Here is a 48,900-nt window from a genome sequence, read left to right as displayed (position 1 = left end):
CCGTGACGCTGGGCGAGCGCTGAGTTGTGCTGACCCGGCCGCGCGCCGGAACGCCGATGCTCGTGCCGGCGCCCTACCGGGCCGGCGGCGACCCGTGCGGCGCGGGCGACTGCTTCGCCGCCACGACCGCCGCCGCGCTGGCCGACGGGCTGCTTCCGGAGGAGGCGCTGCAACGCGCCGTCACCGAGGCCGCCGCCTTCGTCGCCGCGGGCGGTGCGGGCAACCCGGAGCTGTGGGAGAGCGAGCCGGCCGAGTGCGCGGCGGACGATCCCACGACCGACGCGTTCGCGCTGGCCGAGCGGGTCCGCGCCCGGGGCGGGACCGTCGTCGCCACCGGCGGCTGCTTCGACCTGGTGCACGCCGGGCACGTCGGGCTGCTGGAGAGCGCCCGGCGCATCGGCGACTGCCTCATCGTGTGCCTGAACTCCGACGCGTCCGTGGCCCGGCGCAAGGGCCCGGGCCGGCCGCTCAACCCGGCGGCCGACCGGGCCCGGGTGCTGGCCGCGCTCGGCAGTGTCGACGCCGTCGTGGTCTTCGACGAGGACACCCCCGAGGCGGTGCTGGCCCGGCTGCGGCCCGACGTGTGGGTCAAGGGCGGGGACTACTCCGTCCAGGACCTGCCCGAGGCGCGGGTACTGCGCGGCTGGGGCGGGCAGGCGGTCGTCCTGCCGTACCTCGACGGACGCTCCACGACACTGCTGACGCGCAGGGCGGCGAAGGCGGTGGCCGGAGCGCTGAAGTCGTCCTAGGGTCTTGACAGACCCTGGGCCCTGCGGGGCCACGGTGGTGCTCAGGCAGCCGTCCCCAGGGCCGCCTTCTCCGGCATGTCGTCGCCGCCCCCGCGCAGGACCACCGGCGTCACCGTCCGCCGCTCCCGCAGCAGGTACCCCGCCCCGATCGACCCGGCGACGACCAGCCCGCCGGTGACCAGCGCGCCCCGCGCGCCGGCCAGCTCCGTCAGCAGACCCAGCGCGGGCGGTCCACCCAGGCTCCACACCGTGCCGACGCTGCCCCAGACACCGAGCACCCGGCCCCGCAGGTGCGCGGGCGGGTCGGTCTGCAGGACGGCGGTGCCGGCGGTGTCGGAGACGGACTCCACCACGGCCATCGGCAGCACCAGCACCAGCAGGACGGCCAGTGACGGCGACATGCCCGCCACCACCTGCAGCAGCGCCCCGGTGGCGGCCAGCGCGCCCACCAGCCGCACGGACGGGCGGCGCAGCCGGGCCCCGAGCACCGCGCCGAGGATGCCGCCGGCCGCGAGCACCGTCGACACCGTGCCGAACGCCCCCGCGCCGCCCGCGAGCGGCCCGGTGACGAGCACGGCCAGGGTGAGCCCGTAGTTCCGGCCGAAGACCGCGCTGACCCCGGTCACTCCGGCGAGCGCGAGCAGCCGCGGGCGCCGCACGAAGAACGCCAGCCCCTCACGGACGGTCATGCCGGGAGGGTGGTCCCGCCGCTTCGCCGGGCTCCCCGCGGCCTCCCGCACCGCCCCGGACGCCGGACGCAGGAACGGGATCACCGACGCCACGAACAGGAACGACAGCCCGTTGGCGACGTACGCGGCGGACGTGCCGAGGAACCCGACCGTGACACCGGCGAGGGCGGCACCCACCAGCCGTCCCCCCTGGTGCACCAGCGCCCCGACCCCGATCGCCGAGGGCACGTCCTCGACGGGCACCAGGTCGTTGCCCAGCAGGGCACAGGCCGGTCCGTCGACGGTGGCGACCACACCGGTCACGGCGGCCAGCACCAGCAGGGACGTCATGTCGAGCCGGTCCAGCGCCACCAGGACGGCCGTGGTGCACGCGATCGCGCCGAGCAGGGCCTGGCTGACGGCGGCCGTGAGCCGCCGCGGCCACCGGTCGACGGCCGCGCCGCCCAGCACGCTGATGACCAGCGCCGGAGCGGCCTGCACGGACATGGACAGCCCCGTGGCGGCGGCGGACCCGGTGATCTGCAGGACCAGCAGGTTCTGCACCGTCAGCTGCATCCACGTACCGGCGTTCGAGACGAAGTTCGCCAGGGACCACCAGCGCATGCTGCGGTGCCGCAGCGACCGCCAGGGCGAGCGCGAGGCGGGGTGGACGGGCGCGGAGCCGGGCTCGGGCGCGGGGAAGGGCGGGGCGGGGGCAGGCGAGGAAGACACAGTGCGCTATTCGAGGACGAGTCGGACGACTCAGCGGGAGGTGCGACGGGAGCGGGAAGCACCGGCTGCGCTGCGCGGCGGCTCCTCGTCGCGGGGAGGCGCGGACCATCGTGGCAGAAGCGATCGCCCGCCCGGTGACGCTCCGCCGCGCCCGCGACCCCGTACGGGCCCGAACCACCCACCTCTCCGGGGTACTTGCTGCGGTGAGTGTGGTTGATCACAGGAGCGGCGGAACCGCGCGGGATGCGGGTGAACGCGCCGGAACGGGGCACCGGGAAGGGGCACAAGGGAGGGCATGGGAAAGGGGCCCGTCGCCGTGGCGACGGGCCCCTTGCCTCGGCCGCGGTGCCGGCCGGCCTCAGTCCTGCTTCTTGCCGCGGCCGGTCAGCGCGTCCCGCATCCGGTCGACCATCCCGGCGCCCGGGCCCAGCAGCTTGTTCATCGGCGGCTTGTCCGGGGCGGACGGGTGCGGCCGGGTCGGCGCCGTCTTCTTCGCCTGCCGGACCTTGTCGCCCAGCTCGTTGAGCGCGTCCATCGGACAGGCCTGGCGCAGGCTGGGGAAGAGGTTCTCCTCCTCGTCCGCGACATGCATGCGGATCTCGTTCATCAGCATGCCGATCAGCCGGTCGAAGTCCGGGTCGCCCGCGTCGCAGCCCTCCAGGTCCTTCATGATCTGCTCGGCCTTGGCGTGGTCCTCGAGCTCCTTGTCGGCGATGGCGTCGCCGTTGGGCACGTGCTCCCGGACGGCCGGATAGAGGTACTGCTCCTCGGCCACCGAGTGCCGTACGAGTTCGATCGTGGCCTGGTCGGCGTACAGCTTGCGGTCCTGGTGACCGGGCGGCAGCCCCTCGATCTTCCCGAAGAGCTCCTCGACTTCCCGGTGATCGGTCACCAGTTCGTCGATGACGTTTCCTCCGTGTCCCATGTCCTTACCTCCAGCAGGTCGTAGGGGTTCCGGACCGGATCCACCACGCCCCCCGGGTCCCCCGGTCCCCAGGGGGCTAACGCGGGCTCGCGCGCCGGCCGGTCAGACGGGGAGCTTCGCCCTGATCCGTCCGGCGGTCCCGGCCGGGCCGGCCGTCGCGCGCACCGAGCGGCGCAGCAGGCCGGCCTCACGGCGCAGGTCGCGCGTGGCGTGCCGGCCGCGCCACAGCAGCGAGGGGGCGGCGCCGGTGTCGTCGGCTGCGATCAGCAGGCCGCCGAGCATGGCGAGGTTCTTGAGGAAGTGGATGCGCTGCGCACCGCGTTCCGAGGGGTCCTCCGCCTCCCAGAAGCGGTGGGCCGCCAGCGTGGTCGGCACGAGCGTGCCCGCGAGGGCGAGCGCGGCCGGGCGCGGCATCCGGCCGGTGGCCAGCATCAGCCCCGCCGCGACCTGCACCGCGCCGTTGAGCCGCACCACCTGCTCGGTGCGGTCCGGCAGCGCCTGGACGCGTTCCTGCACCGGTTCCACGACGGGCTCGGCGACCGGGGCGAGCTCCTTGGGCTTGCGGACCGCCTCCATGCCGCCCGCGATGAACATCGAGGCCAGCAGGGGACGGCCGAGCACGCGCAACACACTCATGGGCCCTCTCCACAATGTCGGTGGCAACAGCGGTCGCCGGGTTCCCCGCCCGGCCGCGGGACAATCGGCCGAACGGCGCCCGGCGGGCCGTCACCCCGGCCGGGAGGTCTCCTGTACGGGCCGTACGTCGAAACCGCCGTGCCCGTCGAAGCGGACGCTGAACACGGCGTCGAAGCCGTCGGCGGGGGAGGGGCGGCGCAGCCGGGCGTGCGTGGCACGGACGCCGACGTCGGGCACGCGGGCCCGGCCGGTGCGCGCGGCGTTGCGCAGCAGCGAGCCGGCCAGGTCCGGCGGGAACCAGTACGCGGTGACGGTGGCGCCGTGGGCGTGCCCGGCGGCCACCAGGGGGCGCCACTCCTCGGGGGAGGGGTTGGTGTTGTCGACGGCCACCGGCTGCCCGGCCGCCAGCGCCTGCTCGATCAGCCGCATCTGCCGCTGCTGCTTGTGGCGGGCCCCGCGCGCAAAGGCGTCCTTGCTCACCAGGGCGTAACGGTCCTTCAGCCGCTGGGCGTAGAACGCGGACTTGCCCGACGCCTGGAGCCCGACGAGTACGGCGAGGTCGAGCACCGCGCTCAGTCCCCGGCGGACCGCTGGGTCCGGGTCCAGGCGTACTGCAGCCAGTCGGCCACCGTCACCGCGCTCAGCCCGGCGCACACCAGCCGGGCGGCCCTCGGCGCACAGGCGTAGGTGACGGTCAGCGCGCCCGCCACCCAGGCCGACGCGCAGAACGGGCAGGTCACCAGGTCACCGACGGCCCGCCGGAACTCCCCGCCGCGCGGCGTGTCACCGACCTCGCTGCCCTCGCCCTCCTCGGCGCGGCGCGTGAACGGCGCGCGCAGGAAGCTGGTCACCTTGTCCCGGGCCAGCAGCCGGGACCCCTTGAACGCGGCCGTCCCCAGCAGCGCGAGGTCCCAGGGGGGCACCCGGTCGGGCAGCCGCAGCCCACGCCGCCGCGCCGTCACGGCGAACAGCGCGATGCCCGCCGCGAACGTCCCGGTGAGCGCGGCATAACCCTTCAGGGGCACCTCGCCCTGGTCGTCGTATCCGGAGAATCCGGAGAATCCGGAGTCCGCCACGTCCTCGGTGTGTGCGCTGTACGCGGCAGCCGGCTGCGCCATGGCACCTCCTGGCTCGATACTCATCTGGCCCGGCGCGGCCCCGAGTGCCCGGGGCGCCCGGCACCACACCCGTCAGCGCCCCGCCGGATCCGTCTCCCCGCGCCGCGCCCAGGCCTGCTCCCGCAGCTCCGGGCAGAGCAGGACGTCCGCCGCGGTGCACGCCAGGGCCTCGGTCGCGGCGAGCAGCACCTCGCGGGCCCGGTCGGAGGCGGCGGCCGCGGCGAACTCGGGGGTGTGGTCCGAGCCGTCCGCGTCCATGATCGCGACGAAGGGGTGGATGGCGGGCAGCCGCGCGCTGACGTTGCCGATGTCGGACGACCCGAGGAACACGCCCGGCTCGGGCGGGGTCAGGGCGATGCCCGCCCGGGCCAGGTGACGGGCGAACCGTTCGGAGAGCACCTCGCTGTCGCGGAAGTGCTCGTAGCGCACCGTGGCGCGCTCCACCTGGGTGGTGGTGCCCGTGGCCCGGGCGACCCCCTCGGCGCAGCCGCGCAGCTGCTCCGTCAGCTCCTCCAGCGCCCCGGTGGTGGCCGCGCGCAGCCCGAACAGGCCCTCGGCGTACTCCGGGACGATGTTGGTGGCCGTACCGCCGTGCGTGACGATGCCCTGCACGTGCGAGGCCTGCGGCAGACGGCGCCCCAGCACCGCCAGGACGTTGAACAGCTCCACCAGCGCCGCCAGCGCGTCGATCCCCTCCGTCGGACTGCCGGTGGGGTGCGCGGCCCGGCCGTGGAACGCCACCCGGTACTGCACCTGCGCGGTCAGCGGCGCCCGCGCCCAGCTGTACACCCCCGGGTGGAACATCAGCGCGGCGTCCACCCCGTCGAACAGCCCGGCCTCGACCTGCAGCGCCTTGCCGCCGCCGCCCTCCTCGGCGGGGGTGCCCACCGCCAGCACGCTCCCGGCGGTCCCCTCCGGCAGGGCGGCCCGCACCGCCAGCGCCGCGCCGAGACCGGCCGCCGCGATGAGGTTGTGCCCGCAGGCGTGCCCGAGCCCGGGCAGCGCGTCGTACTCCAGCAGCAGGGCCACGGCGGGCCGGCCGCGGCCCGAGCGGGCGGCGAACGCGGTGGGCAGCCCGGCCGCCTCGCGCTCCACCGCGAAACCGGCCCGCTCCAGCTCGCCCGAGAGCAGGGCCGCCGCCCGGTGCTCGGCGAAGGCGTACTCGGGGTCGCCGTGCAGCCGCAGGGCGACCTCCCACAGCGCGTCGGCCCGGGCGGACACCTCCTTGCGGACGGCCTGATGGACGTCGTCGAGCCTGCGGACCACGGGCCGCCTCCTGGGTGCCGGTGTCGCGCGCCGGGCGGGCGCCTGCCCTGGTACGGGTTTCACCGGCGGGTGCCGTGACACCTGCGGGGTTTCGGCCGGCGTCCCGGTGCAATACGAACGGTGTGCCCGCGTGCACGGACCGGGCCGGTTGGGAGGAACGATGGACCACTCGCGCGTGCCGGTGCTGGAGGCGCTCGAGGAGTTCCGGCGTCGAGGCGACGTCGCCTTCGGGCCGCCGGGCCACAAGCAGGGCCGCGGCGTGGACCCGCGTGTGGCCGAGATCGTGGGCCTGGACGTGTTCCGCTCCGACGTGCTCTCCCTCAACGGGCTGGACGACCGCCGCCAGTCGCAGGGCGTCATCAGCGAGGCGCAGGAGCTGATGGCGGACGCGGTCGGCGCCGACCAGGCGTTCTTCTCGACCTGCGGCAGCTCCCTGTCGGTCAAGACCGCCATGCTCGCGGCGGCCGGACCCGGCGAGAAGCTGCTGCTGTCCCGCAACGCCCACAAGTCCGTCATCGCGGCCGTCGTCGTCAACGGCGTCGAACCGATCTGGGTGCACCCCAAGTTCGACGCCGAACGCCACATCGCCCACCCGCCGGAGCCCGACGACGTACGGCGCCGCCTCCAAGAGCACCCGGACGCCAAGGGCATGCTGCTCATCACGCCCACCGACTGGGGATCCTGCGCGGACATCAGGGGAGTGGCCCGGGCGTGCCACGAGTTCGACGTCCCCCTCATCGTCGACGAGGCCTGGGGAGCCCACCTGCCCTTCCACCCGGGCCTGCCCGCCTGGGGCATGGACGCCGAGGCCGACCTGGTGGTCACCAGCGTCCACAAGATGGGCGGCGCGATCGAGCAGAGTTCCGTCTTCCACCTCCAGTACGACCGGATCTCGCCCGAGGCGCTCAAGCAGCGCGAGGACCTGCTCGGCACGACCAGCGCCTCTACCCTGGTGTTCGCCACGCTCGACGGCTGGCGTCGCCAGATGGTCGAACAGGGCCACGCGTTGCTGGACGCCGCGCTGCGCCGCGCCGAACGGATCCGGTCCGCCGCCGCGGACCTGCCCGGCCTGCGGCCGATGGGCCGGGAGATCGTCGAAGAGGGCCTCGCCGCCGACCTCGACCCCCTCAAGATCGTGATCGATGTACGGGAGCTCGGCATCAGCGGCATGCAGGCCGCCGAGTGGCTGCGCACCCACCGCCACGTGGACGTCGGCGGCTCCGACACCTGCCGCATCAGCGCCTCCATCACGCACGCCGACGACGACACCACCGAACAGGTCCTGCTGGACGCCCTGCGCGCCCTGGTGAAGAACGCCGAGTCCATCGAACAGCGCCCGCCGGTAGACCTGCCCGAGCCCGCCGCGCTCGAACTGGAACAGGCCATGCTGCCCCGCGACGCGTTCTTCGCCCCGGTCGAACACGTGCCCGCCGAGCGGGCGGCGGGACGCATCTCCGCGGAGATGATCAGCCCCTACCCGCCCGGTGTCCCGGCGGTGGCCCCCGGCGAGGTGATCACGAAGGAGATCCTCGACTACCTGCGCAGCGGCGTCGAACACGGCGTCCTGATCCCGGACGCGGCCGACTCCTCGGTGCGCACGCTGCGGGTGGTGGCCCGGCGCTGAGGAGCCGCCGCGGCGGCGCACGGATGTCGCCGACGGGGTCGTCGTCCCGGGGGCAGGCGATACGGCGCGCCTGGCGCCGCGCGGGCCGCGCCGGGGTCCTTGGGGCGGCCGAGTGTGTCGCCGGTGCCGTAGGCGTGGTCGGGGCGGCGACGCGCTCACGCAGGGCGGCCGGGTCGCGCACGTGTCGCTGCGCGCGACGCGGTGCGCCTGGGGCAGCCGAGCCCGTCGGGTCGGCGCCCGGTGACGCACGAGGGACCGTGCACGACGCATCCGTACGAAGTCGCCGACGAGGCCGTCGCCCGCGTGGACGACGCGGCGCGCGCACTCGGCGCCCGTGCGCGCGTCGGGCTCCCGGTCGCCGAGCGTGTCGTGCCCGGCGACGTGCTGTGCGTCTGGCCCGGACGGCGGCGACGCGCTCGCGCAGGGCGGCTGAGCGGGGCCGCCGCCGAGGCGCGGGGCGCCCTCGGTGGGCAACCGTACGGTCCCGGCTCCCGGGACACGACCGGCTCCCCGGTGCGCGCGGCACCGGGGAGCCGGCGGTACGGGATCGCGCCGCGGTCAGTCGGCGAGGTCCGGCTTGCCGAACAGCACCGCGTACCCGGTGGGCAGCTGGCTGATGAGCTGGTTCAGCTCGCCGGGGGAGACGTTCTCGGCCAGCGTCGTCAGCACCGCGCCGGCGTCCCACTGCGCCGTGCGCTCACGGGCCCCGGTGCGCTCGGCCACGCGCCGGCAGAACTCCTCCACCCCGTAGCTCTCGGGCTGTTCGCTCGCCGCCGCCGTCAGCTTCGCGTCCAGCGGCGCCGGGAGCTGGGCGGCCAGGTCCTTCGTCTCGGCGGACGTGATGCGCCCGGCCAGGACCTCCAGCACCGCTTCGGCGACCTTCGCCGCCTCCTCCTGGTCCGCGTACTCACCGCGGTCCCTGACCTTCGCGAGGAACTCGTCGTACCGCATGAGGAACGCACCTTTCGTGAGAACGGTTCGTGACTCTCCGCCCGGGTGCCCGACCGCACCGTGCCGACACCCCGTCAGCCCGCTCCCGGGCTGCCGCCCAAGCAGGCAGACAGCGTGAAGACCGGCAGGCGTTACGGGGGTTCACACAACAGGCCGTACCGGGCCCGCTGTCCGTCCACAGGAGAGAGCCGCCGGCGCGTGCCGGCGGCTCTCGGGTGAGGGGGGTGAGGCTGTCAGTCCGCGGTTGTCGCCGATGCCGTGCCGGTCGTCACCCGTTCGCGGACCGGCAGGTGGTAGACGTGGAAGGCCCGGCCGATGACCGGCTGGGCGACGTTGCGCACCTTCACGCCGCCGCTCGTCATCCCGTGCTCCGAGCCGGCGTGGGCGTGCCCGTGCACCGCGAGGTCGGCCCCGGCCGTGTCGATCGCCTCCGCCAGCAGATAACTGCCCAGGAACGGATAGATCTCCAGCGGCTCCCCGGCCAGCGTCTCGGGAACGGGGGAGTAGTGCGTCAGGGCGATCCGTACGTCACAGCCCTGCGTCCCCAACTGCTCCAGCGCGGCCCGCAGCCCGTCGGCACAGTGCCGCGAGTGCCGGACGAACTCCTTCATCACCGGCTCGCCGAACTCCCCGGCGCAGCGGCCGACGAAGCCGCCCCCGAACCCCTTGGTGCCGGCCACACCGATCCGCCTGCCCCCGCTCTCCACGACCGTGCCCTGCCCCTCCAGGACCCGCGCGCCCGCGTCCTCGAGGAGGGCGGTGACCTCGTCCGGCCGGTCGTCGTGGTGATCGTGGTTGCCGAGCACCGCGACCACCGGGACCCCGAGGCCCTCGATCTCCCGGGCCACCACCCGGGCCTCCTCCACCGTGCCGTGCCGGGTGAGGTCCCCGGCCAGCAGCAGGATGTCCGCGCACTCGGGCAGGGTCTCGAACGCGGGACGGAGCACGCCCTGGGTCTCCGGGCTCAGGTGGATGTCTCCGACGGCGGCGATCCGGATCATGCGAGTTCCTCCGCGTGGTCGGGTGTGGACGTGTCGGTGACCACGATGTCGCAGTGCACCGGGTGCCCGGCCAGCTCGTCGCGGGCCAGCCGCAGCACCTCGTCGCGGCAGGTCGCCGAGGGCACGGTGCCGGTGAGCAGCACCGCGTCGCCGCGCACCTCGGCCCGCACGCCGAGCTCACCGAGGTCCCCGCTCGCGAGGTGCTCCTGGAGGTGGGCGACACGGTAGTCCAAGCTCTGCACCACCGGGTCGCCGCCCGCCGGCTGTGCGCCGTGGTTGCTCATGGGTGCTCCTTGTGCGGGTCCTTGTCCGGGCCCTGCTCCGGATCCTGCTCCGGATCCTTCTGCGGGGCGATGACGTTGAGGCGTTCCAGCAGGAAGAGGAAGGCGGCCGGCATGGGCGCGTCCCCGCTCTCGCGCCGTACCAGCTCCCAGTCGACCTTCTCCCGCAGGGCGCGCGCGATGGGCAGCACCGCGCCGAAGTCGCAGTGGTGCTCGGAGAAGGCGGCCAGCAGACTCCACAGCAGGTCGGTCGGGGCCAGTACGGGCATGCGCACCGACTCCACCGACAGCTCCTCGGCGCGCTCCAGCATCCCGGTGGTGACCGGCCGGTGCGCCAGCTCGAAGATGATGTCGACGGGCTGCCCGAAACAGGTCGCCTTGATCAGCCAGTCCTCCGGGGGCGCGTACACCGTCAGCCCCGCCCCGCGCAGGGTGGCGGCGACCGCGTCGGCGTCCTCCGGCCGGATGCAGAAGTCGACGTCGTGCTGGAGGTTCTTCTCGCCGCCGTGGGCGTAGGCGGCCACGCTCCCGGCCAGCGCGAACAGATGACCGTCGCGCTTGAGGAGGGCGCCGACCTGCTTGGCCGCTTCCAGAATCGCCTGGTTGCGGTCCCGGGGCAGGAACCGCTCGGCCTCCTCGGGCCGTGACTCCGGCCCCGGTGTGTCACCGGGTGTCTCCGTGGCCAGGCGGAGGTCGGGGATCCCCGGGCGCCGGACCGGCGCCGCCTCCTCGCCGTTCTGCGTCATGACCACTCCATTCGCTGACCGAAGGTGCTCTGCCTGGTGTGTGCCGGGCCGGTGACGGCCTGTGTGCGACCACTGAGTACCCGGCGCCCCCGCTCCGACACGGGGCGATCCGGCCCCGAGCGCACGGCCGGCCCCGGCTCGGTGAAGGTGATCACAATCGCGGGTGAGACGCGGTGAGAGCGGGTGAGACGCGGTGAGAGGGGTACCCCGGAGCGGCCCCGTGGGTGGCGGACCGCCGGCGAGCGCGCGGGCGGTCAAAGGCCGAATATGGGGCAAAAAGCTGGGAAACTGATTAAAGCCCCTAGGTGACGCGCTCGCGGAGGTCGACATGAACCAGGTCAAGGAACAGACGTCCGATCTTCCCCAGCCGCTGCGAGCCGTCGCCTCCGGCCTGCGCCACCTGCCCGGAGCCCAGCAGGTCGGCAAGGTGGCCGGCGGGACCCTCGACCGTATCGGCGCCGTCTCGCCGCGCGGCCGCCGGATGGCCGTCTACGCCGGGGCGGGCGTGCTCGGCGTGGCCGGCGTCGTGGAGTGGCCGGTGGCGCTGACCGGCGCGGCCGTCGCCTGGCTCACCCAGCCCCGGCCCGAACAGCGGACGGGGCAGGACACGGCGGACGGCGGCGAGGGCACCGCCGACGCCGGGCAGGACAGCGCACCCGCCGCAGCGGCCGGCGGTACGGGAGAGGGAGAGGGCCCGGGCGCCGCGCGGTCCACGCGCTACGGCGCCGGGGACCGGCTGGAGTCCGCCCACTTCCGCCGCAACCGGCCCGAACACCACGTGCACGACGAGCCCGCCAAGGTCGGCGACACCGCGACGGCGTCCGCCCTGAAGCAGGTCGCCGAGGCCACGCACCACGGCCCCGCCACCGAACACCACGGCACCCACACCGAGCCCCCGGGCCGCGAGACGGCCGGGCGGCACGCAGACACCAACGGCCGCGCCACCGGCGACCACCGGTAACCGGCCGAGTCGGGACAACAGGAGATGCTCACACGCTTCGACGTGGCCCCGCTCGCCGGGGCCGTGGCAGGGGCGGCGGCAGGCGCCGCCCGCACCACCGCCCAGGGAGTGACGTCCGCCTACGACACCACGCGCCGGGTCCGCAACGTCGCCCGCAACACCCTGGGCGGCGGCACCCGGTGGCGGGCCGGGCACCGCGTCCACCTGGCGCTGCACCGCCCCGGCGGCGACGTCGCCGCCCTGGCCCGCAAGGTGGCCGCCGAACTCGTCGACCATCCGGACGTGCTGGCGGCCTACTGGGACGAGGGACTGGCCCGCCTGGTCGTGACCGCCGTCGAGGAGGCCGCCACCGACCGCGTCGCCGAGCGGGCCGGCGAGCTCGCCACCCGTCTGGGCCTGGCCGAGGGCGCCGAACCGGAGGCCGAGGAGGAAGCCGCCCACCCGGGCGACCCCCGTGAGGTCCGCGTCGCCGCGGCGGGACTGCTGCTGGACGCCGCCGGCACGGCCGGTGCGCTGGCGGGCCGGTCGCTGCGCCTGCCGCCCTCTCCGCGCATGGTCACCGCGGCGGTGACCCTGCTGCGCGAGAACCCCCGCTTCCGCGCACTGCTCAGGCACCGCTTCGGCCGGACCGGCCGGGAACTGATCCTGGCCGCCGCCAACGCCGCCGTGCACGGCGCCGGGCAGTCCCCCGTCTCGCTCGTCCTGGACGGCCTGCTGCGCAGCGGCCAGCTGGCCGAGGCGGTGGCCCGCGCCGCCGCCTTCGAGGCGCTGCACGACGACGTCTGCCTCCAGGACCGCGCCAGCCTGCCCTGCCCGCCGAGCACCCGGCCGCCCCTGCGGGTCACCCCCGCCAAGGAGTACGCCGCCAACGCCAGCACCGGCAGCCTCGCGGGCGCCCTCGCCACCCTGCTGATCATGCACGACCCGAACGAGGCGGCCGAAGCCGTCCTGGCCGGGTCCCCCAAGGCCGCCCGCTACGGCCCGGCCGCCTTCAACGCGGCCCTCGGCACCTTCCTCGCCCGCTCCGGCATCCTGGTCCGCAGCTCCGAGCGGCTGCGCCAGCTGGAGATCGCCGACTCCCTCGTCCTGCACGCCGACGCCCTGCGCAGCCGGCGGCCCGACGCGGCGGGCGAGTGCGCCCCCGACGACCCGGCCGACGACCCGGTCGACCCCCTGGCCGAGGCGGTCCTCGACGCGGCCCGCCGCGCCGGGCTGCACGTCGTGATCGCCGGCGGCTCCGACCTGAAGGACATCACCCGGCTGGCCGACGAGGTGGCCCCGCCCCGGCGGCCGTTCGGCGACGTCGTACGCACCCTGCAGAGCGACGGGCGCTGCGTGGTCACCGTCGCCCGCCTGGACGAGACCGGCGGCACGGACGTGGCGGACGGACTGCCCGCCGGGGACGTGGCCATCGCGCTCACCGACGCCCGCTCCGCGGTCGCCTGGGGCGCCGACGCGCTCGCGCCCGGCGGACTGGCCGACGTCTGGCGGCTGCTGACCGCGATCCCGGCGGCCCGCCGGGTCGGCCGCCGCTCCCAGGTGCTGGCCCGCGCCGGTGCCGCCCTGTCGGGGCTCATGGTGGCCGGCGGCAGCCGGCCCCGCACCCCCGCCTGGGTGCCGTTCTCCCGGCACACCCCGGTGAACCTCGCCGCGCTGGGCGCCCTGCTGAAGGGCTGGACCGAGGCCGCCCGGGTGGCCCGGGCCACCCCGCCCCCGCCGCGGCTGCACATCCCCTGGCACGCGCTGGAACCCGACGAGGCACGCGCCAGGCTGCGCCGGACCGTGCGGGACGACGTACCGCACGGCCTCGCCCTGCTGGCCGAGCGGTCCCGGCAGGGTGCCGCACGGCTGGCCCGGCACCCCGTCGTGACCCCCGCCCGCTGGACCTGGCAGGCGGCCGGAGCCGTGCGCCGCGAACTCGACGACCCGCTCACCCCGGTCCTCGCCACCGGAGCCGTCGCCTCCGCGCTGCTCGGCTCGCTCGTGGACGCGCTGCTGGTGGTCGGCGCCATGGACATCAACGCCGTCGCCGGCGGCCTGCAGCGGCTGCGCGCCGAGCAGGCCCTGGCCCGGCTGGCCGCCCGGCAGCAGCCCAAGGCCCGCAAGCACAACGGGCAGCGCCGTACGGTCACCGTCGACGCGGCCCGCCTCAAGCCCGGCGACGAGATCAGCCTCGGCGCGGGCGACGTCGTGCCCGCCGACGCCCGGCTGCTGGAGGTGGACGGACTGGAGGTCGACGAGTCCGCCCTCACCGGCGAGTCCCTGCCCGTGGCCAAGACGGTCGACGCCACCCCCGGCGCGCCGGTCGCGCAGCGCGCCTGCATGGTCTTCGAGGGCACCACCGTCGTCGCCGGCCGGGCCACCGCCCTCGTCGTCGACACCGGAGACCAGACCGAGGCCGGCCGCGCCGTCACGCTCGCCGCCCGCACCCCGCCGCCCGCCGGTGTGCAGGCCCGCCTGCAGGAACTCACCCGCAAGGCGCTGCCGGTCACCTTCACCGGCGGCGCGGCGGTGACCGGACTGTCGCTGCTGCGCGGCAGCCCCATCCGGCGCGCCGTCAGCGGCGGTGTCGCGGTGGCCGTCGCCGCCGTCCCGGAGGGACTGCCGCTCGTCGCGACGGTCGCCCAGATGGCCGCCGCCCGCCGGCTGTCCCGGCGCGGTGTGCTGGTGCGCACCCCCCGCACCCTGGAGGCGCTCGGCCGGGTCGACACCGTCTGCTTCGACAAGACCGGCACCCTCACCGAGAACAAACTGCGCCTGGTCCGCGTCGCCACCGCCGACGGCACCGTCCTCGACCCGGACGCCGGGCAGGCCGTGTCCGTCGTGCGGCTGGCCGCCCGGGCCTGCCCGCAGGAGGAGACGGGCCATGGGCGGCGCGTCGCGCACGCCACCGACGAGGCGGTCCTCGCCGTCGCCCCGCCCGACGAGGCCTGGACCCCCGTCGGCGAGCTGCCCTTCGAGGCCAGCCGGGGCTACGCCGCCGCGGTCGGCCGCGACGACGGCCAGGGGGAGCTGCTGGTGGTCAAGGGCGCACCGGAGACCGTCCTGCCCGCCTGCCGGGACCTGCCCGCCGACGCCGACGACAAGGCGCACGAACTGGCCGGGCAGGGGCTGCGCGTCCTCGCCGTGGCGCGGCGGGCCTGCCGTGCGGACGACGCCGAGACCGAACTCGACGCGGCCCTCGGGGACCTGGAGTTCTGCGGCTTCATCGCCCTGGCGGACGTACCGCGCGACACCTCGCACGCCCTGCTCGCGGAACTGCGCCGCTCCGGCATCCTGCCCGTCATGCTCACCGGCGACCACCCGGAGACCGCCCGCGCCATCGCCCTGCAGCTGGGCTGGCCGGCGGAGACCGAGGTGGTCACCGGGGACGAACTCGTCGCCATGGAGCGCGGCGAGCGCGTACGGGTCCTGCGGGGCGCGGGCGTCGTCGCCCGGGTCGCGCCCGAGCAGAAGCTGCACGTCGTCGAGGCGCTGCAGCAGGCCGGCCGGGTCGTGGCGATGACGGGCGACGGGGCCAACGACGCCGCCGCCATCCGCGCCGCCGACGTCGGTGTCGGCGTCGAGGCCCGCGGCAGCGCCGCCGCCCGCAACGCCGCCGACCTGGTGCTGACCACCGGCGACCTGTCGGTGCTGGTGGACGCGGTCGTCGAGGGCCGGGCACTGTGGCGCAGCGTCGCCGACGCGGTGTCCATCCTCATCGGCGGCAACGCCGGTGAGGTCGGCTTCAGCGTCCTGGGCACCCTGCTGGCCGGCGCCTCGCCGCTGTCCACCCGCCAGCTGCTGCTGGTCAACCTGCTCACCGACATGTTCCCGGCCATGGCGGTGGCGGTGACCCCCAGCGACGACCCGGCGACGGCCGAGCACGCCGCGTCCGGGCCGATGGGCCTGGACGTCCTCGGCGTACCCCTGCTGCGCGCCATCCGCCGCCGGGGCGTGACGACCTGCCTCGGCGCGGTCACGGCGTACCTCTTCGGCCGCTTCACCCCCGGCACCGAGCGCCGCTCGACCACCATGGCGCTGTGCGGTGTGGTCGGCGCCCAGCTGGTGCAGACGCTGTCCGGCCGCCGCCACAGCCCGCTGGTGTGGGCCACGGCCCTGGGCTCCGCGGCCGTCCTGGCGGCCCTGGTCCAGACGCCCGGCGTCAGCCACTTCTTCGGCTGCACCCCGCTCGGGCCCCTCGCCTGGACGGGCGTGGCCCTGGCCATCGCCCTGTCGGCCCTGGCCCCGCGCCTGGAACGCCTGGAGCCGGTACGGAACATGTACGCCAACGCCGCCCAGCTCGCCGTGCGCCTGAACCACCTGGCGGAGCAGGCCCGCCGCACCCTGCACAGCGGCATCGCGCGGCCGGTGGCCTGAGGCCTCCTCGCGCAACCGTGTCCCCCGGGGCAGCTGGCCGGACGCCCCGGGGGACACGTCTGCGCCGGGCCCGCTTGCGAACACCGGCCCGGCGGCGGCAGGGTCAGGGCCGTGCCCACTTTGCTGATCGTGCATCACACCCCCTCGCCCACCTGCCAGGCCCTGTTCGAAGCCGTCGTCTCCGGCGCCACGGCGCCCGAGATCGAGGGCGTGAGCGTCGTACGACGCCCGGCACTGTCCGCCACCGTCTCCGACGTGCTCGCCGCCGACGGCTACGTCCTCGGCACCCCGGCGAACCTGGGCTACATGTCCGGCGCCCTCAAGCACTTCTTCGACCAGGTCTACTACCCGTGCCTGGACGCGACCCGCGGCCGCCCCTTCGGCTGCTACGTGCACGGCGGCAACGACGTCACGGGCGCGGTCCGCGGCATCGAGTCGATCACCACGGGCCTCGGCTGGCGCCGCGCCGCCGGCATCGTCACGGTGACCGGCGCACTGGAGAAGGCCGACGCCGAGCGCTGCTGGGAACTGGGCGCAACGCTCGCCGCCGGCCTGATGACCTGAACGCACCGACGAAACGGATCGAGGAACGGGCCGGGGGTCAGTCCCCGTCCAGGCGCCGCCGGTCCTCCTCGTCCCACTTCCGCGTGTCACGCGGCTGCGTGTACGGCTCCTCCTCCGGAGGCATCCCCCCGGCGATGGCCCGCTGCCGGACCGTCTCCGCGTCGAACTCCAGGCCCAGCAGGATGGCCAGGTTGGTGATCCACAGCCACACCAGGAAGACGATGACACCGGCCATCGTGCCGTAGGTCTTGTTGTACGACGCGAAGTTGGCCACGTAGACCGCGAAGCCGGCGGAGGCGATCAGCCAGATCAGCAGGGCCAGGAAACTCCCCGGCGTGATCCACCGGAAGCCCTTCACCTTGGCGTTCGGCGTCGCCCAGTACAGGATCGCGATCATCACGGTGACCAGCAGGACCAGGACGGGCCACTTGGCGATCGACCAGGCCGTCAGCGCGGTGTCCCCGATTCCCAGCGCGGTGCCGGCCTGCCGGGCCAGCCCGCCGGTGAACACCACGATCAGCGCGCTGATCACGGCCAGGACCATGAGCACGACCGTGACGCCCAGCCGCACCGGCAGCACCTTCCACACCGGGCGTCCCTCGGGCATGTCGTAGACGGCGTTCGCCGCGCGGATGAACGCCGCGACGTAGCCGGAGGCCGACCACACGGCGAGCACCAGACCGACGATCGCCATCACCGAGCCGATGCCGGCGTTCCCCTGCAACTGCTCCACGGCCCGGGTGATGATGTCGCGGGCCGAGCCGGGCGTCAGCCGCCGCAGGTTGTCGAGCACACTGCTCGTGGCCGACTTGCCGGCCAGGCCCAGCAGCGACACCAGCACCAGCAGCGCCGGGAAGAGCGCCAGGACGCTGTAGTACGTCAGCGCCGCGGCCCGGTCGGTCAGTTCGTCGTCCTTGAACTCGCGCAGGCTGCCCTTCAGTACCGCCTTCCAGGCCCCCCGCGGCAGCCGCGACGGCGTGTCCGGCGCCGCACGCTCCACCTCGGGCCCCGGCCCGGGCTCCTCCTCTTGCGAGGGCGGGGCGTCCGCGCCGTTCTGTTCTTTTCGTCCGGGAATGTGCAGCTTCACCATGGGCACCGGGTAACCCCGCGCCGTGCGCCTAAGCCAGGGTCGTACCCGGCATTGCCGGGCCGGACCGGAGACGGCGGCGAAAACGGGTTGTGGGAGCGCTGCCCACCCGGCACGATCCTCCCGTGACCTCCTCCGCCTTCGTCCGCCCCTACCGTGCCGAGGACCGCGACGCACTGGAGGACATCTGCGTCCGCACCGGGCACAACGGCCAGGACAGCCGGCCCTTCTACGCCGACCCCGGCATCCTCCCGGTGATCTTCGCCGCCCCGTACGTCCACCTGGAGCCGGAGCTGGCCTTCGTCCTGGACGACGGGCGTGGGCAGGCGGTCGGCTACATCCTGGGCACCGCCGACACCGCCCGCTTCGCCGAGACCTTCCGCGCCGAGTGGCTGCCGCGGTTCGCCGACCGGTACCCGCGGCCCGCGGGGGCACCCGGCACCCCGGACGAGGCGATGGCGGAGCTTTTGCACCGTCCCGAGCGGATGGTCCTGCCGCAACTGGCCGCGTACCCGGCCCATCTTCACATCGACCTGCTGCCCCGGTGGCAGGGCCGCGGCCACGGCCGCGCGCTGATGCGGACGTTCCTGCAGGCCCTCGGCGGCAGGGGAGTGGCGGCGGTTCATCTGGCCATGGCGACCGCCAACACCCCCGCCCGGGCCTTCTACGACCGCGTGGGTTTCCACGAGATCGAGTCCCTCGCGCAGGACGGCCCGGTGACGTATCTCGGCCGGACGACGGGGGAACTCGACCGGCTCTGAACGGCGCCCGTACGCCGAACGCGGCGGCACCGCACCGAACGCACGGAATGCGCCACCGGATGCGGAAGTGGCGCAAACGGGTGTTGCCGCGCCGGGGTGCGAGGCGCAGCCTGTGCAGTGAGTGGGAGCGCTCCCATCGTTCGCTCCTGCGACCCGCGCCTCCGGTGAGCCGGCGACTCGCTCGTCAGCGTGCGGGCGCACCGGAGAACCCCCACATCCGGAAAGAGGAGATCATGAATTGTCATGGTCATGCCCTTGAGGGCCGTCTCAGGGGACCGTCCCGCCTCTCGGTCCTGCTCAGCGTGCTCGCCGCCGCCCTGTTCTGCCTGGTGCCGGGCAGCGGCACCGCCGCCGCCCACGGCTCGGTCGTCGACCCGGCGTCCCGCAACTACGGCTGCTGGCAGCGCTGGGGGAACGACTTCCAGAACCCGGCCATGGCCCAGCAGGACCCCATGTGCTGGCAGGCGTGGCAGGCCAACCCCAACGCCATGTGGAACTGGAACGGCCTCTACCGCAACGGCTCCGGCGGCAACTTCCAGGCCGTCGTCCCCGACGGGCAGCTCTGCAGCGGGGGCCACACCGAGGGCGGCCGGTACAACTCCCTGGACGCCGTCGGCCCCTGGAAGACCACTACGGTCGACGCGAACTTCACCGTCCGGCTGTACGACCAGGCCAGCCACGGCGCCGACTACTTCCTCGTCTATGTCACCCGGCAGGGCTTCGACCCCACCACCCAGCCGCTGACCTGGAAGGACCTCCAGCTGGTCGCCCGCACCGGCCGGTACGCGCCCAGCCAGAACTACGCGATCCCGGTGAGCACGTCGGGTCTGAGCGGCCGCCACGTCGTCTACACGATCTGGCAGGCCTCGCACATGGACCAGACGTACTTCCTGTGCAGCGACGTCACCTTCCGCTGACCCGCGGCACGTTCCCCCGCCGGACGGACGGTGCCCGGCGGGGGAGCGTGCGCGTTGGTTCCGACTACTCGTGCAGCCAGAAGCCTGTCCGGGTCAGCCACAGGTCGAGCAGCGCACGGTCGCCCCGTACGTCGATGCGCTCCTGGACGGGGCGGCCGTAGACGAGCAGCAGCAGGTCCGCGAGCGGGCCGCGCACGAGGACGGCCGCGTCCCCGGCGGCCCGTCGCCAGCGGGGCACGTCGCCGGTGAGGTCGACCAGCCACCGCCCGTCGGGGCAGTCGGTGGCCTCGAAGCACAGCAGGCGGCCCGGGCCCAGCAGAGGATCCCCGGTCTTGGGGTCGTACGCCTCGGGGACCGTGCCGAACCCCATCCACTCGTCGAGCCCGTCCAGGGCGACCGCGCTGTCGAGGTCGTAGCGGACACCCACCGTCCAGGCCGCGTCGGCGCGGTGCACCACGGTCTCGTGCAGCATGCGCCGCGCCCAGAAGACCAGGGGCTGGCCGGGGACGACGGTCCACACCCGGGCGCCGGGCCCGGCCTCGGCGACGGCGTCGGTGAGCCGCCGCGCACCCTCGGCGAGCCAGGCGCCTAGCACGGCCGGGTCCTTGTCGCCGTAGTGGAAGACGTCGTCGACCAGGTCGTGGGGGACCGGTGCGGTGGCGCGGGTACGCACCACGGTCTCGGCCCACCGGTGCGCACCGCCGACGTGCCGTGCCAACTGGCCGAGGTTCCACGCGGGGCAGGTGGGGACGGGCGTGGCCAGGTCGGCGGCACCGAGCAGGGAGCGCAGCAGGTCGGTCTGCGCGAGGATGTCGCCGCAGTAGCGGTCGAGGCTCCTGTAGGTCATGCGGACACGCTATGAGCGGCGGTTCCGTGTAGGCGCGCGAATTTCGGGGGCGGCGCTGGTGGGGGAGCTGGGGTGGGAGATTTTGAGGAGGGCGGTGTGGGTCCGGGCTCGTCCTGCGGGGCCTGGGGACGGCGGGGCGGAGTACGGGGCCGCCGTGTGCCGACGACGGCCTCCTGCGGAGCGGCGGACGCGGTCCCTTCTGGCGGCGGCGCGGGTACGGGCCTGCCGTGTGTCGACGAGGGCCTCCCACGGAGCGGCGAGCGCGAGTCCCTGCGGGTGGGGCCCGCACGGTGCCGACAACGGCCTCCCACGGAGCCGCGAACTTCGGGCACCCGGCCCGCCATCGCCGTCCGGACTCACGCCCCAGGCTCCTGACCTGCGCCGCACCGGGCCCGGGCCCCGCATGGCCGCCTCGGGGCCTTGCGCTCCGGGCACCGGCCCCGGCATGGCGGTCCGGACTCACGCCTCAGGCTCCTGGCCTGCGCCGCACCGGGCCGGGCCCCCGCATGGCCGCCTCCGGGGCTCCCGCTCCGGGCACCGGCGCCGGCATGGCTTGCGCCGCTCCGGGCACCGGCCCGCATCGCCGTCCCCGGCCTCGCGCTCCGGGCACCGGCCCCGGCATGACCGCCCGGACTCACGCCTCAGGCTCCTGATCTGCGCCGCTCCGGGCACCAGCCCCGCATCGCCGCCCCCGGGCCTCGCCCCGGACCCGCATAGCCGTCCCGAGGCTCGCACCCCGGACCCGCATCGCCGCCCCCGGGCCTCGCACCCTGGGCACCGGCCGCGGCATCGCCGTCCCCAGACTCGCACCCCGCCCCCCGACCGACGCCGCAGTCGCCCGGGACCGACAAGGGTTCGGCAGCTAAAGGATTCTGCGCCGGGCAGGCCGCACCCCCTGCTCCGTCCTGGGCGGACGATGTGCCCGCGCGCCGCGCAAGGCGTAGCGTCCGGGTAGGAGTGGCGCGTGGGGTCCGCGGCGCCGCGGGCCGTGCGTTCCCCACCGGCGGGCGGCGGGCAGCCGCCACGCCACCGGACCGGAGGACACCATGTCCGCCATGGACGAGCCGACGCTGGGCGCCGAGTCGCTGGACGACGCCCTGGACACGGCCCTGGCCGACACCGTGCGGGGCACCGGGGCGTCGATCGGCGGCCTGTACCTGATCGACGACGAGCAGGTGCTGCGGCTGGTGGCGCAGTGCGGACTGCCGGAGGAGTTCAGCGCCCCGTGGCAGCGGCTGCCTCTCACCGCTCCCGTGCCGGTCGCCGACGCCATCCGGGAGGACCGGCTGGTGTGGGTCGGCGACCAGGACGAGATGGCCCGCCGCTACCCGCGGATCGCCGCCGTCCTGCCCTACCTGTTCGCCCTGGCCGCGATCCCGCTGAACGGGGTGCGGCGCAGCTGGGGCGGTGTGGTGCTGATGTGGCCCGCCGACCACCCGCGGGAGGTCGCGGCCCGGGAGCGCGGCAACATCACCACCAGCGCGCACCGTCTGGTCCGTCTGCTGGAGGACTCCGTGCAGCAGCCCGCCCTGCCCAACCAGCCGCGCGTGGTGACCGTCTGCGCCGTACGCCACCCGGCGCAGACCGGGCGCGCCGCCCTCGACTACCTGGAACGCCTGCCCGAGGGCGCCCTCGCCCTCGACCTGGAGGGCCGCATCACCTTCGTCACCGCCACCGCGGCCCGGCTGCTCGGCCGCCCCGCAGAGGTGCTGCTGGGCACCCGCCCCTGGCACTCCCTGCCCTGGATGGACGACCCGCTCTACGAGGACCACTACCGCACGGCCGTCGTCAGCCGGGCGCCCGTGTCCTTCACCGCGCACTGCCCGCCGGACCGCTGGCTGACCTTCCAGCTCCACCCCGACGCCAGCGGTATCAGCGTCCGCATCGTCCCCGAGGAGGCGCAGGGCACGGACACCGCACCGCCCACGCCCCCGCGGCGGGCCCCCGCCGCGCCGACCGGCCGGCTGTACCAGCTGGTCCATCTGGCCGCCGCCCTCACCGAGACGGTGACCGTGCGCGACCTCGTCGAGCTGATCGCCCACCAGATCCTGCCCGCCTTCGGCGCCCAGGGCCTGGTGCTGTCCTCCGCCGACGCCGGCCGCCTGAAGATCATCGGCTGCCACGGTTACCCGGCCGAGATCATCGAACGCCTCGACGGCCTGTCCCTGGACACCGACCTCACCCCCGCCGGCCAGGTCCTCGCCAGCGGCACCCCCGCCTTCTTCGCCGGCCCGGAGGAGATGTCCCGCACCTACCCGAGGGCACCCCGGATCAGCGGCAAACAGGCCTGGGCGTTCCTGCCCCTGACCATCCTGGGAAGGCCGGTGGGCTGCTGCATCGTCTCCTACGACCGGCCGCACGCCTTCACCGCCGACGAACGGGCCGTCCTGACCTCCCTGGCCGGCCTGATCGCCCAGGCCCTGGACCGGGCCCGCCTGTACGACACCCAGCAGCGCCTCGTCCAGGAACTCCAGCGGGCCCTCCTGCCGCGCGCCCTGCCCGCCCTGCGCGGCCTCGACGTCGCGGCCCGCTACCTGCCCGCCGGGCACGGCGTCGACGTCGGCGGCGACTTCTACGACCTGCTGCGCCTCGGCGACACGACCGCCGCCGCCGTCATCGGGGACGTGGAGGGCCACAGCATCGCCGCGGCCGCCCTGATGGGCCAGGTCCGCACCGCCATCCACGCCCACGCCACGACCGGCGCGGCACCGCAGGAGGTGCTCACCCGTACCAACCGGCTCCTCGCCGACCTGGACTCCGACCTGCTCGTGTCGTGCCTGTACGCCCACGTCGACCTGGCCCGCCACGAGGTGATCCTGGCCAGCGCGGGCCACGTGCCCCCGCTGCTGCGGCACGCCTCCGGCGGTGCCGGTGTGCTGGACATCGAGCCCGGTCCGCTGCTCGGCATCGACACCGGCACCCGGTACACGGCCACCACCGCCGCCCTGCCGCCGGGCGCCGTGCTGGGCCTGTACACCGACGGCCTGGTGGACGTGCCCGGCACCGACACCGCGCGGGCCATGTCCGCTCTGGCCGCGTCCCTGGCCGCCGCCGGCGACGGCGACCTGGAGCACCTCCTGGACGGCCTCGTCCGCGACGCGACCGCCACCGGCCAGCACCTGGACGACATCACGGTGCTCCTGCTGCGCGCCCGCGCCGAGCACTGAGCCCGCGGGGCCTCAGCCGCGCGGAACTGCGCCGGGCCCCTGCGGGCCGTACGCCGTCAGCAGCAGTGCCACGTCGTCCGGCCGGTCCGGGGTGCGGCGGGCCGCCCTGATCAGCTGGTCGGCGAGATGCTCCACCGACTCCGACGGCGTCCGCGTCAGCCGGTCGCACACCTCCTGGATCCCCGTGTCGATGTCGCTGCCGGGCTGCTCGACCAGCCCGTCCGTGTACAGCACGAGCACGCTGCCGGGCTCCAGGACGACTTCGGTGACCGGGTAGAGCGCGTCGGGCTGGACGCCGAGCATCACACCGCCCGCCAGGTCCAGCGTCGCGGCCCGCCCGTCGGGACGGCGCAGCAGCGGCGGCGGATGACCGGCCCGTACGGCCAGGGCACGGCCGGTGCGCGGATCCAGCTCGACGTAGCAGCAGGTGGCGAAGGCGTCCGCCTCCAGCTCGGTCAGCAGCCGGTTGGTGTGGCTGATGACCTCCTGCGGGGGACGCTCGCTGGCGGCGAAGGCGTGCACGGCGCTGCGCAGCTGCCCCATGACGGCGGCGGCGCCCACACTGTGCCCCTCGACGTCCCCGATGACCAGCGCCACCCCGCGGCCGGTGCGGATCACGTCGTACCAGTCGCCGCCGATGGCCATGCCCTGCGTGCCGGGCAGATACCGGCCGGTCGTGCGCAGGCCCTCGATCAGCGGCAGCCGGTGCGGCAGCAGCCCCTCCTGCAGGCCGCGGGCGACGGCGGACTCCTCGTCGTACAGCCGGGCCCGCTCCAGGGCCTGGGCGACCAGGCCGCTCAGCGCGGTCAGCGCGGACCGCTCGTCGGGCGTGAAACGGTGCGGCGTGTCCCAGCCGAGGATGCAGGAGCCGACCGGGTGGCCGGAGGCGATCAGCGGCAGGAACGACCAGGCGCTCATCCGGTCCAGGGTGATGTCCGGGTAGGCGCCCTGAAGGGCCTGCGGCGACTCGAAGAACAGCGGGAGCCGCGTGGTCAGGGCGTGCACCCCGGGCAGCCGGGTGTCGAGGCCGACACCTTCGAAGGGCAGTAGGAAACCCTCCGGGTAGCCGGACTCCCACAGCAGGTACATCCGGCCCTCGCGGACGGTGTACAGGGCGAGTTCCTGCACCCCGAACGCGGGCACCAGCTGCTCGGAGACCGCCCGGCACACATCGTTCACGGTGACCGCCTCGGTGAGCACGCTGGCCATCTGCACCACGTGGTACAGCGCCCCCGCGCGCGGCGCGGCGGCCGGCTCCGGCAGCGGCGTGCCGACCGCCGTACCCGCGGCGACACCGGAGGTGCCCCGCGCGGTGGGCACCGGCTCGGTGCCCAGGGGCGGCCCGGTGGGGAAGACCCGGCCGGTCAGCCCGTGCACCCCCGGGTACAGCACGAAGCCCAGCCAGCCGTCGGACGGGTGCGGCGCCAGGAACGACACCGGTTCCTGCGACAGCATCGCGGCGCGGTAGCGGTCCTCGTACGCCGGGTCGCGCAGCCAGGTGATCACCTCCCACGGGTAGCGGCCGAGGAGCTCCTCGCGCCGGCAGCCCAGCAGTTCCTCGCAGCGGCGGTTGGCGTAGACGCCCCGGCCGTCCTGGTCGAGGGAGAACAGCCCGTCGGGCAGCCGCTCGGCGGCCTCGGCCGCGGTGATGCCGCCCACCGCGTCGACCAGGGCGCCGACCAGGAGCCGCGCGGCGCCCGGGCCACGCGGTACGAGGTGGCCCCACAGCTCGACCGGCCGGTAGCGGCGCCGGCCGGGGCCCGCGGACTCGTCCAGCACCCGGAAGTGCCGGGACCTGACCCGCCCGGTGGTCAGCGCGTCCCGGCGGCTGGCCCACAGCTCGTGCCGGTCGTCCGGGCTCACCCGGCTCTCGATGTCCGCCAGCGTGCCGCGGAAGTCGGCCCGGCGGATGCCGAGCACGGCGAGCGCCTCGTCGTCGACGGAGCACCGGTCACTGTCCAGGTCCCAGTCGAACAGCCCGACCCGGACGCCGTGCGCGGTCGGCGTGGGCAGCCGCACGCTGACCGGCTCGGCGTCGTACGCCACCCCCGCGCCGACCGCGCCCGGACCCGGCGCGCGGGCCAGGCGGTCCTCCATGTCCTTACGGGCGGCGTCCAGCGCAGTGTCCGCCGCCGCGGCGTCGGCCGGCCCCCGCCCGGCCGCGCACAGCACGACCAGCACACCCACGGTCTCCACACCGACCCGAAGGGGCTGGTAGGCGGAGGCGAAGGAGTACGGCAGTCCGGCCGTGAACTGCGGGAAACGCAGCATCGTCGCCCGCTCGTCGGGCAGCCACAACTGCTCGCCCCTGCGGTAGGCCTCCGCCATGGGCAGGGCCCCGCCCACCGGCACCCGCCACCACGGCTTGAGCAGCGACCGCGGCACCCCGGTCACCACGGACAGGACCAGCGAACGCCGGTCCCGGGAACGCAGGTAGACCAGCCCGCCGTACCCTCGCATGGCCTGCACGGCAGTGGTCAGCGGACCGGCCAGCACGTCCTCGATCCGGGCCACGTCCCCGGCCCGCCCGTCACCATTGCCCCGGCCCGGCTCCCCGGGTGGCCGTGCCCCGTCCGGTGCGGCGGCTGCCTCATCCATCTCGCGTCCTCCCGGTACGGACGCACCGGACACCACTTCGCTCCCCACCAGCATGTGCCATGGGCGGCGGTCCGGCGCGACGGGGCACCCGGGGAGGGCACCCGGGAAGAGGCTCCCGAGGGGAACGCCGGGAGCGCAACCTTTCGGCCAAGCCGGTCGTCTCACCCGATACCAGCACCACTCAGATCTCGGGGGCGACGATGCCACGAACCAGAACAACCAGCACGATAGCCGCGACGCTCGCGCTCCTGGGCGCCACGCTGGCCGCCGCGGCGGCCCCGGCCGGCGCCGCACCGGCCACCCACGCCACCACCACGCTGACCACCACGGCCTGCCCCACGGGCTGGGGCAGCAAGGAGAAGGTGAGCCGCACCTCCACCTCGACACCGGTGAGGAACATCAGGACCGGCCGCCACGCCTGCTTCGACCGGATGGTCGTCGACCTTCCCGGGGCGGGCCGCAGCGGCCTCGGCTACCAGGTCCGCTACGTCGACCGCCTGTACCAGGACGGGTCGGGTCGGGCCATCCCGGTCGGCGGCGGCGCCGTCCTGGAGGTGCGGGTGGCCGCGCCCGCCTACGACCCCGACACCGGCGCCCCCACCTACCCCGGGCGGGCGGGACGCCCGCTGCCGGGTGTCGACCTGACCGGCTACCGCACCTTCCGCGACACCCGCTTCGCCGGCAGTTTCGAGGGCGAGACGCAGATCGGGCTCGGCGTTCGCGCCCGGCTGCCGTTCCGGGTGCTGCCGCTGACCGACCGCATCGTGATCGACGTCGCCCACACCTGGAGCGGAAGGAGCTGAGCCCCGCCCCACCGCGGCGCACTGGGCGACGGCGACCCGTCAGGTGTACTCCGGCTGCCACATGGCGTCCTGCACCTGCTGGATGACGTCGTCCAGGCGCGCACGGGCCACCCCGTCCTGCGCCGCGCGCCGGGCCACGGCCGCCGCCACCGTGGCCGAGGACGCCCGCAGGTTCTCCACCTGCGGCAGCAGCGCGGCGCCCGGCTCGGACAGGTCGGCGAGGTCCGCAATCGCCTCGGCGGCGGCCTGGAGCATGCCGTCGGTGATCCGGGAGGCCCGCGCCACCACCGCGCCCAGACCGAGCCCGGGATAGACGAGCGCGTTGTTGGCCTGCCCGATCCGGTAGGTGGTGCCGTCCAGCTCCACCGGCGGCAGCGGAATCCCGACCGCGACGAGCGCCTTCCCGCCGGTCCACCGCAGCACGTCCTCGGGCATCGCCTCGATCCGCTCGGTGGGGTTGGACAGCGGCAGCACGACGGGCCGCTCCACATGCTGGGCCATGGTCCGCACCACCTCCTCGGTGAACGCGCCGTGCACGGTGGACGTCCCCACCAGCACGGTCGGCCGGACCCGGTCCACCACCTCCCGCAGTCCGACCGGTTCACCGTCGCGGCCGGGCCACTCGTCGTCGGGCCGCGCGTACGGCCGCTGGTAGTCCCGCAGCCCGTCCGTGGACCGCAGCAGCAGGCCCTGCCGGTCCACGCACCAGATGCGGGCCGTCGCCTCGTCGCGCTGGAGACCGTCCCGGACCATCGCGTCCCGCAGCTGGTCGGCGATGCCCACCCCCGCGGTGCCCGCCCCGAACACCACCACCCGCTGGTCGCGCACCGGCGTCCCCGACACCCGGGCGGCGTTCAGCACACAGGCCAGGGCGATGGCGCCGGTGCCCTGCATGTCGTCGTTGAACGTGCACACCTTCTCGCCGTACGTCTCCAGCAGCCGGCGGCCGTTGCCGGGCCCGAAGTCCTCCCAGTGCAGCAGCGCGTGCGGGAACAGGTCCCGCACCGTGTCCACGTACGCGGCGACGAAGGCGTCGTACTCCTTGCCCCGGACCCTGCTGTGCCGGTTGCCGACGTACAACGGGTCGTTGAGCAGCGCCTGGTTGTCGGTGCCGACGTCCAGCATCACCGGCACGGCCCGGCCCGGATGGATGCCGGCGGCGGCCGTGTAGACGGCCAGCTTCCCCACCGAGATCTGCATACCGCCGACGCCCCAGTCCCCGATGCCGAGGATCTGCTCGGCGTCGGTGGCCACCACCAGGTCCACGTCGTCCGGGCCGAGCTCCAGTGCCTCGAACGCCGGCCGCACGTCCTCGGGCCGGTCCACCGACAGGTACACCCCGCGCGGCCGGCGGAACTCGTGGCTGTACCGCTTGATCGCCTCGCCCACGGTCGGGTCGTACACGATCGGCAGCAGCTCGCCCAAGTGGTCGGTGAGCAGACGGTGGTAGAGCACCTCGTTGCGATCGTGCAGCTGCTCCAGATACACGTTCTTCGCCAGGTCGCCGGGCTGCGCCCGCAGCTGCTCCCAGGCGCGCCGGGCCTGCTGCTCCAGCGACAGCGCACCCGGCGGGAGCATCCCCACCAGTCCGTACCGCTCCCGCTCCTCCTGGCTGAAGGCGACGCCCTTGTTGCGCAGGGCGTCGTTCAACACGGCCCGGCCGCGCGGCTCGCGGTGCGAGGGCATGGGCTCTCCCTCCGTCGGCGATGGATTCCGCGCCCGGTTTCCCGACAGGCCGGGCGGCAAACCGGCGACGGTGATCGAAAACGGGGGGTGGTAAGCGCGGCTGTCCGGGTACTCGACGCCTCGGCCCCCCACAGTGCGTATGGGCCTAGGGGCCTCCCGCAGTCGATGAGGAATACGGAGGCACACAGATGAGCACGGTCAAGGAGACGGTGGAAGTCGGCGTCCCCGTCCACACCGCCTACAACCAGTGGACCCAGTTCGAGGAGTTCCCGAACTTCATGGAAGGGGTCGAGGAGGTCAGGCAGCTGGACGACCGCCACAACCACTGGACCACCAAGATCGGTGGTGTCCGCCGGGAGTTCGACACCGAGATCGTCGACCAGCTCCCCGACGAGCGCATCACCTGGCGGACCACCAGCGGTGACACCCACCAGAAGGGCTCGGTCCGTTTCGAGCGCCTGGACGACACCCACACCCGGGTCGAGCTCGTGATGGACATCGAGCCCAGCGGAGCCGTCGAGAAGGTCGCGGACGTCATCGGGACGATCGACCGGCGGGTCAAGGGCGACATGAAGCGCTTCAAGCAGTACATCGAGGAGCGCGGCGGCGAGACCGGATCCTGGCGCGGCCGCGTCCGCCCGGGGGAGACGGGCCAGACCGGCCCCGGTACCGGCCCCGGTCCCGTCCTCTGACGCGGTGATCGCGCCCCCCGCTGCCCCCGGGCAGCCGGGGGCGCGGGCCTGCCGGCCGTCGTGAGGACCGCCCACTCGGCGACACACACGACACAAGCAACACACTCGACTCGATCGTCCGCACGTGCGCGGTGGCGTGGCCAGGGGCCCGTTTCCCCAGGTCACCTGCCGGCAGGCGGGCGATCTCGTCGTTACGGACCTCGCCATGAGCAGGGCCGACCGGGGTACGCGTGACGGACCGTCCGATCGAGTGAAGGGTGAGCGTGTGCGACGGCAGCTGATGTGGATGCTGGTCCTGCGGGGCGGGGCAGCCCTGCTCTTCGGGGTGATCGCGCTGGTGTGGCCGGCGGTGACGGTGGTGGCGCTGGCGCTGCTGTTCGGCGCCTACGCCCTGTTGGACGGAGTGGCGCTGCTGGTCAGCGCGGTCCGCAGGAAAGGGGACCAGGCCCATCGCCTGGCCCACGCGGCGGCAGGCGTGCTGGGCATCGCGGCCGGTGTGTTCACCATCGCCTGGCCGGGCGTGACGGCCCTGGGCCTGGTCGTCCTGGCCGGCGCGTGGTCCGTGATCACCGGCGTGGCGGAGCTCTGGGCGGCGGTGCGTTTCCGCCGCGAACTGCACCACGAGTGGGCGCTGTTCGCGGCCGGCGGCGCGTCGGTCCTCGCCGGCCTCCTCCTGTGGGCCCGGCCGGAGGTGGGGGCGATCACGATCGCGCAGATCATCGGCGTCTACGCGCTGCTCTCCGGCGGACTGCTGCTGACCGCGGCCCGCCACCTGCACGGCACCACCCCGGCGGCCCGCCTGACCCACCACGCCCGGCACGCGTAGGGCGGGGCGCGGCCCGGCAGGCACGGCCGGGCAACAGCACCGGTGTTGACAGCCGACGCCCCGCGCCACCGACGGGACGGAACCGGTGCGGCCCCTGCTTCGCGGAACCGACCGATCACCGCCGTCCCACGGTGCCGTACCCCGAGGGCGCGGGGATGCGGTTGGCCTTCGGGCGCCTGAGGAGGGCTGCTCGTAGGTGCCGTGCCAGCGCGCCGGGGCGACGCGGCGGAGACCACAGAACACCGACCGCCTCCGTCCGACGGCGCCTCACCGCGGGTGGCCGCGCCCGGGAACGAGGGATGCGGCTGGCCTTCGGGCGCCTGAGGAACCGGGTTGCTCCTTAGGGAGCGGACGAGTGCGCGCCGGGGCGACGCGGAGGGGACCACAGAACCGCCGCGGCCTCTGCGTCGCGGACCGACCGACCGCCTCCGTCCGACGGCGCCTCACCGCAGGCGGCCTTCCCACGCCTGAAGCGCCGGGCTGCTCGCCGGTTGCGGCCGAGGTGGCCGGACCGGCACGGAAAGGGAGACCTAGCTGGGCGCCGCGGGGTGATCGCCCGAGTTGATCCTCGGCAGCGGTCGAGCCCGCCGGGCGGGCGCGGAGGGACCGGCACACCCCGCGGCCCGCGAGGGACCCCCGGTCTCGCCCGCGGATGCGCGGGCCGAGGGTGAACGCGTGCCGCCCCCCGACTCCGCGACAACAAGATCCGCCCAGATCAACCGACTTGAGCCGCACGCCACCCCCACCCCAACCGCACCCCGCACACGCCCACCCCTCACTGGAACTCTTGACGCCGAGTACAGCAGTCGCGATCCTCGTCGCGTACTTGCGTTGGTCATGACAAGTCCGACCGCGCCCGTCCGCCGACCGAGAGACGCAGTGGTGACCCATGACCCGACGCCCGTACCGCACCCGCACACACGTCACCGTGGTGTCACTGCTCCTCCTGGTCCTGGCCATGGCCCTCGGCCCCACTTCCAGCTCCGCAGCGGCGGCCGACTGGTGGACCCCGACCGCACGCCCCACCCCCGACTCGCAGATCAACGTCACCGGTGAGCCCTTCACCGGCACCGACGCCCACGGCGAGGTGCGCGGCTTCGTCGACGCCCACAACCACCTCATGGCCAACGAGGCCTTCGGCGGGCGCCTCATCTGCGGCAAACCGTTCTCCGAGGCCGGCATCGCCGACGCGCTCAAGGACTGCCCCGAGCACTACCCCGACGGCTCCCTCGCGGTCTTCGACTTCCTCACCAAGGGCGGAGACGGCCGGCACGACCCGGTCGGCTGGCCCACCTTCAAGGACTGGCCGGCCCACGACTCGCTGACCCACCAGCAGAACTACTACGCCTGGGTGGAACGCGCCTGGCGCGGCGGCCAGCGGATCCTCGTCAACGACCTCGTCACCAACGGCGTGATCTGCTCCGTGTACTTCTTCAAGGACCGCGGCTGCGACGAGATGACCTCGATCCGCCTCCAGGCCAAGCTGACGTACGACCTGCAGGCCTACATCGACCGCATGTACGGCGGCACCGGCAAGGGCTGGTTCCGTATCGTCACCGACAGCGCCCAGGCCCGTCAGGTCGTCCAGCAGGGCAAGCTGGCGGTCATCCTGGGCGTCGAGACCTCCGAGCCGTTCGGCTGCAAGCAGGTCCTGGACATCCCGCAGTGCGACAAGGCGGACATCGACCGCGGGCTGGACGAGCTGTACGCGCTCGGCGTGCGCAGCATGTTCCTGTGCCACAAGTTCGACAACGCGCTGTGCGGCGTCCGCTTCGACGAGGGCACCCTCGGCACCGCCATCAACGTGGGCCAGTTCCTGTCGACCGGCACCTTCTGGAAGACGGAGAAGTGCGCGGGACCGCAGCACGACAACCCCATCGGCGGTGCGGCGGCGCCCGGGGCCGAGAGGAGACTCCCCGCCGGCGTCGAGGTCCCGGCCTACGACGCGCAGGCCCGCTGCAACGTCCGCGGCCTCACCGACCTCGGCGAGTACGCCGTGCGCGGCATGATGAAGCGGAAGATGATGCTCGAGATCGACCACATGAGCGTCAAGGCCACCGGCCGGGTGCTCGACCTGTTCGAGGCCGCGTCCTACCCCGGCGTGCTCTCCTCGCACAGCTGGATGGACCTCAACTGGACCGAGAGGGTCTACCGGCTCGGCGGCTTCGTCGCCCAGTACATGCACGGCTCGGAAGCGTTCACCGCCGAGGCCGCGCGCACCGAGGCGCTGCGCGACAAGTACGGCGTGGGCTACGGCTACGGCACCGACATGAACGGCGTCGGCGGCTGGCCCGCACCGCGCGGCGCGGACACCGCCAACCCCGTGACCTACCCCTTCCGCAGCGTCGACGGCGGCTCGCTGATCGACCGCCAGACCACCGGCGCACGCACCTGGGACCTCAACACCGACGGCGCCGCCCACTACGGCCTCGTCCCCGACTGGATCGAGGACATCCGGCTGGTCGGCGGACAGGACGTGGTCGACGACCTGTTCCGCGGCGCCGAGTCCTACCTGGACACCTGGGCGGCCTCCGAACGGCACCAGGCAGGCGTGAACCTCGCCGCGCACGCCACCGCCACCGCCAGTTCCTCGGAGTGGAACCCGTTCACCAGCTACGCACCGGGCCGGGCCGTGGACGGCGCGCGGGACACCCGCTGGGCCAGTGACTGGAGCGACGACCAGTGGCTGCGGATCGACCTGGGCGCCACGCACCGGGTCGGACGCGTCACCCTCGACTGGGAACGCGCGTACGGCACGTCGTACCGAATCGAGCTCTCCACCGACGGCACGACCTGGCGGACCGCCTGGTCCACCACCTCGGGGGACGGTGGCCTCGACACCGCGGTCTTCACCCCCACCCCCGCCCGCCACGTGCGGATCCACTGCCTGGACCGCGGCACCGACTGGGGCTACTCGCTCCGCGAGGCGGCCGTGCACAGCGGCTGACCCGGACGGCGGGGCCGACGCCACCGCGACCGTGGGTTTCCGCTCCGCTACGGGGGGCATTCGAAGGCAACGGTTCGTGCGGTTCCCCACCATCGAAAGAGCGGTTGCGTGATGTCGGCACCCTCGGTCACCACGGACACGGCAGCGGACCCCCTCGTCTCGCCGGTCAACTCCCACAACGAGTGGGACCCGTTGGAGGAGGTCGTCGTCGGACGCCTCGACGGGGCGACGATCCCCTCCCGCCACCCGGTCGTCGCCTGCAACATGCCCCCGTGGGCCGCGCGCCTGCAGGGGCTCGCCGCAGGCTTCAAGTACCCGCGCGTCCTGGTCGAGCAGGCCCAGGAGGAACTCGACCGGTTCATCGCCGTGTTGCGGTCGCTCGGCGTCACGGTCACCCGCCCGGACGCGGTGGACCACACGCGGCGCTTCGGCACCCCCGACTGGTCGTCACGCGGGTTCTGCAACACCTGCCCCCGTGACAGCATGCTGGTGATCGGCGACGAGATCATCGAGACGCCGATGGCCTGGCCGTGCCGCTACTTCGAGACCCACTCCTACCGCCCGCTGCTGAAGGACTACTTCCGGCGCGGCGCTCGCTGGACGTCGGCTCCCAAACCCCAGCTCACCGACGAACTGTTCGACAATGACTTCCGCATACCCGAGCCCGGTGAGCCGGTGCGCTCCATCCTCACCGAGTTCGAGCCGGTCTTCGACGCGGCGGACTTCGTGCGCGCCGGACGCGATCTGTTCGTCACCCGCAGCAACGTCACCAACCGCATGGGCATCGAGTGGCTGCGCCGCCACCTCGGACCCGGCTACCGCATCCACGAGATCGAGAGCCGCTGCCGTACGCCCATGCACATCGACACCACCTTCATGCTGCTCGCCCCCGGCAAGGCGCTGGTCAATCCGGAGTACGTCGATGTGGACCGCCTGCCCGACGTGCTGGACTCCTGGGACATCCTGGTCGCCCCCGAGCCCGACCCGATCGACGACCGGCTGCTCGGCATCACCTCGATGTGCGGCAAGTGGCTGAGCCTGAACGTCCTCATGATCGACGACACACGGGTCATCGCCGAACGGCACCACACCGGCATGCTGCGCGCCCTGGAGCGATGGGGCTTCGAGCCGATCCCGTGCGACCTGCTGCACTACGCCCCGTTCGGCGGCTCCTTCCACTGCGCCACGCTCGACATCCGGCGCCGCGGCACGCTCGAGTCCTACTTCGACTGACCGGCCCGAGAGGCGGCCCGGCGGGCCCGGCCCCGCCGATCCAGGAGCCCTCGCGGAGCACCACGGTTACCCGGCGGCGACGGCCTGGACGATCCTGCCCACCCTGGCCGTCCCTGCCGAGAGCGCTCGGCAGGATGACGACGGCCATCGGCTCCGGCGCCACCGCACCGCAGGCCCCCGACCAACCCCGGCGGACACGGCACAGCCCCGACCGGACCGTTTCCGCGTCCCGGCCCGGGGGAACCCGGCGAAGCCGGCACACCCGTACCAGGACGGAGGCGAGGGAGATGACCGGCCGCAACGGCGATCCCGCGCACGAGCGCGCCCGGGCGCGCAGCGAGGAGGAACCGGGCGCCCACTCCGGCGCGGAGGACCAGGCGCGGGAGCGGACGATACCCGGCACGGCGAGCGCCAACGAGGGCTACCAGCCCACCCGGGGCACGGTGGCGGGCAACCCCCTGGAGGGGATCGAGGCGGACGACCAGGAGCAGCGGACCGCGCAGGACCGGGGCGACGAGGCGGGCGGCGCCGGGCGCAGCTGACCGGCGACGGCCACCGTGGAGGCGCCTGTGCTGCTCACCTTCGGACACGGCACCGCGGGACGGGACCGGCTCACCGGCCTCCTGCGCCAGGCCGGGGTCGAGTCCGTGGTGGACGTACGCACCGCGCCCGGCAGCCGCCGCAACCCGGACGTGTCCCGGCAGCGGCTCGCCGAGTGGCTGCCGGACAGCGGGATCGGCTACCGGTGGGAACCGGCGCTCGGCGGATTCCGCAAGCTCCCCGCCGACAGCCCCGACACCGTCTGGCGCAACGCCTCCTTCCGCGGCTACGCCGCCCACACCCGCTCCCCGGACTTCGTCGCGGCCATCGACCGGGTGCTGGGCGAGGCGGCGGACGTCCGTACGGCCGTGATGTGCAGCGAGGCGGTGTGGTGGCGCTGCCACCGCCGCCTCATCGCCGACTTCGCGGTCCTGGCCCGCGGGGTACCGGCCGGGCACCTGATGCACGACGGACGGCTGAGCCGCCATGTCCCGACGGCCGGGGTGCGGCTGCGCGAGGACGGCCTCCTCGTCTACGACGACCTCACCGCGGCGGCCCGCGGCGGACGGAGCACCCCCTGACACCGCCCGCGCTCAGCGCGCCGTCGTCAGGTCCCCGGTGACCGGCACGCCCGGCTGCCCGGCGTTGCTGACCACGGCCAGGCGCGGGCCTGCCGGGCCGGGCTGCCACTGGCCACCCACCAGGGGCAGCAGGGCGACGTTCGGGGTTGGGGTCGGCCGTCACGGACAGGGGTTGGTGGGCCGTCTCCAGCAGGGCGTGGGGCAGCCCGAGGGGCTGCAGCCAGGGAGCGCCGGTGGCCTCCTGGTAGGCGGCGGCGAGCTCGGCGCACGTGGTGCCGTCCAGGCTGGAGCGGTAGGGAGGGCCGGGGCTCCAGTACACCAGGGTCGCCACCCGCGCCGCGGCGAGCTCGCCGCGCACGTCGGCGGCGGTCGCGGTGTGGGCGCGGGGGTAGGCCAGCCAGCGCGAACAAGGGCCGGTGGCGTCGGCCCAGCCGCTCGGCGAGCGCCCGCCCGCCGAAGACATGCTGTGTGACCGGCGTGGTCAACCGCAGCGGGTACCAGTCCACCAGAGCGCTCCCTGTCACAGAATCGGCTGCGCCGGTGCGTGCCCCTGGCCCGCCGCCCGAAACGGCGCGCGGGCGCCCTTGCCCGCCCGGCGCCGGTACCCGCCCGTGGTGGCCAGGAACTTCCGCGCGGGATCCGATCGTTCTGCGTGTGGCACACCATGTCCGGTGTGGCCTGATGGGCGAGCGACGAGGGGCGAGCACCCATGGCGATCTGGGACCGGATCAAGGAACAGGCCAAGGGCCTGCAGCAGTCGCAGGGCACGGGCGGCCCCGCGGGCGCGGGGCACGGCCGGCCGGCCGGCCGGGGGTCGCGCGCCCAGCTGGTGAGTGTGCTGAAGTCGCAGCTCGGCTCCCTGAAGAACGAGCTGAAGAGCGGGGCCTACCGCGACGCCAGCATGGCGATGTGCGCACTGGTGGCCGCCGCCGACGGCCAGGTCGATCCGGCCGAGACGCAGCACGTCGAGTCGGTGATCCTGGGCAACGACGTCCTGAAGAACTTCCCGCCGGAGCAGTTGCGCGAGCGGTTCAACCGGCACGTGAACCAGCTCATGAGCAACTTCCCGGCCGGGAAGAACGAAGCGCTCCAGGTGCTGGCCAAGGCCGCGAAGAACCCGACGGAGGCCCGGGCGGTGGTGCAGACCGGCATCGTCATCGCGGGAGCCGACGGCCACTTCTCCCAGGCCGAGGCCTCCGTCATCCGGGAGGCCTGCGGCGTGCTGGGCGTGTCCCCGGCCGAGTTCGGCCTGTGAGGCGGTGAGGACGCCGTGTCAGACGTCGGCGGAGGCATGCGGGCCCCGGGCGGCGAGGCCGGTGCGCACTGCTGTTCCCTTGAGCGGGGTGATCTCCTCGGGTCAGGGTCCTTGCCGGATCGTCCGGTGTGACGGGGAGGACGCGTGGAGCTGCGGGACATCGAGATCTTTCTGACGCTGGCGGAGGAGCTGCACTTCGGCCGGACGGCCGAGCGCCTGCACATCTCGCAGGCCCGGGTCAGCCAGGCCATCGCCAAACAGGAACGCCGCATCGGCGCCGCGCTGTTCGAGCGGACCAGCCGCCGGGTCGAGCTGACCCCGCTGGGCGCGCGGCTGCACGAGGACCTCAAGGCCGGCTACGAGCGGATCCGCGAGGGCGTGGAGTCCGCGAGACAGCGAGCCCGGGGTGAACGGGGTGCGCTGCGGCTGGGCATCTTCGGTCCCAACGCCCACGACCTCGCACCGGTCACCCGGCTGTTCCAGGAGCGGTTCCCCTCCTCCCGTCTCTCCTTCCACGAGGTCGGGTTCAGGGACCCGTTCGGACTGCTGCGCGCCGGGGACGTCGATCTGCAGACCTGCTGGCTGCCCGTGCGGGAGCCCGATCTGACCGTGGGCCCGGTGGTCATCGAGGGACCGCTGTCGCTGATGATCGCCGACACCCATCCGCTGGCCGGCCGGGAGAGCGTGCGCCTGGAGGACCTCGGCGACTGCGTCCTTCCGGCGATCCCCGCACCGGCGCCCGGCTACTGGGTGGGGGCGCTGGAGCCGTTCCACACGCCGAGCGGGCGGCCGATCCCCCGGGGGCCGGTGGTCACGACGTTCCAGGAGGTGGAGGGTTTCGTCCTCTCCGAAGGCCTGGCCGCCGTCGTGCACGCCGACGGGCCCCGCTACTACCCGCGCCCCGGCATCGTCTATCTGCCGATCGAGGACGCCGAGCCCGGCCGGTGGGCGCTGATCTGGCGTACCGGGACCGAGACCGAGCTGTTGCGGGCCTACGTCCAGGCCGCCGAGGACGTCCGCGGGACGCGACCGCCGCGCGACGCCCTCAGCCGGGCGGGGGCGAGCCCTGCCGGGCCGGAGCCGACCCCAGAGTGTCCAGCACGGTGACCAGGGCGGCCTCCTGGTAGGCGAAGTGCCGCTCCAGCCGGCCGATGAGCAGGTCGAGTTCGGCCAGGAGCCCGCAGGGGTCGCCGGCCTCCAGCCGCTCCAGCCGGTCGGCGATGTCCGAGCGCAGGCGTGTGACGACACGGTGCTCCTTGCGCAGCCGGGCCAGCGCGGGCGGCAGGCCGGGGAACGTCTGCTCCGCGGCGGGCAGGGCGCGCCCGTTCCGGCTGTCGTGGAGCACCTGGCAGTGGCCCAGCCAGTGGTCGCGCAGGTCCTTCAGCACATCCGGGACGACGTCGTCCGCCGCCGGCCGCTCCCCGCGTCCCGCGACGAACGCGGCGGCCCGCTCGCGCAGGTCGCCGATCTCCCGGCGCAGCCAGGCCTGCACCCCGGCCGGCTCCCGGCCGGGTCCGTGCACCGCCCGCGCGCGGTCCGCGTCCTCGGCCCGCGGTGCGTCACCGGGTATCCGGGACTCGGGCGCGCAGCGCGTCATCCCTCGCTCCCGCCCTGCCGCGGACCCGCCTGCGGGGAGGAGCCGCCGGCACACGTGAAGGCGTCGGCCTCGACGCGCGGGTCGGTGACCAGGGGCCTGGGCAGGACCACAGGCTCGTGCTCCGGCAGCGGGTGCAGCACGGTCGGGTCGGCAATCGCGGGCATGGCCCTCACGATCCCCCGCCCGGGCGGAGTGATCAACGGCGGTTTCCGGAACGATCCATAACCCCAGGCTTATCGAGGCCCCCTGCTGCGGCACGCGACCGGCACGAGGTGGGCACGACGGTGGTCGACGGATGCCTCGTGCACGAACGGTGACCCCGGGATACCCGCCCACGGCCCGCCGCGGGAACCGATCAGGAGACGGCGTCGTCCTCGCGGTCCGGCCGCACCCCGCCGCTCGCCCGCGCCCGCGACGACGCGTTCCGGGTCACCGAGTCGAAGATCATGCCGAACAGCGTCCAGGCGGTCGCGTCACCCAGCGGGCCCGGCGCCGTCCCCCGGTCCGTGGCCGCGGGGTGCCCGGAGCCGGAGGCCGGCCCGGGCGTGCCGGGGGAGAGCAGGTCGGCCCAGGGGAACACGTCGGCGGGCACCTTTTTCCTCCGTAGGTCACGGCGACACCGGCGCACCACGCCGGCATGTGCTGCCCTGCGGGGGAGTGCAGGGGCCGCGGCGGCCACGCCATCCCCCGGTACGGGCTTCGCCGACCGTGCCACGCGCGGGGCACGCCCCTTCCGTGCGCGCGCCGCACGGCGGCCGTTCTCTCACCCGTACGGACCCATCCCGGCGGGCTTTCCGCCCGCGCGGGCGGCACGCTGGCGATGTGAGCCACGGGAGGCTCCTGCCGCCCGCAGGCGAATGCGGCGTGGTCCCCGCAGCATGGTGCTCGGTGGCCGGCCACACGATCTCGCTCGACGGCAGCCGCCTCCCCCGCGCGGTGGACAGCCGCCCAGTCCTTCCTCAGGGAGCCCCACATGGCAGTGATGACGGAGGAACTCGTACCGGTCCTGGAGGACGCCCGGCAGGCGCACTCCGCCGTCCTCGACCGGTTCCGGGCCGATGCGACGGTCACCCCGCCGGGCCCGCACCGGCAGCTGCTCGAACGCCGGGCCGCCGAGCTGCAAAGGACCCTGCAGCGCCTGGAACGGCAAAAACGCGCCCTGGACTCCCGGGGCGTCCTGGGCACGGCCGCCGGTGTCACCCGTTCGGTCTCCCGGGGAGCCGTGCGCACGGCGATGCTGCCCCTGACCCTCGGGTCGGTCGTCGTACGGGGCGTACTGCCCGGCGGCGGCCCGGCCGACCCGCGCCGAGTGATGAGGAACGCCGAGGACGAGTACGCGATGGCGGCGCGGGCACTGGCCGCCTGCCGGGCCGGAGAGGCTCTCGCGGAGCAGATGGACCACCAGCCCACCGCCGATCTGCTGGCCGCGGTACGCCGCCAGGACGAGGAACTCCTGCGCGAACTGGAGGACAGCCTCACCGCACAGGCCCGCGCCGTCGCCGCGGCCCGCAACGGCCACGGCCCGGGCGCGAACGGCGACGGCCGACCGGGCGGGGCAGCCGCGCAGACGGTGTGGACCGCCCTCGACCGGGCCCGCGACGTCGCCCGCAGCGGCGTGCGCCGCGTCCGGGGCGCGGCCGAGGGCGCGCGGCGGGAGATGCCCGAGCCCAGCCCCATCGCCGAGGAGGTCCTCGGAGCGGTCAGGCGGGAGGAGGACCTGCCGGTCCCCGGCTTCAGCCAGCTCAGCACGGAACAGATCGAAAGGCGGCTGCCCACGCTCTCCCAGCTGGACCTGACGGTGATCGAGGGCTACGAGCGCGCCCACGCCCGCCGCAAGAAGGTGCTGGACGCCATCCAGCGGCTGCGCTCGGCCGAGCCGTGGACCGGCTACGACGCCATGGGCCCGGCCGAGATCACCGCCGGCCTCGAGGACGCCCCCAGCGGCGTGGCCCGGCAGGTGCTGGAGTACGAACGGCGCCACCGGCAGCGCCCGGAGGTCGTCTCCGCCGCGAAGGCACGCCTGACGGCCTGACCGGCAGCACCCTGTCCGTCCCGCCCGTCGGCCCCGGCGCACGCCAGCGCCGGGGCCGGGCTCGTACAGACAACACTCAGAGCCCGGGCCCGGGCGGTTCCCCGGACCCGGGCGCCTGCTCAGCCCCGGGCGGCTGCTGCGCTGCGGTGGCGTCCAGGATCGTGCGGGCGACCAGGTCGGCCGCGTCCAGCATCGGCACATGACCGCAGTCGGGCAGCGGAACCAGACGGGCGTTCGGGATCATGGCGCGTACGCGTTCCGCCTGCCGGGGCGGCAGCAGACGGTCGTGCGTGCCCCAGGCGATGGTCACCGGCACATCGGGGATGTCACCGGTGAACAGCCCCGGTGCCCGCCCGGCCTTCAAGGTCGCCTCGAACCCCGCCGACTCCCGCAGCGTGCGCAGCGCCGCCGCCACCGCGTGCGGCGGGCACGCCTCCCACCGGCCGTACAGCGTGCCGGTCAGCACCGCCCGGGCGGGCGCGGTCCGGACGAGCGCCTCCAGCGCCGGCTGGGGCAGCAGCCGCACCCACTGGCGCGCCGTGCTCACCACGGCGTAGGCGTAGCGGCGTTCGGCGTCGGTCCAGAAACCGGCCGGCGCCAGCGCGGTCACGCTGCGGGCCAGCCCGGCCTGGCCGAGACGCAGGGCGATCAGCCCGCCCAGCGAGTGACCCACCACGTGCGGCCGCTCCACGCCCAGGGCCGCGAACACCGACCCCAGCCAGGCGACGGCCGTCTCCAGGTCACGGGGCACGGCCGGGTCCAGGTCGGGGGACTGGCCGAACCCCGGCAGATCCATCGCGATGACCTCGCGCTGCCCGGTGATCAACGGCACGACCGGGTCCCAGGCCAGCCGGTGGGAGCCCAGCCCGTGCAGCAGCACCACGGGTTCCCCGGCGCCCTGCCGCTCGTACGCCACCGTCACGGACCCGAGATCTCCGGCCCGGCCGTGGACGAACCAGGCGGTGCGCGGCTCGACGACGACATGGCCGCGCTCACCGCCGGACTCCGTGGCGGTCCGCCACCGCGGCAGCGGCCCGCCGAGCAGCAGGCCCCGCAGGTCGGCCGCGGCCTGTCCGACCCGGCCACCGCCGCGGCCGGCCGCCGAAACGAGCGCAGTTATCCAGGCCATCGCCGAACACCTCACCCGTGACGCACTCCGTCCCAGGACGAAGCTCAGGCACCTCGCTGTAACAGCAGACACAGAACGAGTCGCGGGTATTCCCGGCACCCAGCGGCACCGGGAGCGCGCTCGCCGCTCGCTGTTCAGGACGTCCGGGAGGCCATGGCCTCCTGGAACGCCTTCATGCACGGAAAGCAGTGCTTGTCCGTGGATGCCTGCTCACCGGGATCGGGCTCCTTGCGTTTGCGCACCCCGCACAGCGTCAGGGTCTTGTCGGTCGTCAGCACGTGCCACATCGGTTGTCCCGAGGTGTCCGTGCCGCACCACATCTCGTGCATCGTCAGCTCCCTCCGGGGGACGGGAGGTCGCTCCCATCCCAGCACGCACGGGACGGGCCGGCGTCCCAGGGCGGCCGTACGGGTGACACGGAGGGCGCGGGGAGGCACGAGGGGGTCACGGAACCGGCGTCACGGAACCGGCGTCACCGGGCGCAGCCGACGTCCAGGACTTCGATGACCTCGCCGTGGCGGGTGTAGACGAGCCAGCACCACTCGCCGAACGCGGCGGCCAGATCCGAGGCCCGCATGCCACGATCCTGCGCGACCGCCTCGATGAGGGTGATGATCTCCTCGTGCACGTCGTCCGGGACGTCGAACAACACGTTGGCGGCCCGTTGGACCAGTTCGACTCTCATGTCGCCCCCCACGGACGGCAGGAGCAGCAGGCCGCGGAGCTGTTCCTCTCCGCGCGGGCGTGTGGACGCCTGTGACCGAGTGACTCCTGACCAGCATAGGTCCCCGCAGGTCGGGACGGAGGTTCTTACCGAAATTTAAATAGGCTGCCTATATAGGTTGGTGATATGAATCCTGGTGTGGACGAGACGGAGCCCGAGGACATCGCCGCCGCGCTGGCCGAGATCGCCGGGGCCGTGGCCCGGAGCCTGACGGACCGTCGGGGGATGAGTTTCACGACCGCCGCCACGCTGAGCCGGCTGGAGCGGGAAGGCCCCCTCCGGGTGACCGCGCTGGCCGCGGCGGAAGGGGTCGCCCAGCCGTCGATGACCCAGCTCGTCCAGCGGCTGGAGACCCAGGGCCTGGCCACCCGGGTCGGCGACCCCGCCGACGGCCGGGTCACCCTGGTCGCCCTCACGGACGCCGGCCGTGAGGTGCTGGCCGAGCGCAGACGGGCGAGGAACGACACGCTGGTCCGTCTCCTGGCCGCCCTGTCCGAGGAGGAGCGCCGCGCGCTGGGCTCGGCGATGCGCACGGCGCTGCCGCTCGTCCGGCGGATGGCCGGAGAGCCGGCCCCGCCCGGCGGCCCTCGGCCCGAGACGGCCTGAACAGCAAGGCACCGGAGGGAGAGCGGCCGATGGCCACCGAGGAAGCACACCGCACAACCGGAGCACGCGGCGCGTGGAGCGGCGCCGACCACCCCCGCTACAAGTGGGTGGCACTCACCAACACCACACTCGGCATCCTGCTCGCGACCGTGAACAGCTCGATCGTGCTGATCTCCCTGCCGGGCATCTTCACCGGCATCCGGCTCGACCCCCTCCAGCCGGCCAACGTCAGCTACCTGCTGTGGATGCTGATGGGGTACATGCTCGTCACCGCCGTGCTGGTGGTCGCCCTCGGCCGGCTCGGCGACATGTGGGGCCGGGTCCGCATCTACAACGCCGGATTCCTGATCTTCACCCTGACCTCGGTGATCCTCTCCCTCGACCCCTTCCACGGGGCGGGCGGGGCGCTGTGGCTGATCGGCTGGCGGATCGCGCAGGCGCTCGGCGGCGCCATGCTGATGGCCAACTCCGCGGCCATCCTCACCGACGCCTTCCCGGCCCGGCAGCGCGGCATGGCCCTCGGCGTCAACATGGTCGCGGGCATCGCCGGGTCGTTCCTCGGCCTGGTGCTGGGCGGAGCCCTGGTGACATGGAACTGGCGCTCGGTGTTCTGGGTCAACGTGCCGATCGGCCTGCTGGGCACCGTGTGGGCGTACAAGTCGCTGCACGAGACGGGCGTCCGCACCCCGGGCCGGATGGACTGGTGGGGCAACCTCACCTTCGCCGTCGGCCTGACCGCGCTGCTCGCCGGCATCACCTACGGCATCCAGCCGTACGGCGGCCACACCATGGGCTGGACCAACCCCTGGGTGCTGGCCGGGCTGACCGGCGGCGTGGCCGTCCTGGGCGTCTTCTGCCTGGTCGAGGCGAAGGCCGCCGAGCCGATGTTCCCGCTGCGCCTGTTCCGCGACGCCGCCTTCGCGGGCGGCAACGCGGCCGCCCTGCTGGGCGCCGTCGCCCGCGGCGGGCTGCAGTTCATGCTCATCATCTGGCTGCAGGGCATCTGGCTGCCGCTGCACGGCTACGACTACGCCGACACCCCGCTGTGGGCCGGGATCTACATGCTCCCGCTGACCGTCGGCTTCCTCGCCGCCGGGCCGCTCGCGGGACACCTGTCCGACAAGTACGGCGCGCGGTTGTTCGCGGCCGCCGGGTTCGCGGTGATGGCCGTCTCCTTCGCCGGACTGCTCGCCCTGCCCACCGACTTCGACTACCGGCTCTTCGCGCTGCTGATCTTCCTCAACGGCCTCGGCGGGGGCCTGTTCGCCGCCCCCAACACCTCGATCATCATGTCCAGCGTGCCGGCCGAGGCCCGCGGCGCCGCCTCCGGTATGCGCGCCACCTTCCAGAACGCCGGCATGGTGCTGTCCATGGGCGTCTTCTTCTCGCTCATGGTCGCCGGGCTCTCCGGCTCCCTGCCCGAGACGCTCACCTCGGGGCTCACCGCCCAGGGCGTCCCGGCCGGCGCCGCCCACACCGTCGCCCGACTCCCGCCCGTCGGCGTCCTGTTCGCCGCCTTCCTCGGCTACAACCCCATCCAGCACCTGCTCGGCGCCCCCCTCCTGGACCGGCTCCCGGCCGCGCACGCCGCGCACCTGACGGGGCGGGAGTTTTTCCCGCACCTCATCTCGCCGCCCTTCCACGACGGCCTGGTGGTGGTCTTCTCCCTGGCGATCGCGATGTCCCTGGCCGCCGCGGCCGCCTCCCTGATCCGCGGGCGCACCCGGCAGGAACCCCCCGCCGCCGACCGCCGCCCCGGGCCGGTACCCGAGGACCGGCCCCGCGCGGACTTCCGGCCTCATCACCCTTGAGCCCGCGCGCCCTGCGCGGCCTCTCCCGCGCACCGTGGACGGAAAGCGCCCGTCCCCGCGCCGCCCCGCCCCCGCCTACTCGCACTCGGCGAGCGGCGGCTGCGCCCCGGCGGCACCGGTGGCACCGGTGGTCCCCGCGGCCTCCCAGGGGCGCGGTCCGGTGCCGTCCGCCCAGGCCAGCAGGGCCTGCCGGTCCACACACACGATCCCGCACCGTGCGGCGTACTCGGCCGCCGGTGCGGTGAAGTCGCTGGTGGTGACCAGCACGGCGACATCGGCCTCGTGCACGGTGAAGCAGGTGCCGCCGAAGCGCTGCAACTCCTGGGAACCGACCCGATGGGAGTCGCCGTACCGCTTGCACTGGATGACGACCCGGCGTCCGTCGGGAGCCACGGCCACCACATCGGCGCCCAAGTCCCCGGCTCCGCCCACCACTTCGACCGCCGAGCAACCGTCGCGTGCGCACAGCTCGGCGACCGCCGCCTCGAACTCCTCCGGGTCCAGGGCGTCGTAGTCGACGACGACCTCCTCGGCGGGACGCTGACGGGGCAGCACCGCCGTGCGCGGAGGATCCAGCTCGGCGGCGGCCTCCCGCGCCGCCTCGTCGAGCGCGGCGGCGGCCCGGCGCGCCGCTCTCGCCACATGCAGCCGGCGCCGCAGGGCCACGAAGCCGGCGACGCCCACGAGCACCAGCACGCCCACCCAGACGGGACGCCGCTCCACGGCACCGGCCACCGTACGCGCCAGGAAACCCAGCAGGATCAGGATCAGCGCGAGAAAGGTGAAGAACAGGGCGGTCGAGCGGAAGTCGAAGGTACGCCGGGCAGGTGTGGCCACGGTGATGACCCCCCTCACAGGATCGACGGAACGTACCGTGATCGTCTGCCCGAGATCAGCCGTCTCACCGGTGCCGTGAGCCTTCCGACCCGCCCGGTGGTCAGGCTCGCTGCCCGCCGTCTGCGGTGTTCCAGGGCCAGTCGGCGAGAGTGGTGTGCATCTGCCGGGCGGCGGTGGAGAGTCGACTGCCGGCGACTCGGTGCAGGGTCAGGGTCCGGCGGCAGGCAGGGTCGTCGATGCCGATCCAGGCTCCGGGTGCGCTGATGTCGGCGCCGCGCGCCATGGCCGGGATGAGGGTGAGGCCGATCCCGGCGCTGACCAGGCCGGCGAGGGCGGCCGGCTCATCGCCCTCGCAGACGATGCGCGGGCTCAGGTTGCGTCCGGCGAAGAGCAGGTCGAGCAGGCGGCGTTGCCAGTGGCCGGGCCGTGAGATGACGAAGGGCTCCTCGCGCAGCTCTTCGACCTTGACGCAGGTGCGGGAGGCGAGCCGGTGGCCGGGCGGCGCGGCCAGCCATACCGGCTCGTCGTGCAGCCGCACACTGTCCAGCCCCTCACCCAGGATCGGCTGGGAGGCGACGCACAGGTCGACCTCGCGAGCGTTCAGGGCACGGTGCATGTCCGCGGCCGGCATCTGGTGGAGTTCGACGTCGATGTCGGGGTGGGCGTCCTTGTACGCGGCCAGGGGGCCGGTGATGGTCAGGAACGTCTCCGAGGCCAGCCGCACACCGCCGACGCCCTCGCGGGCCGCCTCCGCCACAGCGCGGCGCCCCGCTTGCAGCTCACCCAGTGAGCGCTCGACGTGATCGCGGAAGAGCCGCCCCGACTCGTTGAGCCGGAGACGGCCGGCCCGATCGAACAGCGGCGCGCCGAGTTCGGACTCCAGTCGTGCGATGGTGCGGCTCAACGACGGCTGAGCGATACGCAGTTCCCTGGCCGCTCGGCTCAGGTGCTCCAGCCGTGCGACCACGAGGAACTGCTCGAGTGCATGCAGATCCATCGCCGCCCTCTCCTCTCATAGCGCCGCGAGCATAGCGGCATAGCAATATTGATCTTTGACGTGATCACGTGTCAGGTATGACGGTGTGAGGCGTGACCACCACTGATGAACAGCCACCAACAGCTCTGTCACGCAAGGGAGGTGGCGGCCGACTGTTCCGTTTCGCGGTGACAGTGCACACGGTCGCGGCCTTCGGCCAGCCGGTCTTCGCGGGTGTCTACCTCACCGGGGAGATCGGTGGCCTCGACTGGCACGCCCGCGGCGCCGACGCCGTGTTCACCCTCGGACTGCTCCAAGCGGCCGCCGGCGTCGCGGCCTCGCTGCGGATGCGCCGCCTGTGGCCGACAGCGGTGTCGGTGCTGATCGTGACGGCCGAGACGGTGCAGTACATGGCGGGGTTGTCCGGCCTGCTGTGGGTCCACCTGCCCCTGGGTGTGATGATCATCGCGGCGTTGGCCGTGCTGACCGCCGCGGTCTGGCTACTGCCCATTCCGAGCCGCGCCCCGGCCGACCGGGCCGACGAGGCGGGCGCACCGCGGCGGGACGAGACCCATGTCTGAGCGACCTGGACGCATCCGTCACGACGGCCGGCGCAGCGCGCAGTGGAGCCGCCGCCGCGTGCTCGGACTCGGCGGCGCGCTGGGGCTGGCCACGGCGGGTGGCCTGGCACTGTCCGGCGCCATGGCCCACCGTCCGGCGAGCACCGGCACCCAACTGCGCAGCGCCGTGCCGCTGCCCGAGCCGTACACCGTGCCGCTGCCCGTCCCGCCCGTCCTGCGACCGGCCGCCACCTCGGGGAGCGCCGACCGGTACGAGATCACCCAGCGCCAGGTGTCCGCAGAGATCCTGCCCGGGATCCGAACGGGGCTGTGGACGTACCACGGCACCTTCCCCGGCCCGACGATCGAGTCCCGCCGGGGACGTCCGATCACCGTGGTGCACCGCAACGAGCTGCCCGTTCCGACCGTGGTGCATCTGCATGGCGGGCACACCCCGGCCGCCTCCGACGGTTACCCCACCGACCTCGTCCTCCCGCACGGCCGGCCCGACCCCGCGGCGCACCACCGGCACTCCTCCGGCGCACACGCCATGGCCGATCCCCGCGCCGTCACCAGCCGGGGCATGCGCGAGTACACCTTCCCGATGGACCAGCGTGCCGCGATGCTCTGGTACCACGACCACCGCATGGACTTCACCGCCCCGGCGATCTGGCGCGGTCTGGCCGGGATGCACATCATCCGCGACGACATCGAGGACGCCCTCGACCTGCCCCGCGGAGAACGCGAACTCCCCCTGATGATCGCCGACCGGTCGTTCGCCTCCGACGGCTCTCTGACCTACCCGTCCCTCGACCCCGCACTGCGTGACCGGCCCGGTGTGAAGGCGCCCTACGCCGCCGGCGTGCTCGGCGACGTCATCCTGGTCAACGGCGCCCCCTGGCCGGTCCACGAGGTCGGCACATCCTCCTACCGGCTGCGGCTGCTGAACGCATCCAACGCCCGCCACTACGCGCTGCAGGCCGTCACCGACGACGGACGCCGTCTGGACCTGGTGCAGATCGGTGCCGACCAAGGCCTGCTCGCCGTCCCCGTCACCCACACCACTCTGCCGATCGCACCGGCGGAACGCTACGACGTGGTCGTCGATTTCTCGGACCTGCCAACCGGGAGCCGGGTACGCCTGGTCAACCTGCTCGGCACCGGAGGCACCCGCGAGGTGATGGCCTTCCGTATCGCGCGCCGCGCCCGGAACCACAGTCGCATCCCCGCATCCCTCGCCGACGACCTGCCGGCCTGGCGGCGCTCTGAGGCGACCGCCGTGCGGGACTTCGCCTTCCGCGCCGGACACATGGAACACGGTCGCGGCTGGGTCATCGGCGGGCGCGCCTTCGACCCCTCGCGCACCGACGTCCGCACCCGGCTCGGGGCCGTGGAGGTATGGCGATTGGTCGCCGACGTCCACCACCCCGTCCACCTCCACCTGGTCGGATTCCGGGTGCTGGCCCGCGGCGGGCGCGCGCCTCTGCCGCATGATGCCGGGCTGAAGGACACCATTTCGCTCCGTCCGGGCGAATCGGCGGAGATCATCACCCGCTTCACCGGCTACCGCGGCCGATACCTCTTCCACTGCCACAACGCCGAACACGAGGACATGGGAATGATGGCCAATCTCGACATCACCTGAGCTTCGTACGCGTGCCGTACGGTGAACGAGCGCGGAACGTACGCCTTCATGGGCTAGGGTCTCGGACCGGAGGTGCCGCATGTCCGAGTTGTTCGACGCCGTCGACGCCCTGGTCGCGTCCCGCGCCCCCCTGCCCCCGCCGGAGGAGCGCAGGCGACTGCGCAAGGCTCACGGCCTGACGGTCGAGGAGGTGGCCGCGGCGCTGAAGGTGCGGCGTGCCACGGTGAGCGGCTGGGAGGCGGGCAAGACCGAGCCGCGCCCCCCGGAACGCGACGCGTACGCCCGGCTGCTGAACAGGCTCGCGGAGCTCTATCCCGCCCCCAGCGGCCCGCCCGCGGCCACTTCGGGACCGGACCCGCGCAGCACCGCGCCCGCGCACCCGGCGGCCGACGCGGCGCCGACCGCTTCCGAGGCCGCCCTCCCGCGCCCCGCCGCTGCCGCCTCGCCTGCCGCCCCTCTCGC

44 protein-coding genes and 2 pseudogenes are annotated in these 48,900 nt (G+C 74.1%); 23 read left to right on the top strand and 23 right to left on the bottom strand.

Annotated features, from left to right (window positions below):
- Window positions 1-749, top strand: a pseudogene (gene rfaE2 / locus AB0K80_RS32875) (D-glycero-beta-D-manno-heptose 1-phosphate adenylyltransferase); the annotation flags it as partial.
- Between the two features lie 41 nt (window positions 750-790).
- On the opposite strand, the gene AB0K80_RS32870 reads toward rfaE2, so the two are convergent.
- The 6 genes from AB0K80_RS32870 to AB0K80_RS32845 all read right to left on the bottom strand — a co-directional run bounded on the left by AB0K80_RS32870 (window position 791) and on the right by AB0K80_RS32845 (window position 6,094).
- Complete coding sequence (locus tag AB0K80_RS32870) at window positions 791-2,149, bottom strand: MFS transporter (RefSeq protein WP_365676037.1); 1,359 nt, start codon at window positions 2,147-2,149, stop codon at window positions 791-793.
- Between the two features lie 358 nt (window positions 2,150-2,507).
- A complete protein-coding gene (locus AB0K80_RS32865; RefSeq protein WP_365676035.1) occupies window positions 2,508-3,074 on the bottom strand; it encodes a hemerythrin domain-containing protein in 567 nt (188 codons plus the stop codon).
- Between the two features lie 102 nt (window positions 3,075-3,176).
- Window positions 3,177-3,710 carry a DoxX family protein gene (locus tag AB0K80_RS32860; RefSeq protein WP_365676033.1) on the bottom strand — a complete coding sequence of 178 codons (534 nt, stop codon included), beginning with the start codon at window positions 3,708-3,710 and terminating at the stop codon, window positions 3,177-3,179.
- A gap of 90 nt (window positions 3,711-3,800) precedes the next feature.
- Entirely contained in the window at window positions 3,801-4,277 is a 477-nt protein-coding gene (locus tag AB0K80_RS32855; protein ID WP_365676031.1) for an ATP-binding protein, read from the bottom strand.
- A 5-nt stretch (window positions 4,278-4,282) separates the two neighbouring features.
- Window positions 4,283-4,828 carry a DUF1360 domain-containing protein gene (locus AB0K80_RS32850; RefSeq protein ID WP_365676029.1) on the bottom strand — a complete coding sequence of 182 codons (546 nt, stop codon included), beginning with the start codon at window positions 4,826-4,828 and terminating at the stop codon, window positions 4,283-4,285.
- A gap of 72 nt (window positions 4,829-4,900) precedes the next feature.
- The gene (locus tag AB0K80_RS32845; protein ID WP_365676027.1) at window positions 4,901-6,094 is read right to left on the bottom strand and encodes an amidohydrolase; all 1,194 of its coding nucleotides are present in this window, start codon (window positions 6,092-6,094) and stop codon (window positions 4,901-4,903) included.
- A 160-nt stretch (window positions 6,095-6,254) separates the two neighbouring features.
- On the opposite strand from AB0K80_RS32845, the gene AB0K80_RS32840 reads away from it, so the two are divergent.
- The gene (locus AB0K80_RS32840) at window positions 6,255-7,718 is read left to right on the top strand and encodes an ornithine decarboxylase (protein ID WP_365676026.1); all 1,464 of its coding nucleotides are present in this window, start codon (window positions 6,255-6,257) and stop codon (window positions 7,716-7,718) included.
- A 558-nt stretch (window positions 7,719-8,276) separates the two neighbouring features.
- Here the strand turns inward: AB0K80_RS32840 and AB0K80_RS32835 are convergent.
- From AB0K80_RS32835 to AB0K80_RS32820, 4 genes are all read right to left on the bottom strand, one after another.
- Window positions 8,277-8,669 (bottom strand): DUF2267 domain-containing protein, encoded by a 393-nt coding sequence (locus AB0K80_RS32835; protein ID WP_365676024.1) that lies wholly within the window; start codon window positions 8,667-8,669, stop codon window positions 8,277-8,279.
- Between the two features lie 233 nt (window positions 8,670-8,902).
- On the bottom strand, window positions 8,903-9,670 hold the full coding sequence (locus AB0K80_RS32830; protein ID WP_365676022.1) for a metallophosphoesterase: 768 nt from the start codon (window positions 9,668-9,670) through the stop codon (window positions 8,903-8,905).
- Window positions 9,667-9,954 (bottom strand): BON domain-containing protein, encoded by a 288-nt coding sequence (locus AB0K80_RS32825; RefSeq protein ID WP_365676020.1) that lies wholly within the window; start codon window positions 9,952-9,954, stop codon window positions 9,667-9,669. Before AB0K80_RS32825 ends, AB0K80_RS32830 begins: the two co-directional genes overlap by 4 nt.
- The gene (locus AB0K80_RS32820) at window positions 9,951-10,697 is read right to left on the bottom strand and encodes a nucleotidyltransferase family protein (RefSeq protein ID WP_365676019.1); all 747 of its coding nucleotides are present in this window, start codon (window positions 10,695-10,697) and stop codon (window positions 9,951-9,953) included. Before AB0K80_RS32820 ends, AB0K80_RS32825 begins: the two co-directional genes overlap by 4 nt.
- Window positions 10,698-11,025: 328 nt before the next feature.
- Here AB0K80_RS32820 and AB0K80_RS32815 point away from each other — a divergent pair, with 328 nt between their 5' ends.
- The 3 genes from AB0K80_RS32815 (at window position 11,026) to AB0K80_RS32805 (ending at window position 16,581) form a co-directional block, all read left to right on the top strand.
- On the top strand, window positions 11,026-11,658 hold the full coding sequence (locus tag AB0K80_RS32815; RefSeq protein ID WP_365676017.1) for a hypothetical protein: 633 nt from the start codon (window positions 11,026-11,028) through the stop codon (window positions 11,656-11,658).
- A gap of 24 nt (window positions 11,659-11,682) precedes the next feature.
- Window positions 11,683-16,017, top strand: a complete 4,335-nt coding sequence (locus tag AB0K80_RS32810) for a cation-translocating P-type ATPase (RefSeq protein WP_365676015.1) — start codon at window positions 11,683-11,685, stop codon at window positions 16,015-16,017.
- Between the two features lie 111 nt (window positions 16,018-16,128).
- A complete protein-coding gene (locus AB0K80_RS32805) occupies window positions 16,129-16,581 on the top strand; it encodes an NAD(P)H-dependent oxidoreductase (RefSeq protein WP_365676014.1) in 453 nt (150 codons plus the stop codon).
- A 37-nt stretch (window positions 16,582-16,618) separates the two neighbouring features.
- Here AB0K80_RS32805 and AB0K80_RS32800 read toward each other — a convergent pair whose 3' ends face one another.
- Complete coding sequence (locus tag AB0K80_RS32800; protein ID WP_365676012.1) at window positions 16,619-17,671, bottom strand: YihY/virulence factor BrkB family protein; 1,053 nt, start codon at window positions 17,669-17,671, stop codon at window positions 16,619-16,621.
- Window positions 17,672-17,793: 122 nt separating this feature from the next.
- On the opposite strand from AB0K80_RS32800, the gene AB0K80_RS32795 reads away from it, so the two are divergent.
- Window positions 17,794-18,429: a GNAT family N-acetyltransferase gene (locus tag AB0K80_RS32795; RefSeq protein ID WP_365676010.1), complete on the top strand. Its 636-nt coding sequence runs from the start codon at window positions 17,794-17,796 to the stop codon at window positions 18,427-18,429.
- Window positions 18,430-18,662: 233 nt separating this feature from the next.
- A complete protein-coding gene (locus AB0K80_RS32790; RefSeq protein ID WP_365676008.1) occupies window positions 18,663-19,346 on the top strand; it encodes a lytic polysaccharide monooxygenase in 684 nt (227 codons plus the stop codon).
- A gap of 64 nt (window positions 19,347-19,410) precedes the next feature.
- Here AB0K80_RS32790 and AB0K80_RS32785 read toward each other — a convergent pair whose 3' ends face one another.
- Complete coding sequence (locus tag AB0K80_RS32785) at window positions 19,411-20,193, bottom strand: maleylpyruvate isomerase family mycothiol-dependent enzyme (RefSeq protein WP_365676006.1); 783 nt, start codon at window positions 20,191-20,193, stop codon at window positions 19,411-19,413.
- 1,046 nt (window positions 20,194-21,239) lie between these two features.
- On the opposite strand from AB0K80_RS32785, the gene AB0K80_RS32780 reads away from it, so the two are divergent.
- Window positions 21,240-23,360, top strand: coding sequence for a SpoIIE family protein phosphatase (locus AB0K80_RS32780; RefSeq protein ID WP_365676004.1), 2,121 nt, complete (start codon window positions 21,240-21,242; stop codon window positions 23,358-23,360).
- Window positions 23,361-23,372: 12 nt separating this feature from the next.
- On the opposite strand, the gene AB0K80_RS32775 is transcribed toward AB0K80_RS32780, so the two are convergent.
- Window positions 23,373-25,958 carry a SpoIIE family protein phosphatase gene (locus tag AB0K80_RS32775; protein WP_365676003.1) on the bottom strand — a complete coding sequence of 862 codons (2,586 nt, stop codon included), beginning with the start codon at window positions 25,956-25,958 and terminating at the stop codon, window positions 23,373-23,375.
- A gap of 200 nt (window positions 25,959-26,158) precedes the next feature.
- Here AB0K80_RS32775 and AB0K80_RS32770 point away from each other — a divergent pair, with 200 nt between their 5' ends.
- A complete protein-coding gene (locus AB0K80_RS32770) occupies window positions 26,159-26,761 on the top strand; it encodes a hypothetical protein (RefSeq protein ID WP_365676002.1) in 603 nt (200 codons plus the stop codon).
- Window positions 26,762-26,800: 39 nt separating this feature from the next.
- On the opposite strand, the gene AB0K80_RS32765 is transcribed toward AB0K80_RS32770, so the two are convergent.
- Window positions 26,801-28,447: an NAD-dependent malic enzyme gene (locus AB0K80_RS32765; RefSeq protein WP_365676000.1), complete on the bottom strand. Its 1,647-nt coding sequence runs from the start codon at window positions 28,445-28,447 to the stop codon at window positions 26,801-26,803.
- Between the two features lie 188 nt (window positions 28,448-28,635).
- Here AB0K80_RS32765 and AB0K80_RS32760 point away from each other — a divergent pair, with 188 nt between their 5' ends.
- From AB0K80_RS32760 to AB0K80_RS32735, 6 genes are all read left to right on the top strand, one after another.
- The gene (locus AB0K80_RS32760) at window positions 28,636-29,139 is read left to right on the top strand and encodes an SRPBCC family protein (RefSeq protein ID WP_365675998.1); all 504 of its coding nucleotides are present in this window, start codon (window positions 28,636-28,638) and stop codon (window positions 29,137-29,139) included.
- A gap of 265 nt (window positions 29,140-29,404) precedes the next feature.
- Window positions 29,405-29,965, top strand: a complete 561-nt coding sequence (locus tag AB0K80_RS32755; RefSeq protein WP_365675996.1) for an HdeD family acid-resistance protein — start codon at window positions 29,405-29,407, stop codon at window positions 29,963-29,965.
- An 889-nt stretch (window positions 29,966-30,854) separates the two neighbouring features.
- Window positions 30,855-32,912, top strand: a complete 2,058-nt coding sequence (locus AB0K80_RS32750; RefSeq protein ID WP_365675995.1) for a discoidin domain-containing protein — start codon at window positions 30,855-30,857, stop codon at window positions 32,910-32,912.
- 111 nt (window positions 32,913-33,023) lie between these two features.
- Entirely contained in the window at window positions 33,024-34,145 is a 1,122-nt protein-coding gene (locus AB0K80_RS32745) for an amidinotransferase (protein ID WP_365675993.1), read from the top strand.
- A 287-nt stretch (window positions 34,146-34,432) separates the two neighbouring features.
- The gene (locus AB0K80_RS32740; protein WP_365675991.1) at window positions 34,433-34,687 is read left to right on the top strand and encodes a hypothetical protein; all 255 of its coding nucleotides are present in this window, start codon (window positions 34,433-34,435) and stop codon (window positions 34,685-34,687) included.
- Window positions 34,688-34,714: 27 nt separating this feature from the next.
- Window positions 34,715-35,266 carry a DUF488 domain-containing protein gene (locus AB0K80_RS32735; RefSeq protein WP_365675989.1) on the top strand — a complete coding sequence of 184 codons (552 nt, stop codon included), beginning with the start codon at window positions 34,715-34,717 and terminating at the stop codon, window positions 35,264-35,266.
- Here AB0K80_RS32735 and AB0K80_RS32730 read toward each other — a convergent pair.
- Window positions 35,229-35,729: a hypothetical protein gene (locus AB0K80_RS32730; protein ID WP_365675988.1), complete on the bottom strand. Its 501-nt coding sequence runs from the start codon at window positions 35,727-35,729 to the stop codon at window positions 35,229-35,231. The genes AB0K80_RS32735 and AB0K80_RS32730 overlap by 38 nt on opposite strands.
- A 246-nt stretch (window positions 35,730-35,975) precedes the next feature.
- Between AB0K80_RS32730 and AB0K80_RS32725 the strand changes: the two genes are divergently transcribed.
- Both AB0K80_RS32725 and AB0K80_RS32720 read left to right on the top strand, forming a co-directional pair.
- Window positions 35,976-36,521 (top strand): TerB family tellurite resistance protein, encoded by a 546-nt coding sequence (locus AB0K80_RS32725; RefSeq protein WP_365675986.1) that lies wholly within the window; start codon window positions 35,976-35,978, stop codon window positions 36,519-36,521.
- 144 nt (window positions 36,522-36,665) lie between these two features.
- Window positions 36,666-37,628, top strand: a complete 963-nt coding sequence (locus AB0K80_RS32720) for a LysR family transcriptional regulator (RefSeq protein ID WP_365675984.1) — start codon at window positions 36,666-36,668, stop codon at window positions 37,626-37,628.
- Here AB0K80_RS32720 and AB0K80_RS32715 read toward each other — a convergent pair.
- The 3 genes and pseudogenes from AB0K80_RS32715 to AB0K80_RS32705 form a co-directional block, all read right to left on the bottom strand.
- Window positions 37,567-38,118: a hypothetical protein gene (locus AB0K80_RS32715; RefSeq protein WP_365675982.1), complete on the bottom strand. Its 552-nt coding sequence runs from the start codon at window positions 38,116-38,118 to the stop codon at window positions 37,567-37,569. The genes AB0K80_RS32720 and AB0K80_RS32715 overlap by 62 nt on opposite strands.
- A gap of 68 nt (window positions 38,119-38,186) precedes the next feature.
- Window positions 38,187-38,282, bottom strand: a pseudogene (locus AB0K80_RS32710) (antibiotic acetyltransferase); the annotation flags it as partial.
- Between the two features lie 191 nt (window positions 38,283-38,473).
- Window positions 38,474-38,710 (bottom strand): hypothetical protein, encoded by a 237-nt coding sequence (locus AB0K80_RS32705; RefSeq protein WP_365675980.1) that lies wholly within the window; start codon window positions 38,708-38,710, stop codon window positions 38,474-38,476.
- Window positions 38,711-39,091: 381 nt separating this feature from the next.
- Between AB0K80_RS32705 and AB0K80_RS32700 the strand changes: the two genes are divergently transcribed.
- The gene (locus AB0K80_RS32700) at window positions 39,092-40,150 is read left to right on the top strand and encodes a hypothetical protein (RefSeq protein WP_365675978.1); all 1,059 of its coding nucleotides are present in this window, start codon (window positions 39,092-39,094) and stop codon (window positions 40,148-40,150) included.
- Window positions 40,151-40,226: 76 nt separating this feature from the next.
- On the opposite strand, the gene AB0K80_RS32695 is transcribed toward AB0K80_RS32700, so the two are convergent.
- From AB0K80_RS32695 to AB0K80_RS32685, 3 genes are all read right to left on the bottom strand, one after another.
- Complete coding sequence (locus AB0K80_RS32695; RefSeq protein WP_365675976.1) at window positions 40,227-41,279, bottom strand: alpha/beta fold hydrolase; 1,053 nt, start codon at window positions 41,277-41,279, stop codon at window positions 40,227-40,229.
- 134 nt (window positions 41,280-41,413) lie between these two features.
- The gene (locus AB0K80_RS32690; RefSeq protein ID WP_365675974.1) at window positions 41,414-41,608 is read right to left on the bottom strand and encodes a hypothetical protein; all 195 of its coding nucleotides are present in this window, start codon (window positions 41,606-41,608) and stop codon (window positions 41,414-41,416) included.
- 143 nt (window positions 41,609-41,751) lie between these two features.
- Window positions 41,752-41,964 (bottom strand): hypothetical protein, encoded by a 213-nt coding sequence (locus AB0K80_RS32685; RefSeq protein ID WP_365675973.1) that lies wholly within the window; start codon window positions 41,962-41,964, stop codon window positions 41,752-41,754.
- A 177-nt stretch (window positions 41,965-42,141) separates the two neighbouring features.
- On the opposite strand from AB0K80_RS32685, the gene AB0K80_RS32680 reads away from it, so the two are divergent.
- Complete coding sequence (locus AB0K80_RS32680) at window positions 42,142-42,609, top strand: MarR family transcriptional regulator (protein WP_365675971.1); 468 nt, start codon at window positions 42,142-42,144, stop codon at window positions 42,607-42,609.
- A gap of 29 nt (window positions 42,610-42,638) precedes the next feature.
- Window positions 42,639-44,420 (top strand): MFS transporter, encoded by a 1,782-nt coding sequence (locus AB0K80_RS32675; protein ID WP_365675969.1) that lies wholly within the window; start codon window positions 42,639-42,641, stop codon window positions 44,418-44,420.
- Between the two features lie 75 nt (window positions 44,421-44,495).
- Here AB0K80_RS32675 and AB0K80_RS32670 read toward each other — a convergent pair whose 3' ends face one another.
- The gene (locus AB0K80_RS32670) at window positions 44,496-45,257 is read right to left on the bottom strand and encodes a restriction endonuclease (RefSeq protein ID WP_365675967.1); all 762 of its coding nucleotides are present in this window, start codon (window positions 45,255-45,257) and stop codon (window positions 44,496-44,498) included.
- Window positions 45,258-45,357: 100 nt separating this feature from the next.
- Entirely contained in the window at window positions 45,358-46,254 is an 897-nt protein-coding gene (locus AB0K80_RS32665; RefSeq protein ID WP_365675965.1) for a LysR family transcriptional regulator, read from the bottom strand.
- 167 nt (window positions 46,255-46,421) lie between these two features.
- Between AB0K80_RS32665 and AB0K80_RS32660 the strand changes: the two genes are divergently transcribed.
- The 3 genes from AB0K80_RS32660 to AB0K80_RS32650 form a co-directional block, all read left to right on the top strand.
- On the top strand, window positions 46,422-46,814 hold the full coding sequence (locus tag AB0K80_RS32660) for a hypothetical protein (RefSeq protein ID WP_365675964.1): 393 nt from the start codon (window positions 46,422-46,424) through the stop codon (window positions 46,812-46,814).
- The gene (locus tag AB0K80_RS32655) at window positions 46,807-48,438 is read left to right on the top strand and encodes a multicopper oxidase domain-containing protein (protein ID WP_365675962.1); all 1,632 of its coding nucleotides are present in this window, start codon (window positions 46,807-46,809) and stop codon (window positions 48,436-48,438) included. The genes AB0K80_RS32660 and AB0K80_RS32655 overlap by 8 nt, the downstream gene beginning before the upstream one ends.
- A gap of 79 nt (window positions 48,439-48,517) precedes the next feature.
- Window positions 48,518-48,900: helix-turn-helix transcriptional regulator (locus AB0K80_RS32650; protein ID WP_365675960.1), on the top strand; the 383-nt coding region annotated here is incomplete at its 3' end.

The organism is Streptomyces sp. NPDC052682 (assembly GCF_040678435.1).
Lineage (GTDB): Bacteria > Actinomycetota > Actinomycetes > Streptomycetales > Streptomycetaceae > Streptomyces.
This window is presented reverse-complemented; position numbering and strand designations above follow the sequence as displayed.

Excerpts from the sequence above, each read along its gene's own strand:
- AB0K80_RS32865 (WP_365676035.1), bottom strand. The coding sequence starts at position 3,074 with ATGGGACACGGAGGAAACGTCATCGACGAACTGGTGACCGATCACCGG.
- AB0K80_RS32860 (WP_365676033.1), bottom strand. The coding sequence starts at position 3,710 with ATGAGTGTGTTGCGCGTGCTCGGCCGTCCCCTGCTGGCCTCGATGTTC.
- AB0K80_RS32850 (WP_365676029.1), bottom strand. The coding sequence starts at position 4,828 with ATGGCGCAGCCGGCTGCCGCGTACAGCGCACACACCGAGGACGTGGCG.
- AB0K80_RS32840 (WP_365676026.1), top strand. The coding sequence starts at position 6,255 with ATGGACCACTCGCGCGTGCCGGTGCTGGAGGCGCTCGAGGAGTTCCGG.
- AB0K80_RS32835 (WP_365676024.1), bottom strand. The coding sequence starts at position 8,669 with ATGCGGTACGACGAGTTCCTCGCGAAGGTCAGGGACCGCGGTGAGTAC.
- AB0K80_RS32830 (WP_365676022.1), bottom strand. The coding sequence starts at position 9,670 with ATGATCCGGATCGCCGCCGTCGGAGACATCCACCTGAGCCCGGAGACC.
- AB0K80_RS32825 (WP_365676020.1), bottom strand. The coding sequence starts at position 9,954 with ATGAGCAACCACGGCGCACAGCCGGCGGGCGGCGACCCGGTGGTGCAG.
- AB0K80_RS32820 (WP_365676019.1), bottom strand. The coding sequence starts at position 10,697 with ATGACGCAGAACGGCGAGGAGGCGGCGCCGGTCCGGCGCCCGGGGATC.
- AB0K80_RS32815 (WP_365676017.1), top strand. The coding sequence starts at position 11,026 with ATGAACCAGGTCAAGGAACAGACGTCCGATCTTCCCCAGCCGCTGCGA.
- AB0K80_RS32810 (WP_365676015.1), top strand. The coding sequence starts at position 11,683 with ATGCTCACACGCTTCGACGTGGCCCCGCTCGCCGGGGCCGTGGCAGGG.
- AB0K80_RS32800 (WP_365676012.1), bottom strand. The coding sequence starts at position 17,671 with ATGGTGAAGCTGCACATTCCCGGACGAAAAGAACAGAACGGCGCGGAC.
- AB0K80_RS32790 (WP_365676008.1), top strand. The coding sequence starts at position 18,663 with ATGAATTGTCATGGTCATGCCCTTGAGGGCCGTCTCAGGGGACCGTCC.
- AB0K80_RS32785 (WP_365676006.1), bottom strand. The coding sequence starts at position 20,193 with ATGACCTACAGGAGCCTCGACCGCTACTGCGGCGACATCCTCGCGCAG.
- AB0K80_RS32780 (WP_365676004.1), top strand. The coding sequence starts at position 21,240 with ATGTCCGCCATGGACGAGCCGACGCTGGGCGCCGAGTCGCTGGACGAC.
- AB0K80_RS32775 (WP_365676003.1), bottom strand. The coding sequence starts at position 25,958 with ATGGATGAGGCAGCCGCCGCACCGGACGGGGCACGGCCACCCGGGGAG.
- AB0K80_RS32770 (WP_365676002.1), top strand. The coding sequence starts at position 26,159 with ATGCCACGAACCAGAACAACCAGCACGATAGCCGCGACGCTCGCGCTC.
- AB0K80_RS32765 (WP_365676000.1), bottom strand. The coding sequence starts at position 28,447 with ATGCCCTCGCACCGCGAGCCGCGCGGCCGGGCCGTGTTGAACGACGCC.
- AB0K80_RS32760 (WP_365675998.1), top strand. The coding sequence starts at position 28,636 with ATGAGCACGGTCAAGGAGACGGTGGAAGTCGGCGTCCCCGTCCACACC.
- AB0K80_RS32750 (WP_365675995.1), top strand. The coding sequence starts at position 30,855 with ATGACCCGACGCCCGTACCGCACCCGCACACACGTCACCGTGGTGTCA.
- AB0K80_RS32745 (WP_365675993.1), top strand. The coding sequence starts at position 33,024 with ATGTCGGCACCCTCGGTCACCACGGACACGGCAGCGGACCCCCTCGTC.
- AB0K80_RS32740 (WP_365675991.1), top strand. The coding sequence starts at position 34,433 with ATGACCGGCCGCAACGGCGATCCCGCGCACGAGCGCGCCCGGGCGCGC.
- AB0K80_RS32730 (WP_365675988.1), bottom strand. The coding sequence starts at position 35,729 with ATGTCTTCGGCGGGCGGGCGCTCGCCGAGCGGCTGGGCCGACGCCACC.
- AB0K80_RS32725 (WP_365675986.1), top strand. The coding sequence starts at position 35,976 with ATGGCGATCTGGGACCGGATCAAGGAACAGGCCAAGGGCCTGCAGCAG.
- AB0K80_RS32715 (WP_365675982.1), bottom strand. The coding sequence starts at position 38,118 with ATGACGCGCTGCGCGCCCGAGTCCCGGATACCCGGTGACGCACCGCGG.
- AB0K80_RS32700 (WP_365675978.1), top strand. The coding sequence starts at position 39,092 with ATGGCAGTGATGACGGAGGAACTCGTACCGGTCCTGGAGGACGCCCGG.
- AB0K80_RS32695 (WP_365675976.1), bottom strand. The coding sequence starts at position 41,279 with ATGGCCTGGATAACTGCGCTCGTTTCGGCGGCCGGCCGCGGCGGTGGC.
- AB0K80_RS32690 (WP_365675974.1), bottom strand. The coding sequence starts at position 41,608 with ATGCACGAGATGTGGTGCGGCACGGACACCTCGGGACAACCGATGTGG.
- AB0K80_RS32685 (WP_365675973.1), bottom strand. The coding sequence starts at position 41,964 with ATGAGAGTCGAACTGGTCCAACGGGCCGCCAACGTGTTGTTCGACGTC.
- AB0K80_RS32675 (WP_365675969.1), top strand. The coding sequence starts at position 42,639 with ATGGCCACCGAGGAAGCACACCGCACAACCGGAGCACGCGGCGCGTGG.
- AB0K80_RS32665 (WP_365675965.1), bottom strand. The coding sequence starts at position 46,254 with ATGGATCTGCATGCACTCGAGCAGTTCCTCGTGGTCGCACGGCTGGAG.
- AB0K80_RS32655 (WP_365675962.1), top strand. The coding sequence starts at position 46,807 with ATGTCTGAGCGACCTGGACGCATCCGTCACGACGGCCGGCGCAGCGCG.